The sequence below is a fragment of the Noviherbaspirillum soli genome, assembly GCF_015352955.1.
Taxonomy (GTDB): Bacteria; Pseudomonadota; Gammaproteobacteria; order Burkholderiales; family Burkholderiaceae_D; genus Noviherbaspirillum_A; species Noviherbaspirillum_A soli.
Genome location: NZ_JACYOX010000020.1, coordinates 1 through 56,477, shown reverse-complemented (window position 1 = coordinate 56,477; position 56,477 = coordinate 1). Strand labels below are relative to the sequence as shown.

The following is a 56,477-nucleotide window of genomic DNA, read 5'->3' as shown; positions in this document are numbered from 1 at the left end:
GCAGTCGGGTTTCACTGATGCAACGCAGCAGAAATCGGTGAGCCCGCGTGTTCGCAGGGTACATCGGACCAGGCGCCGTCAGTCATGCCTGAGCGCGCGCCGGTACTGGATGGCTTCGGCGATGTGGGCCTGGCCGATCTCTTCAATGCCGGCCAGATCGGCAATGGTCCGGGCCACCCGCAGCACGCGGTGATAGGCGCGTGCCGACCATCCCAGGCGCGACATGGCATTGCGCAGCAACAGTTCGCCCTCCTGGCTGGTTCGGCAGGCGCCTTCCAGGCCGGCGCCCGCCAGCGCCGCATTCAGTTCGCCCTGGCGTTTGATCTGGCGCCGGGCGCACTGCTCGACCCGGACGCGCACCGCGTCGGAGGTTTCGCCGCTGCCGCCGGCCAGCAATTCCTCCTGGGCGATTGGCCCGACCTGGACCTGCAGGTCGATGCGGTCAAGCAGGGGGCCGGAAATCCGGCCCTGATAGCGGTTGACCATGTCGGGCGTGCAGCGGCATCTGCCTGCCTGGTGCCCGAAGTAGCCGCAGGGGCACGGGTTCATCGCGGCCGCCAGCTGGAACCGGGCCGGGAATTGCGCCTGCCTGGCCGCGCGGGAAATGGTGATGCATCCCGACTCCAGCGGTTCGCGCAATACCTCCAGCACCCGCCGCTCGAATTCAGGCAGTTCATCAAGAAACAGCACGCCCCGGTGGGCAAGGGACACCTCGCCGGGCCGCACGCTGCTGCTGCCGCCCACCAGGGCGACCGCGGAGGCGGTGTGATGCGGCGCCCGATAGGGGCGGGCCTTCCAGCGCAATGGGTCGAAGCTGCCGGTCAGGGACTGCAGCGCGGCCGATTCCAGCGCCTCATCCTCCGTCATCGGCGGAAGAATGCCTGGCAGGCGCGATGCCAGCATGGACTTGCCGGTGCCCGGCGGCCCGATCAATAAAAGGCTGTGGCCGCCGGCGGCCGCGATTTCCAGCGCGCGCCGGGCATGCGCCTGCCCTTTCACATCGGACAGATCGGGATAGGGATACGGCTGCGGCGACAGGCAGGCCTGATGCCGCTGCAGCCGCTGCTGCGGATCCGTCGTGGCGAAATGGGCGCACACCTGGAGCAGGGAGTCGGCCGGCAGCACGGTGGCGTCGGTCACCAGCGCCGCTTCGTCGGCATTGGCGCGCGGCAGGATGAAGGCGCGTCGGGTGCTGCCTGCCCGCTGCATGGCAAACGTCATGGCCAGCGCGCCGCGGATCGGCCGCAACTGACCCGACAGCGAGAGTTCGCCGGCATATTCATAGTCGTCCAGACGGTCTGCGGGCATCTGCCCGGATGCCGCCAGGATGCCCAGTGCAATCGGCAGGTCGAAGCGGCCGGATTCCTTGGGCAGGTCGGCCGGCGCCAGATTGACGGTGATGCGGCGCGCCGGGAACTCGAAGCAGGCATTCTGCAGCGCGGCCCGTACCCGGTCGCGCGATTCCTTGACCTCGGTGTCCGGCAGCCCGACGATGGTAAAGGCCGGCAAACCATTGGCCAGATGCACTTCCACCGTGACTTCCGGCGCGGCCATGCCTGTCAACGAACGACTTTTCAATACTGCCAATGTCATGCTCGCTCCGTGATCGAAGGGCAAACCGGGTTGCGCGTCGTCGACGCAGGTTTCCAGACCGAGAGCGCAAGATACGCAAGGCGGTCGGTAACTTCAACCGGGCGGCACTAACAAAGCAGGCGGGTGTTGTCGGCAGGATGGAACGGTCGATCGGCTATGATGTACCGACCGGTTTTTCCGTCCCGCAGAATTTCCTGGAGTTAACTTTTTCAATGCTGATGGACCCAATTACTGCCGCCACGGCAACCATGGCGGTGCAACTGGCTGTGGCCATCATCATGGCCGGCACGTTCTACGCATCGCCGGCGGAACGCTGCACCCGTTACTGGGCGCTTTCCGGCCTGCTTTCAGCCGTGGGCGTGCTGATCGTCATCATCAATGCCGGCGCCCCAAAATTGGGCTTGTCCGTCACGGGCAACACCGCAATCATCGCCGGCATGGTCACGCAATGGTGGGGCGTGCGTGCGTTCTACCGCCGCCGGCGCAATATTCTCGGCTGGGTCATTCTGGCCGGTTTCGCAGCGCTGTTCGCGCTGTCCATGCTGCTGGACCAGCCGCTGCGCCACCGCGCGCTGCTGTCCTCGCTCGCCATGGCGCTGCTGGCCTTGCTGAATCTTCTGGAACTCTGGAAGCGCCGTCACCCGGTTCCGTCCTTTGCCGCCATGCTCGCCGTTGTCGCCGCGCTGGTGTCCTTCGTTGCCTTCAGCGCACGCGCCATCGGCATCTACCGCGACCATCCGCATTTCCTGCCCGATACCGCAGCCGGGGCCGGCGTCGTCGTGGTCTACATGATCCCGATGGTCAGCACGCTGCTGTTCGCCATGGCCTTGCTGCTGCTTTACTTCGAGCGCATGGTGGCGGAGAAGCATCAGATGGCCACGCATGACGAACTGACCGGCCTCTACAACCGGCGCGCCATCGTGGCGGCCGGCAAGCGCGAGATCGACGTGGCGCAGCGGCTGGGCCGGCCGCTGGCAGTCGCCTATATCGACATCGACCACTTCAAGAAGATCAACGACCAGCTGGGCCATGACGCGGGCGACCATGTAATCACCGACATCGGCCACATCCTGAAGGACACCTGCCGCAATATCGACATCGTCGGGCGTTATGGCGGCGAGGAGTTCTGCATCATCTTCCCCGGCATGGACCGGGAAGGCGTCACCATGCTGGCGGAACGGCTGCTGGGCGAGGTAAGGCGCTACCGCTTCCGCGACAATCTTCCGGTGACGGTCAGCATGGGCTTTGCCGTGCTGCAGCCGCAGGAAACCGAGCGCAGCTGGACGGCGCTGATGCAGCGCGCGGACGGCCTGCTGTACCAGGCCAAATCAGCTGGCCGCAACCGGTATTGCATCTGACCGGGCAAGACGGCTGCCGGCCCTGACTGCATGGAAAGAGCTGCGGGAGGCCACCTCAGGCGCCGCCTTGCTTGTCCCTGAGCAGGGCTTCCAGTTCGGCCAGGCGCGCTTCCAGCGCATCCACCTTGGCGCGGGTCTTGGCCAATACCTGCATCTGCACGTCGAATTCCTCGCGAGTCACCAGATCCAGCCGGGAAAAACCCTGGCTCAGCATCGCCTTTACATTCTTTTCCAAATCTTTTGCGGGCGAATTGTCGATGACCTGACCGATCTTGTTCTGCAAGTCGTTGAAAAAATTGGATCTGTTCATGATTTCCTCGATGAATGGGAGTTTTGCTCTTGTTTGGTGCGCACGTTCGCGGTGCGCTCCATTGCGGTGCGTTCGAAGATCGCTTGTTCTGAATCATACAGGTCGATCGGTAATGCATTACATAGCGCAATCGCAGCTACCTCACTGCCTGGCACGCCTCCTGCTAATGCGAGGACAGAGTACCTGAACAAAGCAAAAGAACGTAACGCACCAATAACTTTAAGGGAATTTCATGAAAAAGCTGATCCTGTCCGCCGCAGTGCTGAGTGCCCTGTCCGTTTCCGTCCATGCGCAGACTGCCGCGCCGACGCCCGAGCATACCTTCACCGGCAATGTGACGGTGGCTTCGGACTACCGCTTCCGCGGCATTTCGCAGACATTCAAGCAGCCGGCAGTGCAGGGTGGCTTTGACTATAGCCACAGCAGCGGCTTTTATCTGGGCAACTGGAACTCCAACGTCAGCGGCAACCAGTACAACAATGGCGCCGGCCTGGAAATGGATTTCTACGGCGGCTACAAGTTCGAGGTGATGCCGGACTTCACCGCCGACATCGGCCTGCTTTACTACTACTACCCGGCTGCCAAGGTCGGCAACACCGGCGAGAAATACAACAACGGCGAAGTCTACTTCGCTGGCGCCTACAAGTGGTTTTCGGCCAAGTACAGCTACGGTTTGACCGATTTCTTTGGCCTGAACAACGCCACTGCCGCTGTACCTAACGGCAATTCCAAGGGATCCGGCTACCTCGACCTCAACGCCACTTTCGAGGTTGCCGAAAAGACCACGCTGACGCTGCATGCAGGCCGCCAGTGGGTGCGTCATTATGGCGACTTCAACTACAACGACTACAAGATCGGCGTGGCGCGCGACTTCGGCTTTGCCACGGTTGGCCTGGCCATCGTCGGCACCGACGCCGACAAGAATCTCTATACCGTTGCCGACGGCAATGGACGCACCAAGCGGGTAGGCAACACCGGCGCGGTGCTGTCGATCTCGAAAACCTTCTGACACCCGGGAGCTTCCCATGAAACTCATCACCGCCATCATCAAACCTTTCAAGCTTGACGAAGTGCGCGAAGCCCTGTCCGCCATTGGCGTACAGGGAATCACGGTCACGGAAGTCAAGGGATTCGGGCGGCAGAAAGGCCATACCGAGCTGTATCGCGGCGCCGAGTATGTGGTCGACTTCCTGCCCAAGACCAAGATCGAGGCCGCGGTGGACGACGCCATCGTCGAGCAGGCCATCGAGGCCATCGAGACCGCCGCCCGCACCGGCAAGATCGGCGATGGCAAGATTTTCGTTTATGACCTCCAGCAGGTAGTGCGTATCCGTACGGGTGAAACCGGCAAAGAAGCGCTGTAAGGATGACAACATGAAAAAACCATTTGCAAAACTGCTCGCCGCTGGCATGTTGATGTGCGCCATCGGCTTTGGTCACTCGGCGTTCGCCGCCGATGACGCCGCCAAGGCGCCCGCCACCGTGGTGGCCCAGGCCGCCGCAGAACCGGCGGCGGCCGCTTCCGCCGCTCCGGCCGCTCCTGCTGCTGCTCCCGCCGCGGCGGCACCTGCCGCTGCTGCAGCGCCGGCCGCCGCACCCACACCCAACAAGGGCGATGTCGCCTGGATGACGGTTGCCACCATCCTGGTGGCGATGATGTCCATCCCCGGCCTGGCGCTGTTCTACGGCGGCCTGGTACGCTCCAAGAACATGCTGTCGGTGCTGATGCAGGTCTTCACGGTGTTCTCGCTGGTGATGGTGCTGTGGGCAATCTACGGCTATTCGCTGGCGTTCACGCCGGGAGGCAGCTTCATCGGCTCGTTCGACCGGCTGTTCCTGAAGGGCATCACGGTCGAGACCGTGACCGGCACCTTCAGCAAGGGCGTGGTCCTGCCGGAATTCACCTTCGTGACCTTCCAGGCCACCTTCGCCGCCATCACCTGCGGCCTGATCATCGGCGCCTTCGCCGAGCGGGTGCGCTTCTCCGCGGTGCTGCTGTTTACCGTGCTGTGGTTCACCTTCTCCTACCTGCCGATCGCGCACATGGTCTGGTTCTGGCCTGGTCCGGATGCCTATACCGACGCCGCCGCCGCTGAAGCCGCCACTGCCGCTTCGGGCTGGCTGTTCCAGAAGGGCGCGCTCGACTTCGCCGGCGGCACCGTGGTGCACATCAACGCCGCCATCGCCGGCCTGGTGGGCGCCTTCGTGATCGGCAAGCGCATCGGCTACGGCCGCGAAGCCATGGCGCCGCACTCGCTGACCATGACCATGATCGGCGCGTCGCTGCTGTGGGTGGGCTGGTTCGGCTTCAACGCCGGCTCGGGCCTGGAAGCCAACGGCCTGGCCGCCATGGCAACCCTGAACACCATGCTGGCAACCGCCGCCGCCGTCGTGACCTGGACCATGGGCGAGTGGATGGCCAAGGGCAAGCCCTCGATGCTGGGCGCCGCGTCCGGCGCCGTGGCTGGCCTGGTTGCCATCACCCCTGCCGCCGGCTTCGTCGGCCCGATGGGTTCGCTGGTGATTGGCCTCCTGGCCGGCATCATCTGCCTGTGGGGCGTCAATGGCCTGAAGCGCATGCTCGGCGCCGACGACTCGCTGGACGTGTTCGGCGTGCATGGCGTGGGCGGCATCCTGGGCGCCCTGCTGACCGGCGTGTTCGCCTCGCCCTCGCTGGGCGGCAGCGGCATCTATGACTATGTCGCCAATGCGGTCTCGCCGGAATACTCCATCTCCGGCCAGGTCTGGATCCAGCTGCAGGCCGTGCTGACCACCGTGGTCTGGTCCGCCGTCGTGTCCTTCATCGCCTACAAGCTGGTCGACCTGATCGTCGGTCTGCGCGTGCCGGAAGAGGAAGAGCGCGAAGGCCTGGACATCACCAGCCACGGCGAATCCGCCTACCACGCCTGACCCTGTCATACCTCCTGGCCGCCCCGCAGCCCCTCAAGCGCCCCACGGGGCGCTTTTTTTGCAACTTTTGCAGGGTGGAATACCCCGAAGGGGCATTTCACCATTGGTCAATCAAGGAAAGTGTCCGATATGACCATGCCGATTTGCGACCCACGGTGCAATGCCCTTCGGGTATTGCACCTACACGGCCCCACGGGGGCTTTTTTTGTTCCCTGCCTTTTAAAAAAGGCCGTTCGCCCCCATTCTGCTCGCAGTTGGCCGCACATCTCTTGTCCTGCCACCCGGCGCTAGGCCGGGAATCCCGCTAGAATCTGCGTCACTGTAGACGTAATGTAAAGAAAGTTCATCATGGTTCCGCATCTCGTCACCGCCCTGAACGGCCCCCTGCTCGATCTCGAAAAGAAAATCCTCGCCGCCACGCCCGCCATCGAGCGCTGGTTCCGGCTGGAATGGCAGGAGCACACGCCGCCGTTCTACTGCTCGGTGGACCTGCGCAACGCCGGCTTCAAGCTCGCGCCGGTCGATACCAACCTGTTCCCCGGCGGCTTCAACAACCTCTCGCCCGAGATGCTGCCGCTGGCGGTGCAGGCGGCGATGGCGGCGATCGAGAAGTATTGTCCGGACGCCAAGAACCTGCTGATGATCCCGGAGCGCCATACCCGCAACACCTTCTATCTGCAGAACGTGGCGCGGCTGATGCAGATCTTCCGCCAGACCGGCTTGAACATCCGCCTGGGCACGCTGGATGAAACCATCAAGGAACCGACGCCGATCAACCTGCCCGACGGCGGCACGCTGACGCTCGAACCGCTGGAGATACTGGCCAATGGCCGCCGCGTCGGCCTGAAGAACTTCGATCCCTGCACCATCCTGTTGAACAATGACCTGTCGTCCGGCCTGCCGCCGATCCTGGAAGACCTGCATGAGCAGAACGTGCTGCCGCCGCTGCATGCCGGCTGGGCGGTGCGGCGCAAGACCAATCACTTCTCCGCCTATGACGAGGTGGTGAAGAAGTTTTCCAAGCTGATCGATGTCGATCCATGGATGCTCAACCCGTATTTCGCCAAGGTCGGCCCGGTCGACTTCCAGGAGCGGGTCGGCGAGGACGCGCTGGCGACGGCGGTCGACGCGGTGCTGGCCAAGATCCGCAAGAAGTACAAGGAATACGGCATCAAGGAAACCCCGTTCGTCATCGTCAAGGCCGATTCCGGCACCTATGGCATGGGCATCATGACGGTGCGCGATGCCAGCGAGGTGCGCGACCTGAACCGCAAGCAGCGCAACAAGATGGCGGTGGTGAAGGACGGGCTGGAAGTGAGCAATGTGATCGTGCAGGAAGGCGTCTACAGCTTCGAGCACATCAACGACGCAGTGGCCGAGCCGGTGGTCTACATGATAGACCGCTACGTGGTCGGCGGCTTCTACCGGGTGCATGCAGAGCGCGGCGCCGACGAGAACCTGAACGCGCCCGGCGCGCATTTCGTGCCGCTGGCCTTCGCCCAGCAGCATGCGCTGCCCGACCCGCATGCGCGGCCCGGCACCACGGCGCCGAACCGCTTCTACATGTACGGCGTGGTAGCCCGCCTGGCGCTCCTGGCCGCCTCGATCGAACTCGAAAAAACCGACCCCAATCCGGAAGTGTATTAACAACATGAAGATCGCCTTCCTCGCCGACCCGCTTTCCACCTTCAAGATCTACAAGGACACCACCTACGCCATGATGGTCGAGGCGGCGCGCCGGGGCCATGAGCTGTATGCCTTCCGCCATCGCGACATGGCGATCGAGGGCGGCCGCGTGGTCGCCAACATCGCCCGCGTCCACCTGACCGGCAATGGCGACGACTGGTACCAGGCCGAGCCGGCGGTGGCGCGCGCGCTGACCGACTTCGATGCGGTGCTGGAGCGCACCGATCCGCCGTTCGACATGGAATACATCTATGCGACCTACCTGCTGGAAGTCGCGCAGAACCATGGCGCCAAGGTATTCAACCGGCCGGAAGCGATCCGCAACCACAATGAAAAGCTGGCCATTGCCCAGTTCCCGCAACTGACCGCGCCGACGCTCGTCACCACCGACAATGCGCGCATCCGCGCCTTCCACCGCGAGCACCAGGACATCATCCTCAAGCCACTGGACGGCATGGGCGGCGCCGGCATCTTCCGGGTGCGGGAAGACGGCATGAACCTGGGCTCCATCATCGAGTCGCTGTCCGACAATGGCCGCCGCACCATCATGGTCCAGCGCTACATTCCGGAGATCGTCGACGGCGACAAGCGGGTGCTTTTGATCGGCGGCGAGGTGATGCCTTTCGGCCTGTCGCGCATACCGCAGGGCGGCGAAGTGCGCGGCAACCTGGCCGCCGGCGGCCTGGGCGTGGCGCGGGCGCTGACGCCGCGCGAGCGCGAGATCGGCGAAACCGTGGCGCCCACCTTGTGGCAGCGCGGCCTGCTGCTGGTGGGCCTGGACGTGATCGGCAACTACCTCACGGAGATCAATGTCACCAGCCCGACCTGCTTCCAGGAAATCGAGCAGCAGACCGGCTTTTCCGTCGCCGCGAAATTCATCGACGCGCTGGAACGCGCGGCGGGCGTGGTTTAATGCAGGCTTTCCGTTTCTGATCACCCTCCTATGGTTGGCATTCTGCTCCTGACCCATGCGCCGCTTGGGCAGGCTTTCATCGACGCGGCAACCCACGTTTTTCGCAACCGGCCCGAGCGCCTGGAGGCGATCGACGTCAATGCCGACCAGGACACCAGCGAAGTGCGGCGGCTGGCGTCGGAATCGATCCGGCGCATCGACGACGGCAGCGGCGTGCTGGTGATGACCGACGTGATGGGCGGCACGCCGTCGAACTGCACGCTGCCGCTGTGCGAGCCGGGCCACGTGGAAGTGGTGGCCGGCATCAGCCTGCCGATGCTGCTGCGGGCGCTGACGTATCGCAATGACACCATCGATGTCGTGGTCGAAATGGCGCTGGCCGGCGGCCAGAACGGCGCCGTGCGGGTCGACAACCGGGTCCGACTTTCCCCTACCTGAAACCAACAAGAACAGACCAATAATGATTCAGCAAGACATAGAAATCATCAACAAGCTCGGTCTGCATGCGCGCGCATCGGCGAAGCTGACCCAACTGGCGGCCAAGTACAAGAGCGAAGTCTGGATGACGCGCAACAAGCGCCGCGTCAATGCGAAATCCATCATGGGCGTGATGATGCTGGCGGCCGGCAAGGGCGCCGTGGTGAGCCTGGAAGTCGACGGGCCGGACGAGCAGGCATGCTTCGACGCGCTGTCGCAGCTGATCCAGGCAAAGTTCGGCGAAAGTGAGTAGGCGCGGCCCGCAGATCCACCAGAACAAGCACACATCAATGGCATCCTTCACGCTTCATGGCATACCGGTATCGCGCGGCATCGCGATAGGGCGCGCGCACCTCTTGGCCTCGGCCGCGCTCGACGTCAAGCATTACCTGATCAGCGAGGAGCAGGTGGAAGCGGAGGTGCAGCGCCTGCAGAACGCGATCGCGGCCGTGCACCAGGAACTGCAGGCCGTGTGGCGCGAGCTGCCGCCGGATGCGCCGGCGGAGCTGGGCGCCTTCATCGATGTGCATGCGCTGATCCTGTCGGACCCGATGATTTCCGAGATGCCGCTCGATATCATCCGCAGCCGCCACTACAACGCCGAATGGGCGCTCCTGACCCAGATCGACGAGCTGTCGGCGCAGTTCGACGAGATCGAGGACACCTACCTGCGCGAGCGCAAGAACGACATCCAGCAGGTCGGCGAGCGGGTGCTGAAGGTGCTGACCGGCACTGCCTCCACGCTGGCCGGCCTGGCCAGTTCGCCCGACTCGACCGCCCACATGATCGTGGTGGCGCACGACATCTCGCCGGCCGACATGCTGCAGTTCCGCGACCGCGCCTTCGCCGGCTTCATCACGGATCTGGGCGGCCAGAACTCGCATACCGCCATCGTTGCCCGCAGCCTCGACATCCCGGCCGCGGTCGGCATGTACAACGCCTCGGCCCTGATCGCGCAGGACGACTGGGTGATCATCGACGGCGACGCCGGCGTGGTGATCGTCGATCCGCCGCCGGTGGTGCTGGAGCAGTACCGCGAGCGCCAGGCGCGCATGCTGCGCGAGCGCAAGAAGCTGTCCAGGCTGAAGAAGACGCCGGCGGTCACGAAAGATGGCACCGAGATCACGCTGCTGGCCAACATCGAGCTGCCGCAGGACTGCGCGGCGGCGCTGGAGGCGGGCGCCACCGGCATCGGCCTGTTCCGCTCCGAGTTCCTGTTCATGGGGCGCGCCGGCTATGCCAACCGCCTGCCGACCGAGGACGAGCAGTTCGAGTCCTACAAGATGGCGGTCACCGCCATGAAGGGCCGGCCGGTGACGATACGCACGCTCGACATCGGCGCCGACAAGCCGATGGACAATGCCGAGGAAACCGCGCTCAACCCGGCGCTGGGCCTGCGCGCGATCCGCTACTGCCTGGCCGAGCCGCAGATGTTCATGGCCCAGCTTCGCGCAATTTTGCGCGCCTCGGCCTTCGGCCCGATCAAGCTCCTGATCCCGATGCTGGCGCATGCCTTCGAGATCGACCAGACGCTGAACATGATCGAGCAGGCCAAGGCGCAGCTGCGAGAGGCCAACAGGAAGTTCGATCCGCAGATTCAGATCGGCGCCATGATCGAGATACCGGCCGCCGCGCTGGCGCTGCCGCTGTTTGCGCAGCGGCTGGACTTCCTGTCGATCGGCACCAATGACCTGATCCAGTACACGCTGGCGGTGGACCGGGTCGACCATGAGGTGGCGCACCTGTACAACCCGCTGCATCCGGCGGTGCTTTTCCTGCTGTCGACCACGATCGCGGCCGGCGCCAAGGCCGGCATTCCGGTCTCGGTCTGCGGCGAGATGGCCGGCGACACCAAGCTGACCCGGCTGCTGCTGGGCATGGGCCTGCGCGAGTTCTCGATGCATCCGGCCCAGCTGCTGTCGGTGAAGCAGGAAATCCTCAACAGCGACCTGACGGTGCTCGTGCCCAAGACCCGCAAGATCCTGCGGCTGATGGAAGCCAATGCGATCAACGAGGCGATGGAGCAGCTGCGCAGCGCATAGGAGCCACGGGCGCGCCCGTTTGACGCCGCCCCATGACTTCGCTATTCTTCCGTGACTGCGCCGATTTGACCGGCTGCCAGCGCACCGCGCGGCAGCCCAGCTTGCGGGCGCGAGGGGTCTTCCCCGCATAAATACGGCTAAAGCGAGCTTGGAAAAGCCCCAATTTAGCCCGACAGCATGCGCTCTCGGGCTTTTTTATGGTTCTTCACGCAAAGTCGTGAACCAACAGCTCTCGTAGGGTGCAATCCCCCGAAGGGGCATTGCACCAGGCCGTTGTTCAAGGAAAAGCGGTATGTCCCTTTCGTTCTGCCGTCCACGGTGCAATGCCCTTCGGGTATTGCACCCTACGAAAGTCTGGTCCATGCATGCCGGTTCGCGCTCATTCGTGAAAAACCTTTTTTATTTCGGATCGCGGGCATGCCTGCCCCGGTTCCGCAGACCGGACCATCATGAAATCTCTTGGCGTCGTCTCCCCGCAGTCCATGCACTTCGATGCGCCCCTGCCGCTGCAGAGCGGCGCATCCATCGCCGGCTACCAGCTGGTCTATGAAACCTATGGCGAACTCAATGCCGACCGCTCCAACGCCGTGCTGGTCTGCCATGCGCTCAATGCGTCGCATCACGTGGCCGGCATCTACCTGAAGGAAGACGGCAGCAAGAGCGTGGGCTGGTGGGACAACATGGTCGGCCCCGGCAAGCCGCTCGACACCGACCGCTTCTTCGTCATCGGCGTCAACAACCTCGGCTCCTGCTTCGGCTCCACCGGCCCGATGCATGTCAATCCGGCCACGGGCAAGCCCTATGGCGCGGCCTTTCCGGTGGTGACGGTGGAAGACTGGGTGCACGCCCAGGCCCGCCTGGCCGACGCGCTGGGCATACGCCAGTTCGCCGCCGTGATGGGCGGCTCGCTGGGCGGCATGCAGGCGCTGGCCTGGAGCCTGCTGTACCCGGACCGGCTGCGCCACTGCATGGTGATCGCCTCCACGCCCAAGCTGTCGGCGCAGAACATCGCCTTCAACGACGTGGCGCGCCAGTCGATACTGACCGATCCCGATTTCCATGGCGGCGATTACTACGCCCATGGCGTGGTGCCCAGGAACGGCCTGCGCGTGGCGCGCATGATCGGCCACATCACCTACCTGTCCGATGACGACATGGCCGAGAAATTCGGCCGCGAGCTGCGCTCCGGCGAATACCAGTTCGGCTACGGCATCGACTTCGAGATCGAGTCCTACCTGCGCTATCAGGGCGACAAGTTCTCGGAATACTTCGATGCCAACACCTATCTGCTGATCACCAAGGCGCTGGATTACTTCGATCCTGCCGCCGCGTTCGGCGGCAACCTGACCGAGGCGCTGGCCGCGGCCCGCGCCCAGTTCCTGCTGGTGTCGTTTTCCACCGACTGGCGCTTCGCGCCGGCGCGCAGCCGGGAAATCGTGCAGGCGCTGGTCAACAACCGCCGCCATGTGAGCTATGCCGAGATCGACGCGCCGCACGGCCATGACGCCTTCCTGCTCGAGGACGAGCGTTACATGGCCACTGTGCGGGCCTATTACAACCGGGTCTGGCGCGAGCTCGAAACCGGCGTTTCAATCAGCGGCGAAAGCAGGGTGGCTGCATGAACTTCAATGAACTGACCGCATTGCGCGCCGACCTGGCCTTCATTGCGCACTGGGTCGCGCCCGGCTCGCAGGTGCTCGACCTCGGCTGCGGCGACGGCGTGATGCTGGACTACCTGCAAAGCGCCAAGCAGTGCGCGGGCTACGGCGTGGAAATCGACGACGCCAAGATACCGGCCTGCATCGGCCGCAATGTGCCGGTGATCCAGCAGGACCTGGAAGCCGGGCTGGCGATCTTCGCCGACAATGCCTTCGACAGCGTGCTGTGCCTGTCGGCGCTGCAGATGATGAAGAATGTCGAAGGCGTATTGCGCGACATCGCCCGCGTCGGCGCCGAGGCCATCGTGTCCTTTCCCAACTTCGCCTACTGGCCGCACCGCTTCGCGCTGCTGCGCGGCCGCATGCCGGTCTCGCGCAGCCTGCCCTATGAGTGGTACGACACGCCCAACCTGCGCTGCGCCACCATCCACGATTTCCAGGACCTGGCCAACGAGGTCGGCCTGGAAGTGCTGGAATTCGTTGCGCTCAATGAAGCCGGCAAGCCGGTGAACTTCCTGCCCAACTGGCGCGGCAGCCTGGCCGTGTTCCGGCTGCGCAAGCGGGCGGTTGCATGAAGCAGGATGTGCTGACCTGGCACAGCTACCTGAACCGGCGCATGCTGATCTGCGTGTTCCTGGGCTTCAGCTCGGGCCTGCCGCTGTTCATTTTGCTGTCGCTGATGCAGGCCTGGCTGGCCAAGTCCGGCCTGAACGTCAAGGCGCTGGGCCTGTTCGCGCTGGTGATGTTTCCCTATACCTGGAAATTCCTGTGGTCGCCGCTGATGGACCGCTTCAGCTTCGGCTGGCTCGGGCGCCGGCGCGGCTGGATGGCGCTGACGCAAGGCCTGCTGTTTCTCGGCATTGGCCTCCTGGGCATGCTGGACCCGCTGACCCAGGTGCCGCTGATTGCCGCGGCCGCCAGCGCGATCGCCTTCCTCTCGGCCAGCCAGGACATCGTGATCGACGCCTACCGGCGCGAGATCCTGCCCGACAACGAGCAGGGCCTGGGTAGCGCGATCCATGTCAATGCCTACAAGGTGGCCGGCATGGTGCCGGGCGCGCTGTCGCTGATCCTGGCCGACCTGATGGCCTGGCAGCCGGTGTTCTGGATCACCGCCGCCTTCATGCTGCCGGGGCTGCTCTGCACCTTCGTCATTGCCGAGCCGCGCGTCTACGGCGCGCCGCCGAAGAACATGCGGGAAGCGGTGGTGCTGCCGTTTCGCGAATTCATCGCGCGCGGCGGCTGGGGCAATGCGCTGGCCATCCTGGGCTTCATCTTTCTCTACAAGCTCGGCGACAGCATGGCCACCGCGCTGGCCACCAAGTTCTACATCGACCTTGGCTTTTCGATGACGCAGATCGGCGCGGTCGCCAAGACCACGGGTTTCTGGGCCAGCATCGCCGGCGGCATCATCGGCGGCGTCTGGATGGTGAAGCTCGGCATCAACCGCGCGCTGTGGATTTTCGGCGTGGTGCAGGCGGTGGCCATACTCGGCTTCGCCTGGCTTGCCTATGCCGGCGCCGACCTCATCTTGCTGGCGCTGGTGATCGGTTTCGAGGCCTTCGGCGTGGGCCTGGGGACGGCGGCATTCGTGTCCTATATTGCCACCACGACGGACCCGCGCTATACCGCCACCCAGTACGCGCTGTTCACCAGCCTGGCGGCGGTGCCCCGAACCTTTGTCAATTCCGCTGTCGGCTACATCGTCGCCGAGACAGGATGGTTCCTGTTCTTTATCCTGTGCTTTGTGCTGGCGCTGCCCGGCATGCTGATGCTCCCGAAAATTGCACCCTGGAATAAACGATGAAAAAACTGCCCCGACTGTCCGCCCTGCTGTTCTGCCTGGTCCTGCCCGCTCTGCCGGCCATGGCGCAGCAGGACGAAGGCGTCGCCGTGGAACGCATGTCCCGGCTGCGCGGCCTGATTCCGGAAAAGCAACTGGAAGAACAGGCCACCATGCAGTACCAGGAACTGAAGCAGCAGGCTGCCCAGAAAGGCGTGCTGGCGCCTGACACCGACCCGCAACTGCAGCGGGTGCGCGCCATTTCCCGCCGCATCATTTCCCAGGCGACGCGCTGGAACCAGGGCGCGGCCGACTGGCAGTGGGAAGTCAACCTGATCAAGGCGGACAACGTCAACGCATTCTGCATGCCGGGAGGCAAGATTGCCTTCTTCAGCGGCCTGGTCGACCAGTTGAAGCTGACCGACGATGAAATCGCCATCGTCGCCGGCCACGAAATCGCCCACGCGCTGCGCGAACACGGCCGCGAGCGGGTGGCCAAGGGCAGCCTGCTGCAGCTCGGCGCCAACCTCGGCTCGGCCATCTTCGGCCTGGGCCAGCTCGGCCAGACCGTGGTGGGGCAGGGCGCGCAATTGGCGCTGCTGCGCTTTTCGCGGGAAGACGAAACCGAAGCCGACACCGTCGGCCTGGACCTGGTCGCCCGCGCCGGCTACGACCCGCGCGCCGGCGTGGCGCTGTGGCGCAAGATGGCCATGCTGGAAAAGAGCGCGCCGCCGCAGTGGCTGTCCAGCCATCCGTCGGGCAACAACCGGATCTCCCAGATCCAGAAAACCCTGCCGCAGGTGATGCCGGTGTATGCACGCGCCGTCAATGCGCAGCCGGGCGCGTTGCCGCCTTACCGCAGCAATGTAAAGGGCGTGCCTCCGGTGCAGTGAGGCGGGGCTGACGCTCCTGCGGCGGCAGAAGCCGCAAGGAGCGCGCCGCTGCCCGCAAGCCGGCCAGGCGCGGCCGGTAGCGAACTACGCCGCCTGCATCGCCCAGTCATAGGCGATGGTCAGCGGCGCATGATCCGAAAACCGCGCCTCCTTGTAGATGGCCGCCGTGCGGGCATACTCTGCGATGCAGGGCGTGGCGACATGGTAGTCGATGCGCCAGCCGACGTTCTTGGCCCAGGCCTGGCCGCGGTTGCTCCACCAGGTATAGGCCTCGCCGGTGGTTTCCGGGTGCAGGCGGCGGTACACGTCCACCCAGCGCAATTCGTCCAGCACCGAACTCATCCAGGCCCGCTCTTCCGGCAGGAAGCCGGAATTCTTCAGGTTGCCCTTCCAGTTCTTCAGGTCGATTTCCTGGTGCGCGATATTCCAGTCGCCGCAGATCACCACCTTGCGCCCGCAACGGGCCAGCTCGGCCAGGTGCTTGTAGAAATGCTCCATGAAGGCGAACTTGGCAACCTGCCTGTGCTCGCCGCTGGAGCCGGACGGCAGGTAGACCGAGACCACCGACAGGCCGTCATAGACCAGTTCGATATAGCGGCCCTCGGCATCGATTTCCGGCACGCCCAGGCCCTGGATCACCTGCAGCGGCTGCTGCCGGGCATAGATGCCGACGCCGCTGTAGCCTTTTTTCTCGGCATAGTGGAAATAGCCGTAATAGCCTTCCGGGTTGAGCATGGCGGCCGTCATGTCCGGCGCCTGGGCCTTGAGTTCCTGCATGCAGACGAAGTCGGCGTCCTGCGCCGGCAGCCAGTCGAGAAAGCCCTTGGACGTGGCGGAGCGGATGCCGTTGAGATTGGCGGAAATGATATTGAGCATGGAAACAGTCGCGGTGGAAAGATGCCGGAGGCCGGCGGTTGGCAGCCGGTATTGTAATTGGCGCGGCAGGCCGTGCGCTGGTATGCGGCATTTTTCGTTGCCTTCCGGAATTTTTGGCAAGGGGCCGCACCGACTTCGCGCTAGAATGGCGGTCCCGCAAGTCCAGTCCACACGGTCCCATCTTGGAAAATCTACGTCAGCAGTTCATCGCCTTTTCGGTCGATGCCGGCGTCCTGCGTTTTGGTGAATTCATCACCAAGGCCGGCCGCACCTCGCCTTATTTCTTCAACGCCGGCCTGTTCAACGACGGCGCCACGCTGGGCCGCCTGGCCGATTTCTATGCGCAGACGCTGATCGATTCGGGCGTCGAGTTCGACATGCTGTTCGGCCCGGCCTACAAGGGCATCACGCTGGCTTCCGCCACCGCGGTGGCGCTGGCGGCCAAGGGCCGCAATGTGCCGTTCGCCTATAACCGCAAGGAAGCCAAGGACCATGGCGAGGGCGGCACCATCGTCGGCGCGCCGCTGAAGGGCAGGGTGGTGATCATCGACGACGTGATTTCCGCCGGCACCTCGGTGCGCGAATCGGTGGACCTGATCCGCGCGGCCGGCGCCACGCCGGCCGCGGTGCTGATCGCGCTCGACCGCATGGAACGCTCCGGCGCCGACGGCGCGCTGTCGGCCAACTCGGCGGTGCAGGAAGTCGGCGCCGCCTACGGCATGCCAGTGGTGTCGATCGCCAACCTGAACGACCTGCTGAGCTTTATTTCCGCCGGCGGCAACGCCGAGCTGGCGAAACACCGCGATGCGGTTGCCGCCTACCGCCAGCGCTACGGCATCAGCGGCGCCTGAACCGCGCATGGCCAGCCTGCGTCCCGCCCTGCTATGGCTGCTGATGCTGGCGCCGGCGCTGGCGCATGCGCAGGCCAAGATCTATATCTGCAAGGATGCGGCCGGCCGCACCCTGACCTCGGACCGGCCGATTGCGGAATGCAGCAACCGCCCGGTGCGGGAAGTCGACAGGAGCGGCATCACCCGCCGTGAAATTCCGGCGCCGCCAACGCCCGAGGAGAAGCAGCAGCTGGCCCGCGAGGAAGCGGCGCGGCGCGCCGAACAGCTGGCAGCGGAAGAGCGCCGCCATCATGACCGCGCGCTGCTGGCGCGCTTTCGCAGCGAGGAGGAGATCATCTCGTCCGGCCAGCGCAATGTCCTTCTGGTGCAGGAAAACGTCAAACGCGAAACCCTGCTGCTGGCCGCTGCCGAAAAGCGCCAGCAGGATGCCGAGGACGAACTGGCGCTGTCAGCCCGCAGGAAGCAGCCTTCCCACGACCTGCGGCAGCGGCTGCAGGATGCCGACCATGCCGTCGCCGCCAGCCGCCGCAGGCTGGGAGACTATGAAGCGGAAATACTGCTGATCAACAGCCGCACCGATGCCACGCTGAAGCGGTTCCGGGAACTGCGGCAGGAAGGCATGGCGCAGCAATAGGGCCGTCACACTCCTGCCGCGCCGGCCAGGCCCTGCCGGGCGCTGGCCGGCGCCTGGCTCAGGCGCCCAGCTTTTGCTTGAGCAGCTCGGTCAGTTGCGCCGGGTTGGCCTTGCCGCGCGAGGCTTTCATCGCCTGGCCGATCAGCGCATTGAACGCCTTTTCCTTGCCGGCGCGGAATTCCGCCACCGATTTCTCGTTCGCCGCCAGCACTTCGTCGACGATCTTTTCCAGCGCGCCACTGTCGGAAATCTGCTTCAGGCCCTTGGACTCGATGATCTGGTCGGCCAGGTCCGCCGCATCCGACTTCGCTTCCCACATCGCGCCAAACACTTCCTTGGCGATCTTGTTGGAAATCGTGCCGTCGGCAATGCGCTTCAACAGCAGCGCCAGCTGCGCGCCGCCGACCGGCGCGTCGGCAATGTCCACGCCCTCGCGGTTCAGGGTCGAGGACACGTCGCCCATGAGCCAGTTGGCGGCCGGCTTGGCCTGCTCGCGGCCGGCGGCGGCCACCACGGCCTCGAAGTAGGCGGCCATCGCCTTGGACTGGGTCAGCACTGCCGCGTCGTACTCCGGCAGGCCGTAGTCGGCGACGAAGCGCTCGCGCATCGCGCCCGGCAGTTCCGGCATCGCTTCCCGCACCCGGTCTATCCAGGCCTGCGAAATCGCCAGCGGCGGCAGGTCGGGGTCGGGGAAGTAGCGGTAGTCCTGCGCGTCTTCCTTGCTGCGCATCGAGCGGGTTTCGCGGCGGTCGGGATCGTACAGCCGGGTTTCCTGCACCACCCGGCCGCCGTCCTCGATCAGCTCGACCTGGCGCCGCACCTCGTAGTTGATCGCCTCTTCCAGGAAGCGGAAGGAGTTCAGGTTCTTGATCTCGCAGCGGGTGCCGTATTCCTGCTGGCCGACCGGCCGCACCGACACGTTGGCGTCGCAGCGGAACGAGCCTTCCTGCATGTTGCCGTCGCATACGCCGAGCCAGGTCACCAGCGCATGCAGCGCCTTGGCATAGGCCACCGCCTCGGCCGCGCTGCGCATGTCGGGCTCGGTGACGATTTCCAGCAGCGGCGTGCCGGCGCGGTTCAGGTCGATGCCGGTCATGCCGTGGTAGTCCTCGTGCAGCGACTTGCCGGCGTCTTCCTCGAGGTGGGCGCGGGTCAGCTGCACTGTGCGCATCTCCGGCTTGCCGTCCTTTTCCACGATGAAGGAAATGGTGCCGCCCTGCACCACGGGAATTTCATACTGGCTGATCTGGTAGCCCTTGGGCAGATCGGGATAAAAGTAGTTCTTGCGCGCAAAGATCGAGCGCGGCGCAATGGTGGCGCCGATCGCCAGGCCGAACTGGATGGCCCGCTCGACCGCGCCGCGGTTCATCACCGGCAGCACGCCGGGCAGGGCCAGGTCCACTGGACAGGCCTGGGTGTTCGGTTCCGCGCCGAAACGGATCGGCGCGCCGCTGAAGATCTTGGATTGGGTCGTGAGCTGCGCATGCGTCTCCAGACCGATAACAACTTCCCACTGCATACTTACCTCGCTGTTTTATTGTTCGGTCGGCTGGCGCAGGTGCCAGTCGGTTGCGCCCTGATAGCGGTGCGCGATGTTGAGCAGCCTGGCTTCGCTGAAATAATTGCCGGTCAGCTGCAGGCCCACCGGCCGCTTGCCATTCTTCTCGCCCTGGCCGAAGCCGCACGGCACCGACATGCCGGGCAGGCCGGCCAGGTTGGTCGACAGGGTGAAGATGTCGGCCAGGTAATTCGCCACCGGGTCGTCGGCCTTCGCGCCCAGGTCCCAGGCCACGGTAGGCGCCACCGGTCCCATGATCACGTCGCACTGCTCGAATGCGCGGCGGAAATCCTCGGCGATCAGGCGGCGGATCTTCTGCGCCTGCAGGTAGTAGGCGTCGTAATAGCCGTGCGACAGCACGTAGGCGCCGACCAGGATGCGGCGCTTGACCTCTTCGCCGAAGCCTTCCGAGCGGGTCTTGCGGTACATGTCGGACAGGTCGGTGTAGTCCGCGGCACGGTGGCCGTAGCGCACGCCGTCGAAGCGCGACAGGTTGGACGAGGCTTCGGCCGGGGCGATCACGTAGTACACCGGGATCGACAGCTCGGTCTTGGGCAGGGAAATCTCCACCAGGGTCGCGCCCAGCTTCACGAATTCCTGCAGCGCCGCGCGCACCGCCTGCTCCACGTCCGCCGCCAGGCCGGGGCCGAAGAATTCCTTGGGCACGCCGATGCGCAGGCCTTCCAGGCTGTCGTTCAGGCCCAGGGTGTAGTCCTCGCGATCGCGCTCGACGCTGGTCGAATCGCGCGGATCGAAGCCGGCCATGGTGTTGAGCAGCAGCGCGCAGTCCTCGGCGGTGCGGGCGATCGGACCGCCCTGGTCGAGCGAGGAAGCGTAGGCGATCATGCCGAAGCGCGACACCCGGCCGTAGGTCGGCTTGATGCCGGTCACGCCGCAGAAGGCCGCCGGCTGGCGGATCGAGCCGCCGGTGTCGGTGGCCGTGGCGCCGGGCGCGAGACCCGCCGCCACCGCGGCGGCCGAGCCGCCCGAGGAGCCGCCGGGCACCGCGCCCAGGTCCCACGGGTTCTTCACCGCGCCGAAATGGCTGTTTTCATTCGAGGAGCCCATTGCGAACTCGTCGCAGTTGAGCTTGCCCAGGGTGACCGTGCCGGCGGCGTTGAATTGCTCGACCACGGTGGCGTCGAACGGGCTGACATAGTTTTCCAGCATGCGCGAGCCGGCGGTCGAGCGCCAGCCGCGGGTGACGAAGATGTCCTTGTGGGCAATCGGGATGCCAGTCAGCACCGTGGCGTCGCCGCGCGCCAGGCGGGCATCGGCCTCGCGCGCCTGCGCCAGCGTCAGTTCCTCGTTGATGTCGGTATAGGCATTGAGGGCGCTGGCCTGCGAGCGCGCCAGGAAGTGGCGTGCCAGCTCGGTGGCCGACACCTGTTTGCCGTGCAGCAGCGCGGACAGTTCTTTGATGGTTTTTGTATGCATGGATCGGTTCTTTTGGCAGTGGCTGGGCCTGGGCTTATTCAATGACCTTGGGCACCAGGTACAGGCCGTCCTGGGTGGCGGGCGCGGGTTGCTGGTAGTCCTCGCGGCGGTTTGGCTCATTGGCAATATCGTCGCGCAGGCGCAACGAGAATGCCTGGTCGTAGGCAGTGATGGGCTGGGCCAGCGGTTCCACGCCGCTGGTGTCGACAGCCTTCATCTGTTCCACCAGATCGAAGATGCCGTTGAGCTTGGCCAGCGTGGAGGCGGCCTGCTCCTCGCTCAGGTCCAGCTGCGCCAGAATCGCTAATCTTTTGACATCGGAAAGGGCAAGGGACATGGTTTGTATGCGCGCGGGACGCTTGTCGGAAAAGGTTTCTGGAAATATTAAAGATAAGCTAATAGTCGATAAAAACTTGGCAAAACATCGCATTAGGCGTGCAATTCGGCTGTTTTCATCGTCTGGTAGGAGACAAATTATAAGGTAGAATGTCGGGTTACTGCCTGAAGGCGCCAGCATAGCGGCTGCCGCGGGCGACAAATAACCCTCAAGCGACGCGCACCGGTTGCGCTCAGGACCATTCAATGTTTGGATTTCTCCGCAGTTACTTTTCCAATGATCTCGCCATCGATCTCGGCACTGCCAACACCCTGATCTATGTACGCGGACTCGGCATCGTGCTGGACGAGCCATCGGTCGTCGCGATCCGCCAGCAGGGCGGACCCAACGGCAAGAAGACCATACAGGCAGTAGGCAAGGAAGCCAAGCAGATGCTGGGCAAGGTGCCGGGCAACATCGAGGCGATCCGCCCGATGAAGGACGGCGTGATCGCCGACTTCACCGTCACCGAGCAGATGCTGAAGCAGTTCATCCGCATGGTGCACGACACCAAGCTGTTCAAGCCTTCCCCCCGCATCATCATCTGCGTGCCGTGCGGTTCGACCCAGGTCGAGCGCCGCGCGATCCGCGAATCGGCGCTCGGCGCGGGCGCATCCCAGGTGTTCCTGATCGAGGAACCGATGGCGGCCGCGATCGGCGCCGGCCTGCCGGTGTCGGAAGCCACCGGCTCGATGGTGGTCGACATCGGCGGCGGCACCACCGAGGTGGGCATCATCTCGCTGGGCGGCATGGTCTACAAGGGCTCGGTGCGGGTCGGCGGCGACAAGTTCGACGAAGCCATCGTCAACTACATCCGCCGCAACTACGGCATGCTGATCGGCGAGCAGACCGCCGAAACCATCAAGAAGGAAATCGGCTCGGCCTTCCCGGGTTCGGAAGTGCGCGAGCTGGAGGTCAAGGGCCGCAACCTGTCGGAAGGCATTCCGCGTTCCTTCACCATTTCCAGCAATGAAATCCTGGAAGCGCTGACCGATCCGCTGAACAACATCGTGTCGGCCGTGAAGAATGCGCTGGAGCAGACGCCGCCGGAACTGGGCGCCGACATTGCCGAGAAGGGCATGATGCTGACCGGCGGCGGCGCGCTGCTGCGCGACCTCGACCGCCTGCTGATGGAAGAAACCGGCCTGCCCGTGATCGTCGCCGAAGACCCGCTGACCTGCGTGGTGCGCGGCTCCGGCATGGCGCTCGAGCGCATGGACAAGCTCGGTTCCATTTTCTCTTACGAATAAAAGCCGGCAGGGTGCGGCCGCTACGCGCGCCGCGCCTGGCATGCCGGGTCATGCATGCACGCTTCTTGTCATGTCAGCCCGGCCTGCCCGACCGGGGCAGGATAATTCTCACCGATGGAATACTATCCTCCGCCACTCTTCAAGCAGGGCGCTTCCGCCCGCGCCAAAGTCGTCATCTTCGCGCTGATCGCCATCGTGCTGCTGGTGGTGGACGGCCGCACCAACACGCTGGCGGTACTGCGCCAGCTGGCCGGCACCGTGCTCTACCCGCTGCAGGTGGCGGCGCTGGCGCCGCGCGACGCGGCCTATGCGGTCGGCGGCTACCTCAACACGATGACGGCGCTGAAGCAGGAAAACGCGGCGTTGAAGACCGAGCAGGTGCGCAATGCCCAGGCACTGCAGCAGGGCCAGTTCCTGGCGGCTGAAAATGCCCAGCTGCGCCGCCTGCTGGCTGCCAATGAACGCCTGCCGGTGAAGTCGGTGCTCAGCGAAATGCTGTACGACACCCGCGACCCGTTCACTCGCAAGATCGTGCTCAACCGCGGCTCCCAGCATGGCGTGGCGCTGGGCCAGCCCGTGATCGACGACACCGGCGTGGTCGGCCAGGTGACGCGGCTCTATCCCTTCACCACCGAGGTCACGCTGCTGACCGACAAGGACCAGGCGATCTCGGTGCAGGTGGTACGCAGCGGCGTGCGCAGCGTAGCCTATGGCCGCGGCCAGTCGGGCGTGCTGGAGTTGCGCTTCATCGCCGCCAATGCCGACATCAAGAAAGGCGACGTGCTGGTCACTTCCGGCATCGACGGCGTCTATCCGGCCGGCCTGGCGGTGGCATCCGTGGTGTCGGTCGAGCACAAGTCCTCGGACGCCTTTGCCCGCATCATTTGCCAGCCGACCGCCGGCATCGACCGCAACCAGCAGTTCCTGATCCTGCTCAATGAGCAGAAGGAACTGCCGCGCCCGGCGCCGGAAGAAAACAGGAAGGAAAAGCTGCCGAAGAAAAAGATGAAGGATGCCGGCAAGGATGCCGCGCAGGCAGCGCCGGCGGCAACCGCGGCCAGCCCCGCGGCACCGGCGCCGGCCGCGCCCGTTGCCAAAGCCGAAAGCGCCAATGTGATCAGCGCCTCCTCGAAAAATATCACCCGGGTCGTCACGCCGGCCGCTGCCGCTGCCGAGGCCAAGAAATGAACCGTCCGCAATACATCCTGCTCCCGGTCAGTCCGCTGTTCATCGCCATCACGCTGGTGTGCGCCTTCCTGCTCAATCTGCTGCCCTGGGGCGACCTGTACGGCGTGCCCGACTTCGTCGCGCTGACGCTGATCTTCTGGAGCGTGCACCAGCCGCGCAAGGTCGGCATCGGCCTGGCCTTCCTGATGGGCCTCCTGATGGATGTGCACAATGCGTCGCTGCTGGGCGAGAATGCGCTGGCCTATACGCTGCTTTCCTATTTCGCGATCATGATCCACCGCCGCATGCTGTGGTTTCGCCCGGTCACGCAGGCGCTGCATGTGCTGCCGCTGCTGCTGCTGATGCAGGTAGTGCAGATGCTGATCCAGGCGCTGGTCAGCGGCAAGTTTCCCGGCTGGTACTACTTCGCGTCCAGCCTGGTCAGCGCCGCGCTGTGGCCGCTGGTCACCTGGATGCTTCTGGCGCCGCAGCGGCGCGCCGTGGACCGCGATGAAACCCGGCCCATCTGATCCAGCTTACCGCCGAGTCCGCCAAGCATGACTGAATTCAAGAACACCGAACGCGAACTGCATTACTTCCGGCTGCGCCTGTCGGTCGCGGGCCTGTTCGTGCTCATCTTCTTTTCCCTGCTGGCCGCGCGCTTCGTCTGGCTGCAGGGCTACCAGCACGACCATTACGCCGCCCAGGCCGAGGACAACCGGATCTCGGTGGTGCCGGTGGTGCCCAACCGCGGCCTGATCGTGGACCGCAACGGTGTCGTGCTGGCGCGCAATTTCGCCGCCTACACGCTGGAGATCACGCCATCGAAGATCAACCGCGACCTCGACGAACTGATCGACCTGCTGGCTGGCATCGTCGAGATCCAGCCCAAGGACAGGCGGCGCTTCCGGCGCCAGCTGGAAGAATCCAAGAGCTTCGAAAGCCTGCCGATCCGCACCCGCCTGACCGACGAGGAAGTGGCGCGCTTCACCGCGCAGCGCTACCGCTTTCCGGGCGTGGACATCCAGGCCCGGCTGTTCCGGCAATATCCGCTGGGCTCGGTGGCGTCGCATGTGATCGGCTTCATCGGCCGCATCAACCAGCGCGAGTCGGCCAGGATCGAGGAAACCGAGGACGCCGCCAATTACAACGGCACCAGCTACATCGGCAAGGAAGGCGTCGAGAAGAGCTACGAGAAGCAGCTGCATGGCCAGACCGGCTACGAGGAAGTGGAAGTGTCGGCCGGCGGCCGCGCGGTGCGCACGCTGTCGCGCACGCCGGCCACGCCCGGCTCCAACCTGATCCTGTCGATCGACATCGAGTTGCAGAAGGTGGTGGAACAGGCCTTCGGCAACCGGCGCGGCGCGCTGATCGCGATCGAGCCCTCCACCGGCGACATCCTGGCCTATGTGTCGATGCCGACCTTCGACCCCAACCTGTTTGTCGAAGGCATCGACCAGCAGAGCTGGGACGAGCTCAACAATTCGCCGGACAAGCCGCTGGTGAACCGGCCGCTGTCGGGAAGCTATCCGCCCGGCTCGACCTACAAGCCCTTCATGGCGCTGGCCGCGCTTGAGCTGGGCAAGCGCACGCCGATGTCGGCCATCAGCGACCCCGGCTATTTCATGTTCGGCAACCACCGCTTCCGCGACGACAAGGAAGGCGGCCATGGCACGGTGGACATGTACAAGTCCATCGTCCATTCCTGCGATACCTACTATTACCAGCTGTCGGCCGACATGGGCGTGGACCTGATGCATGACTTCATGAAGCCGTTCGGCTTCGGCCAGCTGACCGGCATCGACCTCGAGCACGAGAAGAAGGGCATCCTGCCGTCCACCGCCTGGAAGCGCGCCGCCTACCGCCGGCCGCAGCAGCAGAAATGGTATGCCGGCGAAACCATCTCGCTGGGCATCGGCCAGGGCTACAACTCCTTCACGCCGCTGCAACTGGCCCATGCCACCGCCATCCTGGCCAACAACGGCGTGGTGATGAAGCCGCACCTGGTCAAGATCATGGAAGACGGCGGCACCCGGGTGCGCACCCAGACCGTGCCCAAGGAGAGCTACCGCATCCCGCTGAAGCAGCAGAACATCGACATCGTCAAGCAGGCCATGGTCGGCGTGATCCGCGAGGGAACGGCGGCCAAGGTGTTCTCCAACCTCGGCTACGCGGCCGGCGGCAAGACCGGCACCGCGCAGGTGATCGCCATCAAGAAGAACGAGAAGTACAACGCCAGCAAGATCGACGAGCGGCATCGCGACCACTCGCTGTTCACCGCGTTCGCGCCGGCCGACAATCCGCGCATCGCGATCGCCATCATCGTCGAGAACGGCGGCTTCGGCGCCACCGCCGCCGCGCCCATCGTGCGCGAGGCGCTCGACTTCTACCTGCTGGGCAAGCGCACCGGCCGGGCGCAGGACGAGGCGCCGGTGGAGAGAATCGACCTGTCCGACACCCGGCCGCTGGCCGAGGTGCGCGCCGACCAGGACTCCGAGGGCGGCCCGCGCGAAGGCGCCGAAACCCAGGGCAACCGGGACTGACCAGCCATGCAACTCACTGAAAAACGCTCGATCTGGCAGATCGTCAAACCCCACCTGACCGTCTTCGACGGCACCCTGGCGCTGATCATCTTCCTGATCATGTCCACCGGCATGGTCACGCTGTACTCGGCCGGCATCGACTTCCCGGGCCGGGTCGAGGACCAGATGCGCAACATCATCGTTTCCTTCGTGGTCATGTTCATCGCCGCCAACGTGCCGCCGCAAACCCTGATGCGTTTCGCGGTGCCGATCTATACCGTGGGCGTGGCGCTGCTGGTGGCGGTGGCCATGTTCGGCATGATCAAGAAGGGCGCTCGGCGCTGGATCAATGTCGGCATCGTGATCCAGCCGTCCGAGATCATGAAGATCGCCATGCCGCTGATGCTGGCCTGGTATTTCCAGAAGCGCGAAGGCATGCTGCGCTGGAACCACTTCCTGGTGGCGGCGCTGCTGCTGCTGGTGCCGGTGCTGCTGATCATGCGCCAGCCCGACCTCGGCACCTCGCTGCTGGTGGCGGCGGCCGGCTTCTATGTGATCTTCCTGGCCGGCCTGTCGTGGAAAGTGCTGCTGGGACTGGCCATTGCCGGCGGCGCCAGCCTGCCGATCGCCTGGACCATGCTGCACGACTACCAGCGCGCCCGGGTGATGATGCTGATCGACCCCACCGCCGACCCGCTCGGCAAGGGCTTCCACATCATCCAGTCCACCATCGCCATCGGCTCCGGCGGCATCGCCGGCAAGGGCTGGCTCAACGGCACCCAGGCCCACCTGGAGTTCATTCCCGAACGCACAACCGACTTTATTTTTGCGGTATTCTCCGAGGAATTCGGGCTGATCGGCAACGGCGTGCTGCTGTTCCTGTATCTGATGCTGATCGCCCGGGGACTGGTCATCGCCGCCAATGCGCCCACGTTCTTCGCGCGTCTCCTGGCCGGCGCGATCACGCTGATCTTCTTCACTTATGCCTTCGTCAACATGGGCATGGTCAGCGGCATACTCCCGGTGGTTGGCGTGCCCCTGCCCTTCATGAGCTATGGCGGCACCGCGCTGGTGACGCTGGGCCTCGGGGCCGGCATCCTGATGAGCATCCAGCGCCACCGGAAACTGGTACAAACCTGATCCACCGATCAGACCAGGCGCGCCCGCGGGTGGCGCGCCGCGAACAAGAAAAAGGAAAAGCAATGCACTTGCCATCCCGTCCATGGCCCGGCACGGCCGTCCTGTGCGCCGCGGTCGCGTTCATCGCCGCCGGCTGCGGCAGCGTGCCGCAGCAGCAGGGCGCCGATGCCGGCGCCGTTCCCGCCAAGTCGGCGCGCCGCGGCCTGCCTTCGCTGCCGCCCGCCGGTTCCGGCCGCGGCGGCTATTACCAGGACGACGGCCCCGGCGAGAACATCCCCGACAACCTCTGGGATGTGCCCGACGCCGAGCCGCGCATCGAGCCCTATGCCAATCGCGGCAACAGGCCCTACGTGCAGTTCGGCAAGGAATACGTGCCGCAGATGAATGATGAGCCGGTCAGGCAGCGCGGCCGCGGCAGCTGGTATGGCCGGAAATTCCACGGCCAGCGCACATCGTCCGGCGAGCCGTACGACATGTACAAGATGACGGCCGCCCATCCGACCTTTCCGATTCCTTCCTATGCCCGCGTCACCAACCTGTCCAACGGCAACACGGTGATCGTGCGCGTCAACGACCGCGGCCCGTTCCACTCGGACCGCATCATCGACCTGTCGTACACCGCGGCGCTGAAGCTGGGCTATATCGGCCATGGCAGCGCGCAGCTGGAAGTCGAGCGCATCCTGCCCGACGAGATCCGGCGCATGGAACTGGCGCGCAGCAATGGCGCCGCGCCGCCGGTGGCGTCGGCCGCGCCGGGCGTGAGCACGGAAGCAGTGCCGATGCCGGTGGCCATGGTCAGCGCGCCGGCCGAGCTGCTGGCGCCGCCGGCCGCCGCGCCGGTATCCGCGCCGGCCGCCGCAGCCTCGACCCTATCCAGCGTATCCAACCTGTCCACCCTCTCGGCCGCGGCCGGCGGCTTCTACCTGCAGCTCGGCGCCTTCTCCCAGGCCGCCAATGCGCAGGCCGCGCAGGCGCTGCATGCCCAGCGCTGGAACGGCAGCCTGCGCCAGGTCGACATCGTGCAGAACAACACGCTGTTCCGGCTCTATGGCGGCCCGTTCGCCAGCCGTGCCGACGCCGAGGCCGTGGCGCGCCAGATGCAGGCCAGCGGCGGCGCCATGCCCATCATCGTTCAGCGCTGATCGTCGCTTTCGCCCTGCGCCTTCAGCGCAAGGGCGCGCTCGTACAGCGCATTCTTCTTCTGTCCCGTGATGCGCGACGCCAGCGCGGCCGCCTGCCTGACCGGGCATTCCTCCAGCAGGATGGACAAGACCCGGTCCGACTCCGCCGTGCCGGCGTCCTCCTGCTGCGGCGCGCCCTCCACCAGCAGCACGAACTCGCCGCGCTGGCGGTTGCCGTCGGCCGCCAGCCAGGCCGCGGCTTGCGACAGCGGACAGCGGTGGATCTCCTCGAACAGCTTGGTCAGCTCGCGCGCGAACACCACCTGGCGCTGCGGCTCGAAGGCCGCCGCCAGCGCGGCCACGGTGTCGACGATGCGGTGCGGCGCTTCATAGAACACCAGCGTCGCGGCCAGCGGCCGCAACTGCGCCAGCTCGGTCTCGCGCTGGCGCGCCTTGGCCGGCAGGAAGCCGTGGAAATGGAAGCGGTCATTCACCAGCCCGGCGGCCGACAGCGCCGCGATGCCGGCCGACGCGCCCGGCACCGGCACCACCCGCAGCCCGGCTGTCCGCACCGCGTCGACGATGCGCGCGCCCGGATCCGACACCGCCGGCGTGCCGGCGTCCGACACCAGCGCAATCCGCTCGCCGGCCTGCAGCCGGGCGATCAGTTTCTCCGCGACTTCGCGCTCATTGTGCTGGTGGGCCGCGATCAGGGGGCGCTGCAGGCCATAGCGCGCCAGCAGTTGCGCGGTGTTGCGGGTATCTTCGCAGGCGATGGCATCGGCCTGGGCCAGCACCTGCAGTGCGCGCAAGGTGATGTCGGCTACATTCCCGATGGGTGTGGCCAGCACATATAATGCACAGGCCGGATAATTCTGGGCAACAATCTCCTGCAGCAGGGGCAGGGCGCCGGAAAAGCTGAACGCGGGTTGTGTCATTGGGAGTCGAAATGTCGTTCCGAAAAGTGAAGACCGGATTGGTGGCGGCGGCGCTGGCCGGATTGTGCGCGCTGGCGCAGGCAAATACAACCGTGGCCATGCCGGCCCTGCCGTTGCTGGCCCAGAACGACATCAGCCTGATGCCGGGCGGGCCGGCCGACACCGGCCCGGTCGAGACCGAGGCGGTGCCGATGCCCGATGTCAGCCTGCAGCCGCAGGAGCAGGCGGCCCTGTCCGGCCCGGTGCGCATCGGCCTGCTGCTGCCGCTGCGCTCGGACAGCCTGGGCGCCGCGGCCGCCATGGTGCGCGACGGCTTCATCGCCGCCTATGAAAAGCGGCGCGACCCCAACATCATCCTGACCGTGGTGGAAACGGGCGACGCCGCCCAGGACGTGCTGGACGCCTACAACGGCGTGCTGGCCGACCAGGACATCATGGTTGGCCCGCTGTCGCGCAGCGGCGCCGCCGCCATCGCATCGCGCGGCGCGGTCAATAAGCCCACCATCGCGCTGACCCCGGCCGACGCGGTCGGCGCGCAGGCCGGCGTCCAGCCGCAATTGCTGCTGATGGGACTGTCGCTGGAGGACGAGGCGCGCCAGGCCGCCGATCTGGCCGCCGCCGACCTGCCGGGCGAGGAGGCGCTGATCATCTCCACTGCCACCGCATGGCAGCGCCGCGCCGCGCGCGCCTTCCAGGCCGCCTGGCAGCGCCGCGGCCTGCCGGCCGACCTGGTGGAGCTGAGCGCCGCTGGCGGCAACCTGAGCGCCAGCGCGCTGGGCCAGTTGCAGGAACGCCTGCGCAACGGCCGCCCCGGCCTGGTGTTCGTGGCGCTCGACGCTGCCCAGGCGCGCCAGCTGCGCGAATCGATCGGCGCCGAGCTGCCGATGTATGGCACGTCCCAATTGAATCCCTATTCCCGCCAGGGCTGGTCCGCGGCCGAGCGCCGGCCCGACATGGATGGCGTGCGCTTCATCGACCTGCCTTACCTGCTGCGCCCGGACGCCGGCGCCGCGTTCGCCCCGCCGCCGGCCGCGCAGAAGAGCGCCGACATGGAGCGCCTCTATGCGCTGGGCATCGATGCCTACCAGGTGGCGCGCGAAGTCGCCGCCCGCCGCGGCGTGTTCGAGTTCGATGGCGCCACCGGCAAGTTGAAGGCCAGCATCGGCGGCGGCCGCGCCCGCTTCGAGCGCAGCGCATCGCCTGCGGTCTACCAGGACGGCGCCGCCGCGCCGCTGTCAGGCCCGCAATGACGCTGGGGCCGCGGCGCACGCAACGGCAACTGGCCGGCGACGCCGGCGAGGAAGCGGCGCTGGCCCATCTGCAGAAGCACGGCCTGGTGCTCATCGAGCGCAACTTCCATTGCCGCGGCGGCGAACTGGACCTGATCATGCGCGACGGCGCCACGCTGGTGTTCGTCGAAGTGCGCCGCCGCGCCGGCCGCGCATTCGGCGGCGCCGCCGCCAGCATCGGCAGCGCCAAGCAGGCGCGCCTTTGGAACGCCGCCCAGACCTACCTGCAGCGCTACCGCATGCCGCCGCCATGCCGCTTCGACGTGGTCGCCATCGAAGGCGCCGCGCTGGACTGGCTCAAAAACGCGATCCAGGCCTGAACCGGCGGCTTGTCGCTACTTACCCTTATAATCGCGCATCATGACGAACCAACGTATCCTCCAGCACTTCCAGGAAAGTGCGCAGCTCATGCTGCAGGCTGCCGAGCAGCTCTCCGGGCCCATCGCGCAAGCGGTGGAAATCATGTTCACCGCGCTATCGAACGGCAACAAGATCCTCGCGTGCGGCAACGGCGGTTCGGCCGCCGACTGCCAGCATTTCGCCGCTGAACTGGTCGGGCGCTTCGAGCGCGAGCGTCTGCCGCTGCCGGCGCTGGCGCTGACCACCGACACCTCGATCCTGACCGCGGTGGCCAACGACTACAGCTACAACGAGGTCTATGCCAAGCAGGTGCAGGCCTTCGGCCAGTCCGGCGACGTGCTGCTGGCGCTGTCCACCTCGGGCAACTCGGCCAATGTGGTGGCGGCCATCGAGGCGGCGGTCGAGCGCGACATGCGCGTCATCGCGCTGACCGGCAAGGGCGGCGGCGTGATCGGCGAGCTGATGTCGGAAGGCGACGTGCATATCTGCGTGCCGCACGAGCGCACCGCGCGCATCCAGGAAGTACACGGACTGACCATACACATACTGTGCGACGGCATCGACGTCGCCCTATTCGGAGGGGATGCAAATGACTGAAGGCGCGGCCGCGAACCAACAATCCAACGCCGCCGCCTGGCGCCGTCCGCTGGCGCGGCTCGCGCTGTGCGGCATGATCGCCATCAGCCTGCAGGGCTGCATCGAGATGGCGGTCGGCACCGCGGTGGTGGGCACCATCGCCGCCACCGACCGCCGCACCTTCGGCGCCCAGACCGAGGACAAGGCCATTGCGTTGAAGGGCGAGAGCCGGGTCGCCAACATGGTCGGCAACGCCGGTCATGTGAACATCAACAGCTTCAACCGCAAGGTGCTGCTGACCGGCGAAGTGCCGGACGAGGCCACCCGGATCGCGGTGGAGCGTGAAATCGCGGACATCTCCGGCGTGCAGTCCATCGTCAACGACCTGGTCGTCGCGCCTCCCGCCAGCTACACATCCCGTTCCAACGACACGCTGATCACCGGCAAGGTCAAGGCCTCGCTGGTGGACGCCAAGGACATCTCGGCCAACAGCTTCAAGGTGGTGACCGAGCGCGCCGTGGTCTACCTGATGGGTCGCGTGACCCAGCGGGAAGGCACCCGCGCAGCCGAAGTGGCGCGCGGCGTGGCCGGCGTGCAGAAGGTGGTGAAGGTGTTCGAGTACATCACCGAGGACGACGTGCGGCAGATGTCGAGCACGCCCTCCCGGCAATAGCCTGCGATAGAGACAGATGAAGCGGCGCCTGTTCCTGCTCCTGTGCCTAGGCGGCCCGCTGGCCGTCAGCGGCGCCGCGCGCGCGGCCGAACCGGTGAAGGTGGTCTACCACATGGCCGACGGCATCGACCAGGCGTCGCGCGGGCTGGCCAGCATCCGCAACCACCTGCGCGCCGCGCCCGATACCAGGATCGTGGTGGTGGCGCTGGGCGACGGCATCCGCTTTCTGTTGAAGGGCGCGACCGAGCGCAACGGCCGGCCGTTCGACGCGGCGGTGGCCGCGCTGGCGCGGCAGGGCGTGGAATTCCGGGTCTGCAACAACACGCTGACGGCACACAGCATCGACAAGTCCGAACTGGTGCCGGAGATCAGCCTGGTGCCGGCCGGCGTGGTCGAGATCGCCAGGCTGCAGGCGCAGGAAGGCTACGCCTATATCCGTCCCTGACACCGCCCGCACCGGCAGATGGGCGCGGTGTTGACTATAATGTCCGCATCCCCGCCTTTCCTTTCTTCACCGCTCTCATCCCGTTCTCATCATGGCTACTGCAAACCGCAACTGGATCAAACTGCTGGCCGGCATCGCTGTCGTCGTCGTTGCCGCCGTCGCCTATTTTTCCGTGTCGTCGCGGCAGCCGGCGCCGCAGGTCACCTTTACCGACCTGAACGGCCAGAAGATCACGCCCGAGAGCCTGAAGGGCAAGGTGGTGATGGTCAATTTCTGGGCGACGTCCTGCGTTACCTGCATCAAGGAAATGCCGCAGATGGTGCAGACCTATAACAAGTACAAGGACCAGGGCCTGGAATACATCGCGGTGGCGATGAGCTACGATCCGCCCAACTACGTGCTCAACTATGCGCAGACCCGCCAGCTGCCGTTCAGGGTGGCGCTCGACACCCAGGGCGAGCTGGCCAGGTCGTTCGGCGACGTCAAGTTGACGCCCACCACGTATGTAATCGACAAGGAAGGCAACATCATCAAGCGCTATGTCGGCGAGCCGGAATTCTCCCAGCTGCACAAGCTGCTGGAGAAGGCGCTGGCTGCCTGAGGTACGAACCGGCAGCGCATTCTCTTCAAAGCCCCGGCCTGACCGGGGTTTTTGCTGCTTGCCTAAACTCAAGATTGTTCGGCATTAAGACAAGTACCCAGTTGTATGAAGTAGTATTTGACTGCAATTCAAAAGGGGAAATCGTGCAGCCGGGCCAGTGCCGCCGCACGATGCCCGTCGCCTCCCGGCAGCCTTTGCATCGCCGCTTACATCAATCGTCGGAAAGAAATCATGGCCGTATCCTTGGTAAAAATGGGCATTCCCGGACTGGATGAAATCCTGCTGGGCGGCCTGCCGCGCAATAACAATGTGCTGGTGGAAGGCCAGCCCGGTTCGGGCAAGACCACGCTGGGCCTGGGTTTCATCCATGCCGGCGCCGCGCTGTATGACGAGCCGGGCGTCATCGTCTCCTTCGAGCTGGAGCCGGAAAAGCTGCTGCGCGACGCCAGCGGCTTTGAATGGGACCTGCAGCGCCTGATCGACGCCGGCAAGGTCCGGATCATCCAGACCAGCCCGGCCGCGCTGCTCAGCGAATTCCGCAGCAATGACGGCGCCTTCTCGGCGGAACTGGCCGCCATCGGCGCGCGCCGGCTGCTGATCGACGGCCTGACGCCGCTGCGGCTGTATGCGGAAAACAATGACATCCCGTTTCGCGAAGACCTGCACCTGCTGGTCGAGGGGCTGACCAGGCTGGGCGTGACCACCATGGTGACGGCCGAGCGCGACGAAGGCGGCAAGGACGGTTTCGCGCATGAGCGCTTCGTGTTCGACACCATCATTTCGCTGAGCCGCAACGAGCAGCGCAGGCGCCTGCAGCGCAGCCTGTCGGTGGCCAAGTCGCGCGGCCAGGACTTCATCGGCGGCAGCCATACGATGCGCATCGAACCGGGCGTGGGCATCCATGTCTATCGGCGCGCGCAGTCGCGGCCGCTGGTGGCGGAGGAGCAGCCCACTTCCAGCAAGCGCCTGTCCACCGGCGCCGAGGCGGTGGACCGCATCATGGGAGGCGGCGTCTATGAAGGCTCGATCACCATGGTCTGCGGCATTTCCGGCACCGGCAAGACCGTCCTCGGGGTGCAGTTCCTGACCGCCGCGATCGCCGCGGGCAAGCGCGCGCTGCTGGTGACGCTGGACGAGCATCCGCGCCAGCTGATGCGCAACGCCGCCTCGCTCGGCTTCGACCTGGAACCGCTGCTGGCCGACGGCTCGCTGTTCATGCTGTACGAGTCGCCGCTGGAACTGGAACTCGATGTCCATTTCGACAAGGTAGCCAGGCTGGTGCAAGAACACCAGATCGACTGCGTGGTGCTGGACTCGGTGGCGGTCTATGAACTGAGCAGCGCCCATGAGGCGGCCGATTTCCTGTATGCGCTGGCCAGCTTCTTCAAGGACCGGCTGGCCACCGTGTTCTTCAACTATGAAAGTCCGGAACTGCTGGGCCTGTCCCAGATCAGCGAGGAGCTGAAGGGCTCGCACCTGGTGGACAACATCATCCTGCTGAACTACGTGGAAATCTCGACCCGGCTGCGGCGCGCCATTGCGATACCCAAGGTGCGCGGCGCCGACAACCAGCAGCTGACCAGGGAGTACATGATCGGCCAGGGCGGCATCACGGTGATCGAGGAAGATGAGGACAAAGCCGAAAGCGGCGCGGTGCCGCAGCTGCCGTTCTCGTCCTATTACGGCTTGCTGGCCCGCTCGCCGTCCAGGCGCAGCCCGGTGATCGAGGAAGCGCTGTCGCAGGGCAGGGGCCTGCCGGAGTCGAGTGCGCCGGTGGTGCGCGAAATGGATAAGGGTCAATGACCGAGCAGGAAAACGTCGACGCCGGCTGGAGCGCCTGGGAACAGGCGCTCGCCCAGTTCTCCGCCGCCAGCGGCCTGGTGGTGTCAGCCTATGACGCCACTGGCCAGCGCCGTCTCGGCCCTTTCCTGCAATCCCGCCTGTCGACCTTGCTGGCCGGCTCCACGCTGTGGGACGCGGATGGCGACGGCACCCGCTTCGAGCAGGCGCTGGCGATGCGGGCCGCAAGCGAGGGCCAGGCAAGCGCGCTGTTTTGCGAGGAGCTGTGCGTGCAGGCCGTGCCCCTGAGCCTGTTTGGCAAGGTCTATGGCGCAGTGGTCTATGGCTGGGCCTTCAACCGCTTCACTTCCGGCATGGCCTGCGAGCGCATCGCCCGCCAGCTGGGCATCTCCGGCGCGCGGCTGTGGACCCAGGCGCGGCTGGAATCGCCGGTGCCGCAGAGCCGGATGACGGTCTACACCGAACTGCTGCGCACCCTGATCGATTCCACGACCCGGCAGAAGGAGGCGATTGTCCGCCTGAATGAATTGAACCGGATGCGCGACGTGTTCCTGGCTACCGTGTCGCATGAGATGCGCACGCCGCTGTCGGCGATCTCGATGCGGCTGGAAATGCTGCTGCGCAGCCAGCTGAACGATCCCGAACGCCTGCGCCGCGAACTGGGCACGATGATGCGGCACGTGGGGCAGGAAACCCGCATGGTGGAAGACCTGATCGACGCCGCCCAGACCCGCAACGGGCAACTGGCGATCCGCCCCGAGCATGTCTCCCTGATCCGCATCCTGAGGGATGCGCTGTCCACGGTCGAGCCGGGAGCGCAGGCCAAGCAGGTGGCACTGAGCGCCGCCCTGCCGGCGCAGGAAGAGCTGATGGTCTGGGGCGATGCGCAGCGCCTGCAGCAGCTGTTCTGGAACCTGCTGTCGAACGCGGTGAAGTTCACGCCCACGGGCGGCACGGTGCGGCTGCGGGTGATACCCGGCGCAGAGCGGCATCTGATCGAAGTCACTGACACCGGGCAGGGCATTGCCGAACAGTTCCTGCCCGAGGTGTTCGGCGCCTTCAACAAGCAGCAGTCGCAGAACGCCGGCGGCCTGGGGCTGGGCCTGTTCATCGCGCGCCATATCGTCGAGCTGCATGGCGGCGTGATCGACGTCAAAAGCGGCGGCGCCGGCCAGGGCGCCACCTTCACGGTCAGTCTGCCGGCGCTGGCCGGCGCAAGCGCCTGATCAGGCCAGGCCGGCGCCGTGCGCCTGCAGGTCGGCGTGGTAGGAACTGCGCACCATCGCGCCCACGGCCGCATGCACGAAACCCATCTTGTAGGCTTCTTCCTCGTACATCTTGAAGGTGTCCGGATGCACGTAGCGGCGCACCGGGAGATGGTCGCCCGACGGCATCAGGTACTGGCCGATGGTGAGCATGTCGACGTCATGGGCGCGCATGTCGCGCATGACCTGCAGCACTTCCTCGTCGGTCTCGCCCAGGCCCACCATGATGCCGGACTTGGTCGGGGTGTGCGGATGCATTTCCTTGAAGCGCTTCAGGAGGCTCAGCGAATACTGGTAGTCCGAACCCGGACGGGCTTCCTTGTACAGCCGCGGCGCGGTTTCCAGGTTGTGGTTCATCACGTCCGGCGGCGCGGCCTTCAGGATTTCCAGCGCGCGGTCCATGCGGCCGCGGAAGTCCGGCGTCAGGATCTCGATGCGGGTGGCCGGCGACAGTTCGCGCACGCGCTCGATGCAGGCCACGAAATGGGCGGCGCCGCCGTCGCGCAGGTCGTCGCGGTCGACCGAGGTGATCACCACATAGTTCAGCTTCAGCGCGGCGATGGTTTTCGCCAGGTTTTCCGGCTCGTTCGCATCCAGCGGGTCCGGGCGGCCATGGCCGACGTCGCAGAACGGGCAGCGGCGGGTGCACTTGTCGCCCATGATCATGAAGGTCGCGGTGCCCTTGCCGAAGCATTCGCCGATGTTGGGGCAGGACGCTTCCTCGCACACCGTCACCAGGTTGTTGGCGCGCAGGATGTCCTTGATCTCGTAGAAGCGGGTGGTGGGCGAGCCGGCCTTGACGCGGATCCAGTCGGGTTTCGGGATGCGCTCGGCGGGCACGATCTTGATCGGGATGCGCGCGGTTTTGCCGGCGCCTTTCTGCTTCTCGCTCGGGTTGTAGGCGGAGGAAGCAATCTCGGTCGGGTTGGATGCCATGGTATGCAGTGCGCCTGGCGGCGCCACTATCCTTTCAGTCGGTCAATGAGTTGGCGGGCCAGCGCCTGCTGCACTTCGTCCAGCGGTGCGGTAACCCCCAGGGTTTGCATGTCCACTGTCGCCAGGCCGGCGTAACCGCAGGGGTTGATCCAGCCGAAGGGCGCGAGGTCCATGGAAACATTGAGGGAGACGCCGTGGTAGGTGCAGCCGTTGCCGCGGATCTTCAGGCCCAGCGCGGCGATCTTGGCGCCGCGCCAGTCGCCGTCGGCGACGTAGATGCCGGGCGCGCCGGCCCGGCGCTCGCCGGCCAGATTATACGCCGCCAGCGTTTCGACCACAGACTGCTCGATATTCCAGACGAATTCGCGGGCGAACAGGCGGGCGTCGCGCTGGCGCCGCTTCAGGTCCATCAGCAGGTAGATCACCGCCTGCCCCGGGCCGTGGTAGGTGACTTCGCCGCCGCGGTCGGTCTGTATCACCGGAATGCCGTGCGGGTCCAGCACATGGGACGGATCGGCCGCCAGGCCCAGCGTATAGACCGGCGGATGCTCGACGATCCACAGCTGGTCGGGCGTGGCCCCGGTGCGCGCGTCGGTATAGGCGCGCATCGCGTCGAAACTGGCCTGGTAAGGCTCGCGGCCGCGGTGAACGAGGACGGGCGAGCCTTCCATGGCGCCGTTACAGCACGACCTTGACCATCGGATGCGAGCTCAGCGCGCGGTACAGGTTGTCAAGCTGTTCACGGCTGGTGGCGCGCACGGTGGCGGTCAGGGACAGGTAGTTGCCCTTGGACGACGGCCGCATCTCCATGCGCCCGGCGTGGAATTCCGGGTCGTGCTGCGTCACCACCTCGACGATCACCTCGGCAAACGATTCCTGCATCGCGCCCATGATCTTGATCGGGAAATCGCTCGGGTACTCGATCAGGCTTTCCGATGTTTGCAGATCGTTCAGATTCGTCAGGTTGCCGGTATTGTTCAGCTTGTCCATCATGCGCTCCTGGTTGATTCAGGCTGCGGCTTTCGCTGCCTGGTAGGCCTCATACAACTTAGCGTATATGGGGCCTGGCGCGCCGTTTCCAACCGGCTGGCCGTCGATGCGCGTGACCGGCAGCACTTCCTTGGTGGCCGAGGAAAGCATCACCTCGTCGGCGGCGAACACTTCCTCACGGCTGATGCGGCGCACCTGCATCGGGATGCCCAGGCCCTCGCACAGTTCCTGGACCAGGCCGTAGCGTATGCCTTCCAGGATCAGGTTGTCCTTGGGCGGCCCGGCCAGCACGCCATCCTTGATGATCCACACATTCGACGACGAGCCCTCGGTCAGCATGCCGTCGCGGAACTGGATCGCTTCCGTCACCTGGTTTTCCGCCGCATGCTGCGCCGCCAGCACGTTGCCCAGCAGCGAGACCGACTTGATCTCGCAGTGCAGCCAGCGCTTGTCGTCCATCGTCACGCACGACACGCCCTTGCCGCGCACCTCGGCCGAGGGCAGCACCAGCGGATTGGTCATGATGAAGACGGTGGGCGTGACTTCGGCCGGGAAGGCATGCGCCCGGCGCGCCACGCCGCGGGTCACCTGCAGGTAGACCATCTGGTCGTCGTCCGGGCTGGCATCCACCACCTGCTGGATCAGCGCCATCCAGCCGTCAAGGTCATGCGGATTCGGTATGCCGATCTTGTCGAGGCTGCGAAACAGCCGCGCCATGTGCTGCCCGGAGCGGAACATGCGGCGGCCATAGATGGGGATGACTTCATAGACGCCATCGCCAAAGATGAAGCCGCGGTCCAGCACCGGGATCTTGGCTTCGGACAGGGGCGTCATTTCGCCGTTGAGATAGACCAGGGGATCGTTCATGTTTTTTCCAGGGGATGTGGGAATACGGATTCTTGCATGCGCGGTCAGGGCGGGTGATGCGGATTCGGCATGACCCCGGGCCGGTCGGCAAGGCGCAAGGGAGCGAATTATAGCGGAGCGGGAGGGATGGGCCGTGCAGCACGGGCAGTAGCGCCCCGGTGCAAGCAGCGCAGCAACATCGTTACAAGAGGAGTTTGTCGCGCTTAATAATTCTGGCGCAAAACCCGGACTCCATCGAACTTACCCCGCCTGGCTGAAGGGTGGCCAGGTTCACGCTCCACAGGTCTTTGATGGCACAGGCCTGATCACTTTCCCTTACTTCCTCATTTCGGACCCTGACATGAAAAATAATCATCGTTCCATGCTGTACGGCGCACTGCTTTTCCTGGCATTTTCTGTTGCCGCTTGCGGTGGCAGTGGTTCCGGCTCCAGCCCCAGCCCCAGTTCCAGCGCCGGCGACAGCGCAAGCACGCCGAAAAACCTGCCGGCGGTTCAGAGCGTGATTGACCAGAGCAATTACGTCAATACGGCGGCGCATGCCTACCTGGCGCCGGACAGCCTGGGAGGCATTACGCGACTCAATGACATGTTCCTCTCGGGTGTCAGTGTGAACACGAAAGTCCCCGGGTTGACCGAACTGGCTACGGATGTGCTGCGTCAGCTTGTTGGCAAGCAGGCTTCCACCGTGACAGCGGTTGTCGAGTCGGCCTCCTGCCCGGGGGGCGGCACGGCGAAAGTGAGCAGCTCCGGCGATTCCCTGGACGACATGAAGCCGGGCGACGTCATTAGTCTGGAGGCGAGCAACTGCGGCGTATCCGGTCTGAAGGTCAATGGCGGTTTGATGCTGGCCTTGAAGGAAGGCAGTGTGGTCCCTGTCCCGAATGGCGCATCGCAGAGCGTGATGCAGTTTCAATTCAGCAGCCTGTCAGTTGCGAGCGAAACCGAGACTGCGCTGATCGACGGCGACGTGACAGTGAAGTATGGCCAGTCCAGCGCAGGCGATATTACAGTCGTGATGTCAGGCGACGCCCTCAGGACGATGCTGAAAAGGGATGGTGCGCTCGTGACGGACCGCACCCTGTTTGGATTCGAATCCGCCGCCACCACCACGATCGCCAAGCACACTACCAGCGGGAACTACACGCTGAGCGCCAGTTCGCCCTCGGTCAGGGATTTGCATGTCGGGGTGAAAACCGTCACACCCTTTGTTTATGGGGCCGACATCAACCCGGTATCCGGTTCGATGCTGGTGACGGGCGCATCGTCGAGCGTGACCATCACGGCAGTCGATGCGGCCAGCGTACGGCTTGACCTGAGCGCCAGGGGCGACGGCGTGATCACCGAGAGCCGGACTGTTTCCTGGCCTGAATTCGAGAAATCATTCTGAGGCCCGGAACCCAAAATCCATCCGGCAGGCCGGCGGCCTGCCGTTCTTTTTTCGGCAACCAACATGCTTTTCAAAACCATTCCGGCAATGCTGGCCGCCGGCGTTCTGATCTCACCGGCCCATGCCCAGTGGACGCCCGCGCTGGGCATCGCGGCCAGGCAATTCACCCTCAACGAATACGATGCCGCCGGGCGCCGCATCGTGCGGGAGCAGGGCTGGCTGCCCGGTGTGGAAGGCCGCCTGGCTTACCGGACCGGCGACTGGACGCTGTCGGCGCAGGCGTCGCATTACCAGCATGACATCGGCTATCGGGGGCAGACCCAGTCCGGCGTGCCGGTGGACAGCCGCACCGACACCGCATTGACGCAATCGGGCGTCGGCATTGCCTATGCAATCAATGCCATGCTGAGCGCCTCGCTCGCCGTTGAACTGGAGCGCTGGCGGCGTGATATCCGGGGCGTGGGCCGGGTGTCGGGACTGCAGGAGCGCACGCTGTCGCGCCGCGCGCTGCTCGGGCTGGACACAAGGATTCCGACCGCGCATGGCGAGGTGATGGCTGGCGCCGCATTGCTGTTCGCAGCGCCGGAAAAGCTCCGGGTCGGGTTTTCAGGGCAGTTCGACGATGTTTCGTTCGACACCCGCCCTGCACATGGCATGCGGCTGGGCCTCGGCTGGCAGCCGGCCGCATGGCCGACGCTGGAGCTGCATGCCGGCCTGGACTGGTGGAAGGTGGGACGCAGTGCGGATGCGGCGCTGAGCAGGAATGGCCGCCGTGCCGGGACGGTCGCGCAGCCGGAACATGCCGTGACCAGCATGCGGCTGGCTGTGCTTTACCGGTTCTGAGTCCGATTCCAATTCCAGTGCAGCCTGACGGAAAGCACGCCGCTGTATCGCGCGTAATGGCTTGGTATCGGTATGCAGTCTGCCGCGCTACTGTCCGCGGGCGCAGGGCGCAGCTTAGAGCGAATCTGGCCAGACTAGCTTCATGCTGCAGGCTCAGGTGCGGCGCCCTTGCATTTTTTCCTTTGGCATGCCCCTGATGCCGTAGGGTGGAATACCCCAAAGGGGCATTCCACCATGCGTGGACCAGCGAAGGTCCTTGAGATGATTTTTGCGGTATGCGACCGCGGTGCAATGCCCTTCGGGTATTGCAGCCTACGAAGCGCTGACGACATCGACTGCCGCCAGGGTTTTTTCATGGCTTGAAGAGACCCGGGCAAGCAGCCCCGGCCGTCACTACATCACTTCATCATCAGCCGTACCGAATCCCAGGCGCGGCCGAAGATGCTGGCTTCATTCACCTGTTCCAGCGCCAGCAGCGGCGCCTCGGTGATGGTCTTGCCGTCGGCGACCATCTTCAGCGTGCCGACCCGGCTGTTCTGCGCAATCGGCGCCACCAGCGGGTCCTTGCGTTCCACCACCGGCTTCATCTTCTCGGCGGTGCCCTTGGGCACGGTCACGTACATGTCGCGGTCGAAGCCCAGCTTGACTTCCTTCTGCGCGCCTTTCCAGACTTCCGGCGTGGCCACGGCCTGGCCCTTGGCGTACAGCTTGACCGTGTCGAAATTCAGGAAGCCCCAGTTCAGCAGCTTCTGGCTTTCCTGCGCCCGCACCGAGTCGGACTTGGTGCCCAGCACCACCGACACCAGGCGGCGCTCGCCGCTGGTGCCGTTGGGACGGTGCGAGGACGCGATCAGGCAGTAACCGGCGGCCTGGGTGTGGCCGGTCTTCATGCCGTCCACGGTCGGATCCAGCCACAGCAGGCGGTTGCGGTTGGGCTGGGTGATCTTGTTGTAGGTGTAGCTCTTGGTCGAATAGATCTTGTACATCTCCGGATAGTCCCGGATCAGGCGCGAGGCCATTATTGCCAGGTCGCCCGCGGTGGAGTAGTTGTCCGGGCTGGGCATGCCGGCCGCATTGGCGAAGCGGGTGGACTTCATGCCCATGCGCTCGGCTTCACGGTTCATCAGCACCGCGAAGGCATCCTCGGTGCCCGACACCGCTTCGGCCAGCGCCACCGCGGCGTCATTGCCGGACTGGACGATCAGGCCGTACAGCAGGTCCTTGACCGACACCGGCGTGGCCGGCTCGATGAACATCTTGGAACTGTCGCCCGACACCTTCCAGGCCTTGACCGACACATTGACCATCTGGTCCAGCGTGAGCTTCTTGTCCTCGATCGCCTTGAACACCAGGTAGGCGGTCATGATCTTGGTCAGCGAAGCCGGCTCGATGCGCAGGTCGGGCTCCTGCGCGGCCAGCACCTGGCCGCTGGTGGCGTCGAGCAGCAGGTAGGAACGGGCGGCCACGGTGGGCGCGGGCATGGTCTGGGCGACCGCGGCGGAAAGGGTCAGGACGGAAGCGGCAAGCGCCGCAAGGATCTTTTTCATGGAGTTGGACAGGATGACAACGCGCCGGACTGGCGGCGCGAGCGGTTGAAAACGAAGGTTCGCATTATAAGGCGGATTGCGTCCGCGAAATCCGCCCGGGCCATGCAAAAAACCTGTATGGCCGCGTCGCGGCGCGGTCATCAGGGCATGGCGCCTATCTGTGCCACATCGCCGTCACCAGGTTCTTGATGTGCTGGAGCCTGCGATGGAAGAAGTGGTCGGCGCCGGGAATCACGATCACCGGTATGTCCTGCGGACGGGCCCAGTCCAGCACCGCCGACAGCGGGATGGTGTCGTCCTGCTCGCCGTGGATCAGGATGGTGTCGGCCGGGACGTCGGGCATGGCCCACTTGCCGGCGGCCGCACCCACCAGCACCAGGCGCTCGGCCGGCTCGCCCTGTTCCTGCAGGCGTTTCTGCAGCTGCGCCTGGACGAAGGTGCCGAAGGAAAAGCCCGACAGCGCCGCCGGCAGGCCGGGATACAGCCCGCGCATGTGCGCCAGCAGCAGCGCCATGTCGTCGGTCTCGCCGGCGCCGGCGTCATGCACGCCGGCGGACGCGCCGACGCCGCGGAAGTTCATGCGGGCGGTCGCATAGCCCAATGCGACGAAGGCGCGGGCCAGGGTCTGCGCCACCTTGTTGTCCATGGTGCCGCCATACAGCGGATGCGGATGCGCCACCAGCGCAATGCCGCGCGGCGACGGGAACTGCGCGCTGTCGGGCAGGTCGAGCGCGCATTCGATCGGGCCGACGCTGCCGGCGATGGTGAAGGGCTGGGTATGGGCATTCATCGCAGGCTCAGATCTTCAGGCGTTCGACCACCTTGCCGCCGATCAGGTCGGAATCGATGATTTCATCGATGTCGCTGTTGTCGACGAAGGTGTACCAGGTGCCCTGCGGATAGACCACCAGCACCGGGCCTTCCTCGCAGCGGTCCAGGCAGCCGGCCTTGTTGATGCGGATCTTGCCCTGGCCATTCATGTCCAGCTTCTTGATGCGGCGCTTGGCATGCTCCTGCGCCGACTGCGCGCCGCGGTCGGCGCAGCAGGGGCGGCCGTCCTCGCGGGCATTCATGCAGAAGAAGACATGCTTTTCGTAATAGGGTTTTTCGGCTTGGTCGCTCATGGGGATTCGATTCGGTGGGCTGCTCTGCGGAAGGGGGATGATACACCGCGGGGCAGGGGCGTGCAGGCAGGGCGGCGATGCCAGCCTGCGCAATGCGGTGCGGCCATGTCATGGCAGAATCGGTGCTCTGTGCGCGGCATGAGCAGGCGACAAGACCTGGCAGGCCGCGCCCTCCATTCCTTCATCTCCGAGACAAGGTGAATCCATGCATTCTTCAGACGCATTCCTCGCCGCGCGCGACTTCCTGCAGCGCCATCGCACCGACTACGACACCGCCTGGCGCGACTTCCGCGCCCCGGCGCTCGACCGCTTCAACTGGGCGCTGGACTTCTTCGACCGCCAGGCACAGGACAACCATGCGCCGGCGCTGTGGGTGGTGGAGGAAGATGGCGCGCAGCAGAAGATCTCCTTTGCCGAGATGGCCGCGCGCTCGAGCCGCATGGCCAATTACCTGCGCGGCCTGGGCGTGGCGCGCGGCGACCGGGTGCTGCTGATGCTGCCCAACCGGGTGGAACTGTGGGAGCTGATGCTGGCCTGCATCAAGCTGGGCGCGGTGATGGTGCCGACCACGATGCTGGTGTCGGGCGACGACCTGGCCGACCGGCTGCAGCGCGGCGCGATCCGGCATGTGGTGGCGCAGTCGTCCGAGGCGCCGAAGTTCGAGGGCATGGCCGGCAGCCATACCCGCATTGCCGTGGGCGGCAAGGTGCCGGGCTGGCATGACCTTGCCGATGCGGCCGGCGCGCCGGCCGCCTTCACGCCCGACGGCGAGACTCTCGCCAGCGATCCGCTGCTGCTCTACTTCACCTCGGGCACCACCTCGCGGCCCAAGCTGGTGCTGCACAGCCACCAGAGCTATCCGGTCGGCCATCTGTCGACCATGTACTGGATCGGCCTGGAGCGCGGCGGCCTGCACTGGAACATCAGCTCGCCCGGCTGGGCCAAGCATGCCTGGAGCTGCTTCTTCGCGCCCTGGAATGCGGGCGCCACCGTGTTCGTCTACAACTACGCCCGCTTCAATGCGAAGGAGGTGCTCGATGTGATCTGCCGCTGCGGCGTGACCTCCCTGTGCGCGCCGCCGACCGTCTGGCGCATGCTGATCCAGGAAGACCTGGCCGCCTTCAAGGTGCCGCTGCGCGAACTGGTCGGCGCCGGCGAGCCGCTCAATCCGGAAGTGATCGAGCAGGTGGAGCGCGCCTGGGGCCTGAAGATACGCGACGGCTTCGGCCAGTCGGAGACCACGGCGCAGATCGGCAATCCGCCGGGTCAGCCGATCAAGCCCGGCTCGATGGGACGGCCGCTGCCGGGCTACCGCATCGCGCTGCTCGATGCGGACGACCAGCCGGCCGATGAGGGCGAGATCTGCATCGACCTCTCGCAGCGGCCGCAGGGACTGATGCTGGGCTACGAGGGCGACGCGGCCAAGACTGCCGACGTGATGCGGGGCGGCTTCTACCACACCGGCGACATCGCCCGGCGCGACGCCGACGGCTACTACTTCTACGTCGGCCGCAATGACGATGTGTTCAAGGCGTCGGACTATCGCATCAGCCCGTTCGAACTGGAAAGCGTGATGATCGAGCATGAAGCGGTGCTGGAGGCGGCGGTGGTGCCCAGCCCGGATGCGCTGCGCCTGTCCGTGCCCAAGGCCTATATCACGCTGCGCGCCGGCCATGCGCCCGACCGGGCCACCGCGGCGTCCATCTTCCGTTATGCCCGGGAAAAGCTGGCGGCCTACAAGCGCATCCGCCTGATCGAGTTCGCGGAACTGCCCAAGACCATCTCGGGCAAGATCCGGCGGGTGGATTTGCGGCGGCAGGAAGAAGGGCGTTCGCAGCGGCGCGAGGGCGAGTTCAGGGAAGAGGACTGCGCGTAGGCCTGGGCCGCTCCGACTGGCGTCGATGGCGGCAAGGGCGCAGGTCGGCAAGCTCCGACAGGGTGTAACAAATTACAACTGTTCTGGCCGACAATCGGCTGTTGCAATTATTCTTCGGCAACAATGATTGCCGCCGCACCCCGTCGGGCATCGGCGGTTCGTGCAACCCTCCAACCCAAAGGTTATTCCATGCGCATCACTTTCCGCCCGCTTTCCGTCGCCGTCCTGCTCGCCGCCACGCTGGCCGCCACCGGCTGCGCCAACATGTCCCACCGCGACAAGAACACCGTGATCGGCGCCGGCGTCGGCGGCGTGGCTGGCTCGGTGCTGACCGGCGGCTCCGCGATCGGCACCGTGGGCGGCGCGGCAGTGGGCGGCTTTATCGGCAACCAGGTCAATACCGGCCGGCGGCGTTAAGCCGATGATGGCGGCGCTTCATGCGCCTTAACGTTCACGGGCGCTGTCATGCATGGCCCGGCGCAGCGGCGAAAGCAGGTATTCGAGCACAGTGCGCTGACCCAGCCGGATTTCGGCAATGACCTGCATGCCCGGCACGAGTGCCAACTTCTCCTTGTCGGAGGCCAGATACTGCGCATCCAGGGCGACCAGCGCCTTGTAGCCCTGCCAGGACGGGTTCCTGCTTCTTTCCGCACTGGCTGGCATGGTCGGGGTGTTCGCGGCATCCTGGGCATCGGCGCCAAGGTGGATCACGGCGCCTTCCAGCATGCCGTACTTCTGGAAAGGATAAGCGGTCAGCTTCACCTTGGCCTTTCTGCCCACCTGCACAAAGCCGACATCGTCATTCCTGATCTGCACCTCGGCCAGCAGGGCTTCATGCCCGGGCACCAGGGTCAGCAGGATAGCGCCCGGCGTGACCACGCTGCCCGGCGTATGGACGAAGACTTCCTTCACCACGCCATCCTGCGGCGACTTCAGCTCAAGCAATGCCTGCCGCTGGCGCAGCTTGTTCAATTCCTGCTCCAGCCTGTGGGACTGGCTGGCCGTTTCCACCCGCTCGTTGCGCAAGGCGCTTTCATAGGAAGATGCGATTTGCGCAAGCCGCTTGCGTGACAATGCCTCCGCCGCCCGCAGGCTCTGTACCACCTCGGCCTGCGCCTGCAGCTCGCGCTCCCTTTCGATTGCCTCCCGCGTCTTCTCCTGCACCTGCAGCGCAGGGAAAAAGCCTTCCCTGCCGAGCCGCGCATAGCTTTCCGCCTGCTCCCTCAGCATCGTTGCCGACTGCCTGAACTTGTCATGCGTCGCGATGGCCGCCGCGAGTTCATGCAATGCCCTTGAAAGCGCCTGTTGCTCCTGTTCCAGACTGTCCTGCTGGCTTTGCCTACGTGCGGCGAGTTGCGCCCTGGCCTGGATGAACAAGGGGTCATGCATGTCTTCCGGACGCGCCAGCAGGGCGGTGCCGGCCAGTTCGGCATCGATGCGCCGCAACTGCCAGCGCTTGCTGTCCAGTTCGCCGCCGACGCTGGCCAAGTCCGCCTGCAGCAGGCTGCCGTCCATGCGCATGAGCACCTGGCCCGCGCCCACCGTATCGCCTTCCCGCACCAGGATTTGCCTGACCATGCCGGCATCGCTGGGCTGGACGATCTTGACCAGGCTTGCCGGCACCAGGCGTCCCTCGGCGCTGGCAATGATGTCCAGTTTCCCCAGCGCGGCCCATAGCAGCGCGCAGAAAAAGAGCAGGGCGAGCAGATACAGAACGGCGCGGGTGGCATGGCTTGGCGGCGCATGCAGGAATTCCTGCATGGCATGGGGCTCTTCCCAGCCGCCCGGGGCGGCGTGCGGCGGGATCAATCCGCCACCCCGGGAACGGCCGGCGCGGCCTGGTCTGCCTGCTTCATCGGGCAAGGCCGCTTCATGCGACCAGCCGCCTTGCGCCATCGGCCTGGCTTGCCGCGCCCGCCTGGAAGGGCTGCGCCGCAATGCCGAACTGCTCCGATGACCATGCTTGCTGGCCGCCATTGAGCAGCGCGCTTGTCAGCATGCCTTGCTGCGCATACTGGAAGGCGGCTTCGCCGCCCAGCGCCAGGCTGTCGCTGCTGCCTAAAAAAGCGGCAAGCAGGCCATTGCTCAGATCCCAGCGCGTCAGCGGCGTGAGGCCACCGGCATGGCCATTGCGACTGGCGTTGGCCGCGTCCACCAGGGAAGAAAAATCATAGGTCGCCACCGTCGGCCGACCTGAAGCGTCCATGCCCGCGCCGATGAACTGCAGCCGTTCGACGGTCTGGTACGACTTTCCCGCATACCAGCCAGACAACGTGATCATGTCGCCCTTGCCGGCATCCACGATCAGATCCGGGCCGCTGCGGCGCAGGCTGATGTCGTCACGGGAAATGCCCTCGCCGAAGGACAGCACATTGCGTGACGCGCTGGCGGAAACGATGGTGTCGGCACCGTCGCCGCGATTGAAGGCAATGATGTTGCGCCCCGCGCCGATACGGATCGCATCGTTGCCGGTTCCGCCCGCGATCAGGTTGCTGCCGGCATCGGTGCTGATCGTGTCGCGCCCCGGCCCGCCCAGCAGCAGATTGCGGCCATGGCTGTCGGCAAGGCTGTCATTGCCGGCGCCGCCGTCCAGCACGTCATTGCCCCAGCCGCCATCGGCCACATCGTTGCCATTGCCGCCGCGCAGCAAGTCATTGCCGCTCGATGACCACAGCACATCGTTGCCGTCGCCACCCTCGATGCCGACGTCGCCGCAGGCGAGAGACGCGCTGCTCAGGTTGACCACGTCATCGCCCGCGCCCATGACGATGCGTTCAATTGAAACCAGTCCCATGCCGCCGCTGCCGTCGAGCAGCACCACATCGTTACCAGCCGTGCCCAGCAGGGTATCGCTGCCGCTGCCGCCGTCGAACAGGTCCTTGCTGCCCTGGCGGCCCGCGAGCGACACCGTGGCACGGCTTGCGGCATGCCCGGGGCTGCCGAGGTTGCTGGTGATGGCGCGGTCGCCATACAGCATGTCCACGCTCCATTGCAGCTCATCATCGCCGGCGCCGCCAAAGAGCAGGTCGGCGCTGGTGCCGCCGTCAAGCAGGTCGTTGCCGTCGCCGCCTTGCAATCGGTCCCTGCCAGCCGCGCCCGACAGGGCATTGCCGGCATGGTTGGCGGTTAGGACGTTATCCAGGGCATTGCCGACGCCGGTGCGGGCGGTGCCGGTCAGCACCAGGCTGTCGACATTCGCAGCCAGCGTCAGGTCGACGCCGGACTGGACGGTGTCGATGCCGTCGCCCGCCAATTCCAGCACCACGTCGCCGGGCGCATTGACAACATACCAGTCGTCGCCAGTGCCGCCGGCCATGATGTCGGCGCCAGCGCCGCCGTCCATCAGGTCGTTGCCGGCGCCGCCCGCGAGGAAATTATCCAGTTCGTTGCCCGTCAGTTTGTTGTCGAGCGCATTGCCCGTGCCGCGCAGCGCGCTGCCGGTCAGAACCAGATTCTCCAGATTGTCCGGCAGACCCATGTCCACGCTGGCCAATACCGTGTCGATGCCGGCGCCGGGCAGTTCAAGCAATGCATCGCCTGGCTCATCCACGATATAGCGGTCGTCGCCATTGCCACCGGCCATGACATCGGCGCCCGCCGCGCCGTCGAGCAAGTCATTGCCGTCATCGCCATACAACCGGTCCTGCCCCAGCCCGCCATACAGCAGATCGTCCCCGGCGCCGCCGCGCAGCGTGTTGCCGGCGTCATTGGCGGTGATCCGGTTGTCCAGCGCATTGCCTGTGCCCGTCAGGCTGGCATGGCCAGTCAGTTCCAGGTTTTCCACCGCCGCGCCAAGGAGGTAATCGACGCTGGCTCGCACCAGGTCCGTACCCTGCCAGGCAGACTCGATGGCCATGTCGTTGGCGTCGTCAACAATATAGATGTCGTCGCCATTGCCGCCCGCCAGCATGTCAGCGCCGGCACCGCCATCGAGCACGTCGTCTCCCGCTTCGCCGTACAACTGATTGGCCAGGGCATTGCCTGTTAGCGTATTGTCCAGCGCATTGCCAACGCCGCGCCGGGCCTGTCCTTGCAATACCAGGTTCTCGACCTGTGCCGCCAGCACATGATCGATGGAGGCATACACCGTATCGCTGCCTTCGCCGGCGAGTTCGAGCACCGTGTCGCCCGGATCGTCCACCCAGTAACTGTCATTGCCGGCGCCGCCTGCCATGCTGTCGGCGCCGGCGCCGCCGTCGAGCGGATTGTCGGCGGCATTACCGACCAGCCGGTTGTCCAGCGCATTGCCGCCTGCCGCCACGGCCGCCGCGCCGGTCAGGACCAGTTGCTCGACATGGTCCGGCAACACCAGGCTGACACTGCTGTTGACCGTGTCCATGCCTGCGTTGGCGGCTTCCACGATGTGGTCGCCGGCATTGTCCACCCAATAGCTGTCGTCGCCAGCGCCGCCCGCCATGCTGTCGGCGCCCGGCCCGCCGTCCAGGATGTCATTGCCGTCGCCACCTTCGAGCAGGTTGTCGGCCTTGTTGCCCGTGAGCCGGTTGTCCTGCGCATTGCCCACGCCGCGCCGCGCATTGCCGGTCAATATCAGGTTTTCCAGGCCCGCGCCGAGCACATAACCGTCCAGCGATGCGCGCACCGTGTCCCTGCCTTCGCCGGCGGCTTCGGTGATCTGGTCGCCGGGATGATCAACCACATAGGTGTCATCGCCATTGCCGCCGGCCATGGCATCGGCGCCCGCGCCACCGTCCAGGAAATCATTGCCCCGGCCGCCATCTAGCAGGTCGTCGCCTGCTCCGCCCGCCAGCAGGTCGTCGCCCGCGCCGCCGAACAGCGCGTCGATGCCTGCGCCGCCATGGAGGTTGTCGTTGCCGTCGTCGCCAGCCAGCACGTCGGCGCCGGCGCCGCCGTCCATCAGGTCGTTGCCGGCGCCGCCAAACAGCACGTCGTTGCCGTCCTGGCCGAACAGCGCGTCGGCGCCGTCGCCGCCCAGGACCAGGTCATTGGCCGCGCCGGCAAACACGGTATCGTCGCCGTCGCCGCCAAACACCACATCCTCGTCGCTTCCCGCGTACACCACGTCGCGGCCCGCACCGGCGAGGATCAGGTCGTTGCCCTGGTCGTCGAAGACGAAGTCGTCGCCGTTGCCGGCGGCGATGCGATTGCTGCCGGTGGTGCCGACCAGGACATCGTTTCCATCGCCGCCGATCACATCGCTGGCTGGGCTCCAGGCGCTTTTGTTCAGGATACGGCTCGTTCCGTCCGGCTGCGGCAGCAGCACCTGGCTGCTCACCGCGAAGCTGACATCGGCCGCCGCCATCACCGATCCATCCGCCATGTCGACCGCGACTTGGCCATGCACGGTATTGCCGTTCTGTGCGCTGAACTGGTTGTCGCTGGCCAGCGCGATGGCCTGTATGCCAGCCTGAGACAAGGTGCCCAGCTCGCCGGCGTCCGACACGCCGTCGCCGTTGCTGTCGCGCCAGACCAGAAGGCTGTTCCACAGACGGTCAAGCGGACTCAGTTTGCCGTCATGGTTGCTGTCGAACGCGGCCAGACCTTGCAGGTCGGTTTGCGCGCCGGGCAAGTAGGAGCGAAAGCTCAACTCCTGTTGGCCGGCAATGCGGCCGTCGCCATCGGCATCATGGGCTAGCAGGCCATCGCCTGCCGCCACCCAGCCCATGCGGTAGCGCCAGCCATCTCCCTTGATATCGTAAAAAGCCTGGCTGTCCTGCGCGGAGAGCAGATGGATGCCGTTGCGGTCCAGGTCGAGCACGATCGGGTCGCCTTCTCCTTCTCCCTCGCCTTCACCTTCACCTTCACCTTCACCCCCTTCGGCGCCTTCCGCTCCCTCAGCCTCGCTGGTCTCCGACTCGCCCTCGCTGCCGCCCGCCTCGGCGCCTTCGCCACCTCCACCGCCGCCCCCACCCCCACCACCGCCACCACCGCCACCGCCACCGCTTTCCGACTCGCCTTCGCCCGGAAACCAGAACCAGTCTTTTGCGCCCGGTGATGGCATGTGCAGCATCTGCCGTGCCGACCCGCCATGCGCGTCGCTGACTTCGACCACGAAGGCATCGTCGGCGCCGACATAATCCACCGGGGTGTAGTTCCAGGAACCGTCGGCATCGACAGTTGCGTGACCATGCACGCCGTCCTGCGCTATCTTGTAACGTAAAACGCTGTCGTCGACATCGGTCACGGTCAGCCTGCCTTTGTAAGGATCGTCATCGAAGGCAACCGGATAATCCCGATAGAAATAATCCCCGTCCCTGTCCTGCCCGGCGTCAGCCACGCTCAGCCCGATGCCCGGTTCGTAAAGCGGCCTGCGCACCGGAAAGCCATTGATGTATTCCCCCGTGTTGGCGTAACCGTAAATGGGCTTTACTCCCTGCAGCACGCCGGTGACGACCGGCGCATCGTTCACGGGCGCAATGCGGATGTCCACCGGCGCGCTGGCGCTGTGGCCATTGGCGTCGCGCATCACGTAACGAAAGCCGGCCTCGTCACCGTAATAGTCCGGTTCGGGATCGAAATGGATGATGCCGCCATCGAGCCTGACGCTGCCATGGCGCGCCTGACTGACTTCACTGATGGTCAGGCCCACGCCTGGCGCGTCGCCCAGGCTGTCGTTCTGCAGCAGCAGGCCGACCGGAATCTCCAGCGGCACATCCTCGCGGCCATTGGCGATGCCATCCTTGCCCGGCGCGGCCACCGACAGGTCGTCGGACTGAACCACGCTCAGGCTGAGCTTGCCGTCGCTGGATTGAACCAGGATGCCGCCCTCCACCAGGTGCAGCCTGGTTCCCACGGCATCGGCTTGCAGGTCGGGGCTGGCCATCTGCAGCGTCCGGCCCTGGCGCTCATAGCTGCCACGCCGGTAGTGCAGGGCGGTGATGCCCAGCTGCGCCAGGGTGCTGGCTTCGCCGGTTTCCTGCATGCCGTCGCCATCGGCATCGTTCCATACCCGCAGCGCCTGGAACACCGGGTCGGCCGCGCTGATGTCGCCGTCGCCATTGGCGTCGATCCAGTCCAGGCTGGCCAGGCCTTGCCCGCTGCTGGCAATGCGGCTGTTGCCGAACAGCTCGTTGCCGTTGTCGGCGACGCCATTGAAGTTCCGGTCGAGCACCAGGAAACCGTCGCCGCTGGCTAGCCAGGCGGTCTTCCTCAAGTAACCGTCGCTGTCCACGTCGAAATAGACCGCATGGCCTTCCCTGCTTGCCGGCTGCACGCCGTTGCCGTCGAGGTCCAGCATGACCGGTCGCCAGGCGATGGTGGCGACATCCGGGTTGCGGGCCGGCGCCAGCTGGCCGTTGCGCTGCGCCCGCTGCAGCTCGGTCAGCCCGGCCTGGGGGCTGCCGGCCAGGGTTTGCAGGCGGGCGGTGTCGACTTCCCATTGCGGCGCGATGGCTTCGCGGTTCAGCGCGCTGTAGAGGAACTGATCGCCCAGCGAGCGGAAGAATTCCGGCGTGCCGGCGGTCATGCCGACTTCCAGTCCGGCGCCATCGTACTGGAGCGTGCGGTCGCGCCCGGTGACCGGGTCGATGTCGTGCAGTGTCCACGGAATCTTGCCGGCAACCCGGTACACATCGCCGTCATAGGACACGCTCGGCAGCCGGTTGGGAATGATGCCCAGCCTGAGCGCCGGGTTGTCGCGGTTGACCGTGTCAATGATGGATTGCAGGCCGTCCTGCACACCGCCCAGCAGCGAGCGCACCAGGGTGGCGCCGCCATGCTCCTGTTTTGGAAACAGATCGTCGCGCAGATTGAAGGCGGCCTCGAAATCGAAAATATTCGGATCCTCGCCGCCGCCGCCGGTCACCTCCATGCCCAGGCTGCCATCGGCTTGCCAGGTGAACCGGCCGCTTCCCCACAGCGGCGGCGGATCGCTGGCAAGGATTTCGCCGAGCGCGAGATGCAAAACCGAGAGAAATGGGACCATCTCGGGATTAAAAAGCGCCGCAATATTAGTCGCCACACCAACCGCGTCGCCATTCTTCATGCTGATAAGCAGGTTCAGCACCGGTAGCGCCGTATTCAGTTCACCAGCCAGTTCAAAGGCTGCGGCATTGCCTTCCAGGATCGCTTCGGCCGCGCTGCCATATTCCGCCGTCAGCGCCTGGGTATAGGCGTTCACGCCCACGCCGAGCGTCTGGGCGCCCGCCTGCACCGAGCCCAGCACGTCGCCCTGGGCAATCGCCTGCTGCAGGTTGTACAGCGCGGCGGCGCCGGAAAGCACCTGGCTGGCGCCGGTCAGCACCGTGCCTGCCCCGGCGCCCGATTCATTCTGCAGGTTGACCAGGGTGTTGACGCCGCCGGCCAGGGCGCCAATCCGGTTGCCGCTGCGCAGCGCATTGATCATGCTCATGAAGCTGGTGGCGCTGGCGGCGGCGTAGCGAAGGTTGGCCGCGCCGTTGTCCACCGGCAGGCTCTGCAGGAGCTGGTTGTCGCCGTCATAGACGTTCTGCACCGTGCCGTCGGCGGTTGTCACGGTATCGATGCGCAGCACGCCGCCTTCATCGTCCTTCAGGGTTTCCTGGTAGGTGTGGCTGATCACCTGTCCCTGGCCATCCTTCTGCACGGTATCGCTGGCGCTGCGGCTGTCGTTCCAGGTGGTCAGGGCCTGGCGGTACAGCATGCCATCGGTGTTGAAGACCAGCTGCTGGCTGTGGCCGTCGCGGTAGTCGGTGGTCTGCACGATGCGCTGGTCCGCGTCCCGGCTCAAGACCGAGGTGTCTTGCAGGACGCCGCCATGGTAGGCGCGGATGGTGAGCATGCCCTCGCCCTGCTCGCTGCGCACGCTTTCCAGCGCGGCGGAGGCTTCCGGCGCGCCGGCCCAGCGGGTCATGCTGGTCACGCCTTCGCCGGCGCCCAGGCTGAGGTAGCCGCCCTGGCCATCGGGCAAATCGAGCTGGCTGTAGATGCCCGACACGATGACGACGATCTTGCCGGGGTCTTGCGGCGCCACCCATCTGAGCCGCGCGCCGCCGCCCAGGTCGGCGGCCACCCAGTCCTCGTCCAGCCGCTGTGTCGCGACCGGCCGGCCGCCGGCCAGGGCCTGCAGGTCCAGCGTGCCGCCGCTGAAGACGGCGCCGCTCCAGGGCAGCTGCACGCCGGTGAACGGGTCGGCCGACAGGGTTTCGGTGGGCAGGATGCTGTGCATGACTTCGAGGAAGTTGCCGATCTGCCCGAAGTTGGCCAGGCCGGGCACCAGCGCCATCCATGCCTGGGCCTGGCTGCTGATCGCGGGGTCGGCCGAGAAGGCCAGCCGCCCGACGCTGTTGGCCAGCGCCGTGCTCGCCATCAGGCTGTCGAGCCCGCTTCCGCCGGTGTCGCGCAACTGTTCCCAGGCTTCCTCGACAGCCTGCTCACCGCGCGTGGCGCGGATCAGGTCCATGGGGATCTTGAGGGTCCAGTTGTTGATGGAGAGGTTGTTGGCTTCGAAGGCGTCGGCGTGGAAATCTTCAGTTTCTAGAAAATCGATATCACGCGTGACTATGCCGTCTGATCGGCCTGCAATGGCTACAAGAGTTTTTAAATAACCCAGCGACATCGCTACCCGGATATGGTCGATTTGCTCCGGGCTAAGATTTTGGCCCTCATTGTTGCTCCACCCCAGTACCGCGCTATCTTTCAAAAATTTAAGTGCCGATTGGCCAGTAATGGTGTCGCCCCGTGCAACCCCTGCTGCCCATCCAGCATAGTTGTAACCTTGGGCAAGCAGCTCATCATAGACCTGTAACGCCTGTGGCAGACCGCCGGCATTGACACGGTCAATATAGGCTTGAATTTGCTGCGTAGTGAGGGGCTGTGGCAGTTGAGGCATGGTGATGATCTCCTGGCTGGATGCAGTCTGATTCATTCATAAACTTCATTTGCGATTACTAACGCTGCCCTCGGCAGCCTTGAAACTCCAAACCAACCGGCTGACGTCGTTCTGGATCTGCCGCCACTGCGGCAGCAAGCCACGGCGGTAACTGACATCTACCTCGACCTTCATGCCTGGTTCCATCGAAAAGGACTGTGAACATGGCGCCGCTTCATGCGGCCGGTTGCTGCAATTGATATAGGTGTCGACCCTACCGTCCGCTGCGCGGTGCAAGAAGACGTCTTCGGCATACAAGCCTTCCCGGTATGGCCGCTGGGTCTTGGGGTCAATGCCTGTTGGCACATAGACGGTGAGGCCATGTAATGGCTCACCGCTCGGTTCATAGCGCTCCCATGCCAGTCCACTGCCATCAATCTTCCAACGTTCCAGATAGCTGGCTTGGCGGTCGAGAAAACCATCGCCGGAATAGATATGTCCTGATTTGACTAAGAGCATCTAACAAAATGGAATTTTCGTTGTCATAGCAACTCGTCGATAATTATCGTGGCGAGGCAATATGGCACGCGAACTGGTTGATGATGAATTGTGGCAAACAGTCCGACCCCTACTGCCAGT

General features: G+C 65.3%; 50 protein-coding genes. 33 read left to right on the top strand and 17 right to left on the bottom strand.

The window, feature by feature from the left end:
• Nucleotides 1–78: 78 nt before the first annotated feature.
• Nucleotides 79–1,593 carry a YifB family Mg chelatase-like AAA ATPase gene (locus IGW04_RS15270; protein ID WP_194713946.1) on the bottom strand — a complete coding sequence of 505 codons (1,515 nt, stop codon included), beginning with the start codon at nucleotides 1,591–1,593 and terminating at the stop codon, nucleotides 79–81.
• Between the two features lie 218 nt (nucleotides 1,594–1,811).
• Here IGW04_RS15270 and IGW04_RS15265 point away from each other — a divergent pair, with 218 nt between their 5' ends.
• On the top strand, nucleotides 1,812–2,951 hold the full coding sequence (locus IGW04_RS15265; RefSeq protein WP_194713945.1) for a GGDEF domain-containing protein: 1,140 nt from the start codon (nucleotides 1,812–1,814) through the stop codon (nucleotides 2,949–2,951).
• Between the two features lie 55 nt (nucleotides 2,952–3,006).
• Here IGW04_RS15265 and IGW04_RS15260 read toward each other — a convergent pair whose 3' ends face one another.
• Nucleotides 3,007–3,261 carry an accessory factor UbiK family protein gene (locus IGW04_RS15260; protein ID WP_194713944.1) on the bottom strand — a complete coding sequence of 85 codons (255 nt, stop codon included), beginning with the start codon at nucleotides 3,259–3,261 and terminating at the stop codon, nucleotides 3,007–3,009.
• 232 nt (nucleotides 3,262–3,493) lie between these two features.
• Between IGW04_RS15260 and IGW04_RS15255 the strand changes: the two genes are divergently transcribed.
• The 12 genes from IGW04_RS15255 to IGW04_RS15200 all read left to right on the top strand — a co-directional run bounded on the left by IGW04_RS15255 (nucleotide 3,494) and on the right by IGW04_RS15200 (nucleotide 15,623).
• Nucleotides 3,494–4,270, top strand: coding sequence for a TorF family putative porin (locus IGW04_RS15255; RefSeq protein ID WP_194713943.1), 777 nt, complete (start codon nucleotides 3,494–3,496; stop codon nucleotides 4,268–4,270).
• Nucleotides 4,271–4,286: 16 nt separating this feature from the next.
• Entirely contained in the window at nucleotides 4,287–4,625 is a 339-nt protein-coding gene (locus IGW04_RS15250; protein WP_194713942.1) for a P-II family nitrogen regulator, read from the top strand.
• Between the two features lie 10 nt (nucleotides 4,626–4,635).
• The gene (locus IGW04_RS15245; protein ID WP_194713941.1) at nucleotides 4,636–6,171 is read left to right on the top strand and encodes an ammonium transporter; all 1,536 of its coding nucleotides are present in this window, start codon (nucleotides 4,636–4,638) and stop codon (nucleotides 6,169–6,171) included.
• Nucleotides 6,172–6,519: 348 nt separating this feature from the next.
• A complete protein-coding gene (gene gshA / locus IGW04_RS15240; protein ID WP_194713940.1) occupies nucleotides 6,520–7,818 on the top strand; it encodes a glutamate--cysteine ligase in 1,299 nt (432 codons plus the stop codon).
• 4 nt (nucleotides 7,819–7,822) lie between these two features.
• Nucleotides 7,823–8,770 (top strand): glutathione synthase, encoded by a 948-nt coding sequence (gshB, locus tag IGW04_RS15235; RefSeq protein WP_194713939.1) that lies wholly within the window; start codon nucleotides 7,823–7,825, stop codon nucleotides 8,768–8,770.
• A gap of 30 nt (nucleotides 8,771–8,800) precedes the next feature.
• Entirely contained in the window at nucleotides 8,801–9,208 is a 408-nt protein-coding gene (locus IGW04_RS15230; protein ID WP_194713938.1) for a PTS sugar transporter subunit IIA, read from the top strand.
• A 22-nt stretch (nucleotides 9,209–9,230) separates the two neighbouring features.
• On the top strand, nucleotides 9,231–9,500 hold the full coding sequence (locus IGW04_RS15225; RefSeq protein ID WP_194713937.1) for an HPr family phosphocarrier protein: 270 nt from the start codon (nucleotides 9,231–9,233) through the stop codon (nucleotides 9,498–9,500).
• Nucleotides 9,501–9,537: 37 nt separating this feature from the next.
• Complete coding sequence (gene ptsP / locus IGW04_RS15220; protein ID WP_194713936.1) at nucleotides 9,538–11,289, top strand: phosphoenolpyruvate--protein phosphotransferase; 1,752 nt, start codon at nucleotides 9,538–9,540, stop codon at nucleotides 11,287–11,289.
• A 449-nt stretch (nucleotides 11,290–11,738) separates the two neighbouring features.
• On the top strand, nucleotides 11,739–12,911 hold the full coding sequence (metX, locus tag IGW04_RS15215) for a homoserine O-succinyltransferase MetX (RefSeq protein WP_194713935.1): 1,173 nt from the start codon (nucleotides 11,739–11,741) through the stop codon (nucleotides 12,909–12,911).
• Complete coding sequence (gene metW / locus IGW04_RS15210) at nucleotides 12,908–13,522, top strand: methionine biosynthesis protein MetW (protein WP_194713934.1); 615 nt, start codon at nucleotides 12,908–12,910, stop codon at nucleotides 13,520–13,522. Before metX ends, metW begins: the two co-directional genes overlap by 4 nt.
• A complete protein-coding gene (locus IGW04_RS15205) occupies nucleotides 13,471–14,754 on the top strand; it encodes an AmpG family muropeptide MFS transporter (protein ID WP_407672131.1) in 1,284 nt (427 codons plus the stop codon). Before metW ends, IGW04_RS15205 begins: the two co-directional genes overlap by 52 nt.
• Nucleotides 14,751–15,623 (top strand): M48 family metallopeptidase, encoded by an 873-nt coding sequence (locus tag IGW04_RS15200; protein WP_194713932.1) that lies wholly within the window; start codon nucleotides 14,751–14,753, stop codon nucleotides 15,621–15,623. Before IGW04_RS15205 ends, IGW04_RS15200 begins: the two co-directional genes overlap by 4 nt.
• 84 nt (nucleotides 15,624–15,707) lie before the next feature.
• On the opposite strand, the gene IGW04_RS15195 is transcribed toward IGW04_RS15200, so the two are convergent.
• Nucleotides 15,708–16,499, bottom strand: a complete 792-nt coding sequence (locus tag IGW04_RS15195; protein WP_194713931.1) for an exodeoxyribonuclease III — start codon at nucleotides 16,497–16,499, stop codon at nucleotides 15,708–15,710.
• Between the two features lie 182 nt (nucleotides 16,500–16,681).
• On the opposite strand from IGW04_RS15195, the gene pyrE reads away from it, so the two are divergent.
• Nucleotides 16,682–17,350, top strand: coding sequence for an orotate phosphoribosyltransferase (gene pyrE, locus IGW04_RS15190; protein WP_194713930.1), 669 nt, complete (start codon nucleotides 16,682–16,684; stop codon nucleotides 17,348–17,350).
• 7 nt (nucleotides 17,351–17,357) lie between these two features.
• Nucleotides 17,358–17,984 (top strand): DUF4124 domain-containing protein, encoded by a 627-nt coding sequence (locus IGW04_RS15185; protein WP_194713929.1) that lies wholly within the window; start codon nucleotides 17,358–17,360, stop codon nucleotides 17,982–17,984.
• A 58-nt stretch (nucleotides 17,985–18,042) separates the two neighbouring features.
• Here the strand turns inward: IGW04_RS15185 and gatB are convergent, their stop codons facing one another.
• From gatB to gatC, 3 genes are read right to left on the bottom strand one after another with little or no spacing between them, the layout of a single operon-like run.
• Complete coding sequence (gene gatB, locus IGW04_RS15180) at nucleotides 18,043–19,503, bottom strand: Asp-tRNA(Asn)/Glu-tRNA(Gln) amidotransferase subunit GatB (protein WP_194713928.1); 1,461 nt, start codon at nucleotides 19,501–19,503, stop codon at nucleotides 18,043–18,045.
• Nucleotides 19,504–19,518: 15 nt separating this feature from the next.
• On the bottom strand, nucleotides 19,519–20,979 hold the full coding sequence (gatA, locus tag IGW04_RS15175; RefSeq protein ID WP_194713927.1) for an Asp-tRNA(Asn)/Glu-tRNA(Gln) amidotransferase subunit GatA: 1,461 nt from the start codon (nucleotides 20,977–20,979) through the stop codon (nucleotides 19,519–19,521).
• Nucleotides 20,980–21,013: 34 nt separating this feature from the next.
• On the bottom strand, nucleotides 21,014–21,316 hold the full coding sequence (gene gatC / locus IGW04_RS15170; protein ID WP_194713926.1) for an Asp-tRNA(Asn)/Glu-tRNA(Gln) amidotransferase subunit GatC: 303 nt from the start codon (nucleotides 21,314–21,316) through the stop codon (nucleotides 21,014–21,016).
• A 245-nt stretch (nucleotides 21,317–21,561) separates the two neighbouring features.
• Between gatC and IGW04_RS15165 the strand changes: the two genes are divergently transcribed.
• The 6 genes from IGW04_RS15165 (at nucleotide 21,562) to IGW04_RS15140 (ending at nucleotide 28,576) form a co-directional block, all read left to right on the top strand.
• Nucleotides 21,562–22,605, top strand: coding sequence for a rod shape-determining protein (locus tag IGW04_RS15165; RefSeq protein ID WP_194713925.1), 1,044 nt, complete (start codon nucleotides 21,562–21,564; stop codon nucleotides 22,603–22,605).
• A gap of 114 nt (nucleotides 22,606–22,719) precedes the next feature.
• Nucleotides 22,720–23,793: a rod shape-determining protein MreC gene (gene mreC / locus IGW04_RS15160; protein ID WP_194713924.1), complete on the top strand. Its 1,074-nt coding sequence runs from the start codon at nucleotides 22,720–22,722 to the stop codon at nucleotides 23,791–23,793.
• Nucleotides 23,790–24,302, top strand: coding sequence for a rod shape-determining protein MreD (mreD, locus tag IGW04_RS15155; protein ID WP_194713923.1), 513 nt, complete (start codon nucleotides 23,790–23,792; stop codon nucleotides 24,300–24,302). Before mreC ends, mreD begins: the two co-directional genes overlap by 4 nt.
• A gap of 27 nt (nucleotides 24,303–24,329) precedes the next feature.
• Entirely contained in the window at nucleotides 24,330–26,315 is a 1,986-nt protein-coding gene (gene mrdA / locus IGW04_RS15150; protein ID WP_194713922.1) for a penicillin-binding protein 2, read from the top strand.
• 6 nt (nucleotides 26,316–26,321) lie between these two features.
• The gene (rodA, locus tag IGW04_RS15145) at nucleotides 26,322–27,434 is read left to right on the top strand and encodes a rod shape-determining protein RodA (RefSeq protein ID WP_194713921.1); all 1,113 of its coding nucleotides are present in this window, start codon (nucleotides 26,322–26,324) and stop codon (nucleotides 27,432–27,434) included.
• A gap of 62 nt (nucleotides 27,435–27,496) precedes the next feature.
• Nucleotides 27,497–28,576 carry a septal ring lytic transglycosylase RlpA family protein gene (locus IGW04_RS15140; RefSeq protein WP_194713920.1) on the top strand — a complete coding sequence of 360 codons (1,080 nt, stop codon included), beginning with the start codon at nucleotides 27,497–27,499 and terminating at the stop codon, nucleotides 28,574–28,576.
• Here the strand turns inward: IGW04_RS15140 and rsmI are convergent.
• On the bottom strand, nucleotides 28,567–29,493 hold the full coding sequence (gene rsmI, locus IGW04_RS15135; protein WP_194713919.1) for a 16S rRNA (cytidine(1402)-2'-O)-methyltransferase: 927 nt from the start codon (nucleotides 29,491–29,493) through the stop codon (nucleotides 28,567–28,569). The genes IGW04_RS15140 and rsmI overlap by 10 nt on opposite strands.
• A gap of 11 nt (nucleotides 29,494–29,504) precedes the next feature.
• Between rsmI and IGW04_RS15130 the strand changes: the two genes are divergently transcribed.
• From IGW04_RS15130 to IGW04_RS15095, 8 genes are all read left to right on the top strand, one after another.
• Nucleotides 29,505–30,743, top strand: a complete 1,239-nt coding sequence (locus IGW04_RS15130; protein WP_228527116.1) for a penicillin-binding protein activator — start codon at nucleotides 29,505–29,507, stop codon at nucleotides 30,741–30,743.
• Nucleotides 30,740–31,102, top strand: a complete 363-nt coding sequence (locus IGW04_RS15125; protein WP_194713918.1) for a YraN family protein — start codon at nucleotides 30,740–30,742, stop codon at nucleotides 31,100–31,102. Before IGW04_RS15130 ends, IGW04_RS15125 begins: the two co-directional genes overlap by 4 nt.
• Nucleotides 31,103–31,142: 40 nt before the next feature.
• A complete protein-coding gene (locus tag IGW04_RS15120; protein WP_194713917.1) occupies nucleotides 31,143–31,739 on the top strand; it encodes a phosphoheptose isomerase in 597 nt (198 codons plus the stop codon).
• Nucleotides 31,732–32,391 (top strand): BON domain-containing protein, encoded by a 660-nt coding sequence (locus tag IGW04_RS15115; protein ID WP_194713916.1) that lies wholly within the window; start codon nucleotides 31,732–31,734, stop codon nucleotides 32,389–32,391. The genes IGW04_RS15120 and IGW04_RS15115 overlap by 8 nt, the downstream gene beginning before the upstream one ends.
• Before the next feature lie 16 nt (nucleotides 32,392–32,407).
• A complete protein-coding gene (locus tag IGW04_RS15110) occupies nucleotides 32,408–32,836 on the top strand; it encodes a DsrE family protein (protein ID WP_194713915.1) in 429 nt (142 codons plus the stop codon).
• Between the two features lie 91 nt (nucleotides 32,837–32,927).
• Nucleotides 32,928–33,437, top strand: a complete 510-nt coding sequence (locus tag IGW04_RS15105; RefSeq protein WP_194713914.1) for a TlpA family protein disulfide reductase — start codon at nucleotides 32,928–32,930, stop codon at nucleotides 33,435–33,437.
• 231 nt (nucleotides 33,438–33,668) lie between these two features.
• On the top strand, nucleotides 33,669–35,240 hold the full coding sequence (locus IGW04_RS15100) for an ATPase domain-containing protein (protein WP_194713913.1): 1,572 nt from the start codon (nucleotides 33,669–33,671) through the stop codon (nucleotides 35,238–35,240).
• Nucleotides 35,237–36,463, top strand: coding sequence for a sensor histidine kinase (locus IGW04_RS15095; RefSeq protein ID WP_194713912.1), 1,227 nt, complete (start codon nucleotides 35,237–35,239; stop codon nucleotides 36,461–36,463). The genes IGW04_RS15100 and IGW04_RS15095 overlap by 4 nt, the downstream gene beginning before the upstream one ends.
• Here the strand turns inward: IGW04_RS15095 and lipA are convergent, their stop codons facing one another.
• From lipA to IGW04_RS15075, 4 genes are read right to left on the bottom strand one after another with little or no spacing between them, the layout of a single operon-like run.
• Complete coding sequence (lipA, locus tag IGW04_RS15090) at nucleotides 36,464–37,438, bottom strand: lipoyl synthase (RefSeq protein ID WP_194713911.1); 975 nt, start codon at nucleotides 37,436–37,438, stop codon at nucleotides 36,464–36,466.
• Between the two features lie 26 nt (nucleotides 37,439–37,464).
• Nucleotides 37,465–38,109, bottom strand: coding sequence for a lipoyl(octanoyl) transferase LipB (gene lipB, locus IGW04_RS15085; RefSeq protein ID WP_194713910.1), 645 nt, complete (start codon nucleotides 38,107–38,109; stop codon nucleotides 37,465–37,467).
• Between the two features lie 7 nt (nucleotides 38,110–38,116).
• Nucleotides 38,117–38,428: an HP0495 family protein gene (locus IGW04_RS15080; protein WP_194713975.1), complete on the bottom strand. Its 312-nt coding sequence runs from the start codon at nucleotides 38,426–38,428 to the stop codon at nucleotides 38,117–38,119.
• 18 nt (nucleotides 38,429–38,446) lie between these two features.
• Complete coding sequence (locus tag IGW04_RS15075) at nucleotides 38,447–39,295, bottom strand: D-amino acid aminotransferase (RefSeq protein WP_194713909.1); 849 nt, start codon at nucleotides 39,293–39,295, stop codon at nucleotides 38,447–38,449.
• Nucleotides 39,296–39,656: 361 nt separating this feature from the next.
• Here IGW04_RS15075 and IGW04_RS15070 point away from each other — a divergent pair, with 361 nt between their 5' ends.
• Entirely contained in the window at nucleotides 39,657–40,682 is a 1,026-nt protein-coding gene (locus tag IGW04_RS15070) for a hypothetical protein (RefSeq protein ID WP_194713908.1), read from the top strand.
• Between the two features lie 63 nt (nucleotides 40,683–40,745).
• On the top strand, nucleotides 40,746–41,525 hold the full coding sequence (locus tag IGW04_RS15065) for a hypothetical protein (RefSeq protein ID WP_194713907.1): 780 nt from the start codon (nucleotides 40,746–40,748) through the stop codon (nucleotides 41,523–41,525).
• A gap of 398 nt (nucleotides 41,526–41,923) precedes the next feature.
• Here the strand turns inward: IGW04_RS15065 and IGW04_RS15060 are convergent, their stop codons facing one another.
• From IGW04_RS15060 to IGW04_RS15050, 3 genes are all read right to left on the bottom strand, one after another.
• Nucleotides 41,924–43,072 (bottom strand): D-alanyl-D-alanine carboxypeptidase family protein, encoded by a 1,149-nt coding sequence (locus IGW04_RS15060; protein ID WP_194713906.1) that lies wholly within the window; start codon nucleotides 43,070–43,072, stop codon nucleotides 41,924–41,926.
• 154 nt (nucleotides 43,073–43,226) lie between these two features.
• Nucleotides 43,227–43,862, bottom strand: coding sequence for an alpha/beta hydrolase (locus IGW04_RS15055; RefSeq protein WP_194713905.1), 636 nt, complete (start codon nucleotides 43,860–43,862; stop codon nucleotides 43,227–43,229).
• Between the two features lie 7 nt (nucleotides 43,863–43,869).
• Nucleotides 43,870–44,196, bottom strand: a complete 327-nt coding sequence (locus tag IGW04_RS15050; RefSeq protein WP_194713904.1) for a (2Fe-2S) ferredoxin domain-containing protein — start codon at nucleotides 44,194–44,196, stop codon at nucleotides 43,870–43,872.
• A gap of 205 nt (nucleotides 44,197–44,401) precedes the next feature.
• Here IGW04_RS15050 and IGW04_RS15045 point away from each other — a divergent pair, with 205 nt between their 5' ends.
• On the top strand, nucleotides 44,402–46,072 hold the full coding sequence (locus IGW04_RS15045; RefSeq protein WP_194713903.1) for an AMP-binding protein: 1,671 nt from the start codon (nucleotides 44,402–44,404) through the stop codon (nucleotides 46,070–46,072).
• A gap of 189 nt (nucleotides 46,073–46,261) precedes the next feature.
• Nucleotides 46,262–46,489, top strand: coding sequence for a glycine zipper 2TM domain-containing protein (locus IGW04_RS15040; RefSeq protein WP_194713902.1), 228 nt, complete (start codon nucleotides 46,262–46,264; stop codon nucleotides 46,487–46,489).
• 27 nt (nucleotides 46,490–46,516) lie between these two features.
• On the opposite strand, the gene IGW04_RS15035 is transcribed toward IGW04_RS15040, so the two are convergent.
• The 3 genes from IGW04_RS15035 to IGW04_RS15025 form a co-directional block, all read right to left on the bottom strand.
• Complete coding sequence (locus tag IGW04_RS15035; protein ID WP_194713901.1) at nucleotides 46,517–47,881, bottom strand: HlyD family type I secretion periplasmic adaptor subunit; 1,365 nt, start codon at nucleotides 47,879–47,881, stop codon at nucleotides 46,517–46,519.
• 61 nt (nucleotides 47,882–47,942) lie between these two features.
• Entirely contained in the window at nucleotides 47,943–55,430 is a 7,488-nt protein-coding gene (locus IGW04_RS26060) for an Ig-like domain-containing protein (RefSeq protein WP_194713900.1), read from the bottom strand.
• A gap of 474 nt (nucleotides 55,431–55,904) precedes the next feature.
• Nucleotides 55,905–56,357 (bottom strand): hypothetical protein, encoded by a 453-nt coding sequence (locus tag IGW04_RS15025; protein WP_194713899.1) that lies wholly within the window; start codon nucleotides 56,355–56,357, stop codon nucleotides 55,905–55,907.
• Nucleotides 56,358–56,477: the final 120 nt, after the last annotated feature.

Excerpts from the sequence above, each read along its gene's own strand:
- IGW04_RS15165 (WP_194713925.1), top strand. The coding sequence starts at position 21,562 with ATGTTTGGATTTCTCCGCAGTTACTTTTCCAATGATCTCGCCATCGAT.
- IGW04_RS15115 (WP_194713916.1), top strand. The coding sequence starts at position 31,732 with ATGACTGAAGGCGCGGCCGCGAACCAACAATCCAACGCCGCCGCCTGG.
- gatB (WP_194713928.1), bottom strand. The coding sequence starts at position 19,503 with ATGCAGTGGGAAGTTGTTATCGGTCTGGAGACGCATGCGCAGCTCACG.
- lipB (WP_194713910.1), bottom strand. The coding sequence starts at position 38,109 with ATGGAAGGCTCGCCCGTCCTCGTTCACCGCGGCCGCGAGCCTTACCAG.
- lipA (WP_194713911.1), bottom strand. The coding sequence starts at position 37,438 with ATGGCATCCAACCCGACCGAGATTGCTTCCTCCGCCTACAACCCGAGC.
- IGW04_RS15050 (WP_194713904.1), bottom strand. The coding sequence starts at position 44,196 with ATGAGCGACCAAGCCGAAAAACCCTATTACGAAAAGCATGTCTTCTTC.
- IGW04_RS15120 (WP_194713917.1), top strand. The coding sequence starts at position 31,143 with ATGACGAACCAACGTATCCTCCAGCACTTCCAGGAAAGTGCGCAGCTC.
- IGW04_RS15040 (WP_194713902.1), top strand. The coding sequence starts at position 46,262 with ATGCGCATCACTTTCCGCCCGCTTTCCGTCGCCGTCCTGCTCGCCGCC.
- IGW04_RS15070 (WP_194713908.1), top strand. The coding sequence starts at position 39,657 with ATGCTGTACGGCGCACTGCTTTTCCTGGCATTTTCTGTTGCCGCTTGC.
- mrdA (WP_194713922.1), top strand. The coding sequence starts at position 24,330 with ATGACTGAATTCAAGAACACCGAACGCGAACTGCATTACTTCCGGCTG.
- IGW04_RS15270 (WP_194713946.1), bottom strand. The coding sequence starts at position 1,593 with ATGACATTGGCAGTATTGAAAAGTCGTTCGTTGACAGGCATGGCCGCG.
- gshB (WP_194713939.1), top strand. The coding sequence starts at position 7,823 with ATGAAGATCGCCTTCCTCGCCGACCCGCTTTCCACCTTCAAGATCTAC.
- gatC (WP_194713926.1), bottom strand. The coding sequence starts at position 21,316 with ATGTCCCTTGCCCTTTCCGATGTCAAAAGATTAGCGATTCTGGCGCAG.
- IGW04_RS15225 (WP_194713937.1), top strand. The coding sequence starts at position 9,231 with ATGATTCAGCAAGACATAGAAATCATCAACAAGCTCGGTCTGCATGCG.
- metW (WP_194713934.1), top strand. The coding sequence starts at position 12,908 with ATGAACTTCAATGAACTGACCGCATTGCGCGCCGACCTGGCCTTCATT.
- IGW04_RS15265 (WP_194713945.1), top strand. The coding sequence starts at position 1,812 with ATGGACCCAATTACTGCCGCCACGGCAACCATGGCGGTGCAACTGGCT.
- IGW04_RS15195 (WP_194713931.1), bottom strand. The coding sequence starts at position 16,499 with ATGCTCAATATCATTTCCGCCAATCTCAACGGCATCCGCTCCGCCACG.
- IGW04_RS15065 (WP_194713907.1), top strand. The coding sequence starts at position 40,746 with ATGCTTTTCAAAACCATTCCGGCAATGCTGGCCGCCGGCGTTCTGATC.
- IGW04_RS15080 (WP_194713975.1), bottom strand. The coding sequence starts at position 38,428 with ATGGACAAGCTGAACAATACCGGCAACCTGACGAATCTGAACGATCTG.
- IGW04_RS15060 (WP_194713906.1), bottom strand. The coding sequence starts at position 43,072 with ATGAAAAAGATCCTTGCGGCGCTTGCCGCTTCCGTCCTGACCCTTTCC.
- IGW04_RS15125 (WP_194713918.1), top strand. The coding sequence starts at position 30,740 with ATGACGCTGGGGCCGCGGCGCACGCAACGGCAACTGGCCGGCGACGCC.
- IGW04_RS15255 (WP_194713943.1), top strand. The coding sequence starts at position 3,494 with ATGAAAAAGCTGATCCTGTCCGCCGCAGTGCTGAGTGCCCTGTCCGTT.
- metX (WP_194713935.1), top strand. The coding sequence starts at position 11,739 with ATGAAATCTCTTGGCGTCGTCTCCCCGCAGTCCATGCACTTCGATGCG.
- IGW04_RS15105 (WP_194713914.1), top strand. The coding sequence starts at position 32,928 with ATGGCTACTGCAAACCGCAACTGGATCAAACTGCTGGCCGGCATCGCT.
- IGW04_RS15095 (WP_194713912.1), top strand. The coding sequence starts at position 35,237 with ATGACCGAGCAGGAAAACGTCGACGCCGGCTGGAGCGCCTGGGAACAG.
- IGW04_RS15245 (WP_194713941.1), top strand. The coding sequence starts at position 4,636 with ATGAAAAAACCATTTGCAAAACTGCTCGCCGCTGGCATGTTGATGTGC.
- IGW04_RS15055 (WP_194713905.1), bottom strand. The coding sequence starts at position 43,862 with ATGAATGCCCATACCCAGCCCTTCACCATCGCCGGCAGCGTCGGCCCG.
- IGW04_RS15260 (WP_194713944.1), bottom strand. The coding sequence starts at position 3,261 with ATGAACAGATCCAATTTTTTCAACGACTTGCAGAACAAGATCGGTCAG.
- IGW04_RS15025 (WP_194713899.1), bottom strand. The coding sequence starts at position 56,357 with ATGCTCTTAGTCAAATCAGGACATATCTATTCCGGCGATGGTTTTCTC.
- IGW04_RS15045 (WP_194713903.1), top strand. The coding sequence starts at position 44,402 with ATGCATTCTTCAGACGCATTCCTCGCCGCGCGCGACTTCCTGCAGCGC.
- IGW04_RS15250 (WP_194713942.1), top strand. The coding sequence starts at position 4,287 with ATGAAACTCATCACCGCCATCATCAAACCTTTCAAGCTTGACGAAGTG.
- ptsP (WP_194713936.1), top strand. The coding sequence starts at position 9,538 with ATGGCATCCTTCACGCTTCATGGCATACCGGTATCGCGCGGCATCGCG.
- mreD (WP_194713923.1), top strand. The coding sequence starts at position 23,790 with ATGAACCGTCCGCAATACATCCTGCTCCCGGTCAGTCCGCTGTTCATC.
- IGW04_RS15140 (WP_194713920.1), top strand. The coding sequence starts at position 27,497 with ATGCACTTGCCATCCCGTCCATGGCCCGGCACGGCCGTCCTGTGCGCC.
- IGW04_RS15200 (WP_194713932.1), top strand. The coding sequence starts at position 14,751 with ATGAAAAAACTGCCCCGACTGTCCGCCCTGCTGTTCTGCCTGGTCCTG.
- gatA (WP_194713927.1), bottom strand. The coding sequence starts at position 20,979 with ATGCATACAAAAACCATCAAAGAACTGTCCGCGCTGCTGCACGGCAAA.
- mreC (WP_194713924.1), top strand. The coding sequence starts at position 22,720 with ATGGAATACTATCCTCCGCCACTCTTCAAGCAGGGCGCTTCCGCCCGC.
- IGW04_RS15075 (WP_194713909.1), bottom strand. The coding sequence starts at position 39,295 with ATGAACGATCCCCTGGTCTATCTCAACGGCGAAATGACGCCCCTGTCC.
- IGW04_RS15110 (WP_194713915.1), top strand. The coding sequence starts at position 32,408 with ATGAAGCGGCGCCTGTTCCTGCTCCTGTGCCTAGGCGGCCCGCTGGCC.
- IGW04_RS26060 (WP_194713900.1), bottom strand. The coding sequence starts at position 55,430 with ATGGACCTGATCCGCGCCACGCGCGGTGAGCAGGCTGTCGAGGAAGCC.
- rodA (WP_194713921.1), top strand. The coding sequence starts at position 26,322 with ATGCAACTCACTGAAAAACGCTCGATCTGGCAGATCGTCAAACCCCAC.
- IGW04_RS15230 (WP_194713938.1), top strand. The coding sequence starts at position 8,801 with ATGGTTGGCATTCTGCTCCTGACCCATGCGCCGCTTGGGCAGGCTTTC.
- rsmI (WP_194713919.1), bottom strand. The coding sequence starts at position 29,493 with ATGACACAACCCGCGTTCAGCTTTTCCGGCGCCCTGCCCCTGCTGCAG.
- IGW04_RS15130 (WP_228527116.1), top strand. The coding sequence starts at position 29,505 with ATGTCGTTCCGAAAAGTGAAGACCGGATTGGTGGCGGCGGCGCTGGCC.
- gshA (WP_194713940.1), top strand. The coding sequence starts at position 6,520 with ATGGTTCCGCATCTCGTCACCGCCCTGAACGGCCCCCTGCTCGATCTC.
- IGW04_RS15185 (WP_194713929.1), top strand. The coding sequence starts at position 17,358 with ATGGCCAGCCTGCGTCCCGCCCTGCTATGGCTGCTGATGCTGGCGCCG.
- IGW04_RS15100 (WP_194713913.1), top strand. The coding sequence starts at position 33,669 with ATGGCCGTATCCTTGGTAAAAATGGGCATTCCCGGACTGGATGAAATC.